The organism is Streptomyces sp. NPDC043867, assembly GCF_056435845.1.
Genome location: NZ_JBWKDS010000012.1, coordinates 65,460 through 122,688, shown reverse-complemented (window position 1 = coordinate 122,688; position 57,229 = coordinate 65,460). Strand labels below are relative to the sequence as shown.

Below are 57,229 nucleotides of genomic sequence, written 5' to 3'. Positions count from 1 at the left end.
CGGCGGTCCCGGTAGAACGCCCACTGCTGCCGCACGTCCTCGATCAGGTCGAAGTCGAGGTCGCGGACGAGGAGTTCCTCGGTCCTGTCGCTCGCCGCGTCCCCCACGAACTGGCCGCGCGGGTCGACGAAGTACGACGTTCCGTAGAAGTCGTTGTCGCCGTACTCCTCGATGCCGACCCGGTTGATCGCCGCGATGAAGTACTCGTTGGCGACGGCGGCGGCGGGCTGTTCGAGCTGCCACAGGTGCGAGGACAGACCGCGGTGGGTGGCGGACGGGTTGTACACGAGCTGGGCGCCGTTGAGGCCGAGTTGACGCCAGCCCTCCGGGAAGTGGCGGTCGTAGCAGATGTAGACGCCGACCCTGCCGACCGCGGTGTCGAAGACCGGCCAGCCGAGGTTGCCCGGTTTGAAGTAGTACTTCTCCCAGAAGCCCTTGACCTGCGGGATGTGGTGCTTGCGGTACTTGCCGAGGTAGCTGCCGTCGGCGTCGATCACGGCCGCGGTGTTGTAGTAGAAACCGGACTGCTCGACCTCGAAGACGGGCACGACGATCACCATGCCGGTCTCCCGGGCGAGGTCCTGCATCCGGCGGACGGTCGGGCCGTCCGGTACCGGTTCCGCCCAGCGGTAGTGCTCCGGCTCCTGGACCTGGCAGAAGTAGGGCGCGTTGAAGACTTCCTGGAATCCGATGACCTTCGCGCCCTGGCGGGCCGCCTCGCGCGCGTGTTCCTCGTGCTTGGCGATCATGGATGCGGTGTCGCCGGTCCAGGTGGCCTGGACCAGGGCGGCGCGTACGACGTTGGCCATGGTGTGCTCCTTCGACGGGACGTCAGAGAGCTTCTACGCCCGTAGACAAAGGCTGTAGAGGCTCGAAAGTAAGCCTCCGCGGCGGCCTTGCCAAGACCATCGTCGTGAACCCGCTGAGTCGATCATGTTTCACACTCCTGTGGGTGAGCGCGGGCCACCGGGACGCCGGTTCAGGCGGCGAACCCGGCGACCCGGAGCGCGTGCACGAGGTCCCAGTAGCACTCCTCGGAGGCGCCGCGGGCGGACTCCAGCAGCAGGGGGACCAGGTGGAGCGGGTCCGCGGCCACGCTGCGGGCGGCCTCCTCGGGCGGGCGGACCCGTACGTAGGCGTCGAGCAGCGCGCGGACGTCCCGGTCCCGGCCCGCCGCCGCCAGTTCCAGTACGGCGGCCCCCATCTCAGGGGCGGGCCGGGCGACGCCCTGGCGCAGCATCTGCCGGCCGTCCGCGACGCGGCCCGCCGCGACGAGGGCGTCCGCCGCGGCGACCAGCCGGCCGGCGGGCAGCGAGGCCGCCTCCCACAGCAGTGTGGCCCAGTCGGCGTCCAGGCCCGCCCGGTGCAGTTCGGCGGCGAGCAGCGGGAAGCGGGCGGCGGGCCAGTACGCCGCCTCGACGAGCAGGGCGTGCGCCTCGCCGCTGCGGCCCTCGGCACGCAGGCGCACCAGGGCCGCGACGGTGTCCACGGTGTCCCGCCTTCCCTCGTCGTCCAGCGGCTGTCTGCGGGGTTGCGGGCGCGCGGCCTCCTCGGCGGCTCCCGCGAAGCGGGCGCCCCGGGGCGTACGGCGGCCGGGACCCGGACCCGGCTCCGCGGGGACGGCGACACGGGCGTCGTCCGCCTCCACCATCCCGGCGAACCGGGCCCCGCCGCGGGCGCGGCGCTTGGAGCGCGGCTTGGCCACGGAGACCGCGGGCGCGGCGGGCGTGGCGCCGGGGTCGACGACGGGGGTCGGGTGAGCGGCGTACACCTCAGGGCCGGGGTCGGCCGGGTCCGGGTGAGCGGCGTACGCGCCCTCGTCGGCCGCGACCGGGTGAGCGGCGTACGTGTCAGGGCGCGGGTCGGCCACGAACGGGTGAGCGCCGGAGGTGGAAAGGTCGGCCGCGACCGGGTGAGCGGCGTACGCGTCCGCCCGGGCCTCCGCGAGGTGAGCGGCGTCGACGTACCCGGCGGGGTGCGGGGTGTTCGGGGTCCCGGGCCCGTCCCCGCGGTCCGGCGTCTGCTGCACCCCGAACGCCGACCAGGAAGCGGGCGCCCCGCCCCTCGGGTCCCCCGTTGGGGAAGGCCCGGCCCCGCCCCCGTCGGCCGGGAGGTCCACCCCTCGCCGCTCGCGGGCGCGCCCGGCCCGGCGGTCCAGTTCCCGCATCCGCCGGCGCAGCTCCGCGCAGCGCGCCGTGGCACGGTCGTGGTCGTCGCGGGCCCAGTCCAGGTCGAGGCGGATCGAGGCGGCCTCCTCCCGGGAGGCGGCGGTACCCAGCAGGCGCCCGAGTTCGGCTTGGCGTTCGACGGCGTAGCGCTGCTCGCGGAGCATCACGTCGAGGCGGTCCCCGAGGGCGTCACGGCCGCCGGGCCGGGCATCGAACGCGGCGAGCGAGGCCCCGTGCAGCGCGCGGGCCCGCTCCGCCTCCCCGGCGGCGACTCCGGAGCCGTACTCCGCCGCGAGGTCCTGGAGGAGCGCCTCCACGACGTCCCAGGGCGGCACCTCCCAGCCGTCCAGGCAGGCACGCATGCCGTCGGGGTCACGCTGCCAGAAGACCCCGCACCAGCCGCCGCTCTGGTCGAGGCGTGTCACAAGACCGTTCAGATAGGCAGCGAACTCCCGTACTTCGAACGTGAGTTGTTCCACAGCCATCGCCCAACTCCCCGCCCCGACTGGAGTGCTCCGACCCGGTAGCGAACACCAGTCGTGTTACGGGACGGCTACGGGGAGTTTTCAGGCGGGAGCGGTCGCTCCCGCGGCTCGCGCTTCCTCGGCCGCGACGTCCGGCCCGGGCGCCCCCTGGCGCCCGGGCCGGAACTGAAATGCGTTACCGGCCGGGCCGCACCACCATCGCCGAGCCGCCTCCCCGGCGCACCCGCTCCGCCGCCGCGAGCCACTTCCCGTCCGGCAGTCGCTGCACGCCCGTGGCGGCGCCGATCTCCGGGTTCTGCCGGAAGCCGTGCCCGAGGGACTCCAGCCGGGCCCGCAACGGGCTGTTCCACAGGGCCGGTTCGAGCTCGGTCGTCGTCTGGTTGCGCTGGCTGGCCCGCGGCGCTGCGATGGCGTCGACCAGCGGCAGTCCCCGGTCGACGAAGCCGGTGAGGGTCTGCAGCACCGTGGTGATGATGGTCGCACCGCCCGGGGAACCGAGGGCCACGACCGGCCGGTCGTGCCGGTCGAGGACGATCGTCGGGGCGATCGAGGAACGGGGACGCTTGCCCGGGCCCGGCAGGTTCGGGTCGTGGACGCCGGGGCTCGCCGGGGTGAAGGAGAAGTCGGTGAGCTCGTTGTTGAGCAGGAAGCCGCGTCCGGGGACCGTGATGCCGCTGCCGCCGGTCTGCTCGATGGTCAGCGTGTAGGCGACGACGTTGCCCCACTTGTCGGCGGCCGTCAGATGCGTCGTGTTCTCGCCCTCGTACGTCGTGGGAGCCGCCGTTCCCGCGGTGTTGCAGGCGGCCGGGTGCCTCGGGTCACCGGGCGCCAGCGGGCTGGTGAGCACCGCGTCGTCCTTGATCAGGCACGCGCGCGAGTCCGCGTACCGCTGCGACAGCAGTTCCTTGGCCGGTACGTCCTCGAAGGCGGGGTCGCCCACCCAGCGCCCGCGGTCCGCGAACGCGATCCGGCTCGCCTCGATGAAGCGGTGCAGGTACCGGACCTCGCTCGCCCTGGAGAGGTCGGTCCGCTCCAGGATGTTGAGCGCCTCCCCGACCGTGGTGCCGCCCGAGGAGGAGGGGGCGATCGAGTAGACCTTCAGACCTCGGTACGACGTCTTCGTCGGCGCCTGCCGCTTCGCCTCGTAGGCGGCCAGGTCCTTCAGCGTGAGTTCCCCGGGGCGGGCCACGCGTCCCGACGCGGGGTCCACCGGCGGATCGTTCACCGTGTCGACGATGTCCCGGCCCAGCTCGCCGTGGTAGATCGCGTCCACCCCACGGCGGCCCAACTCCCGGTAGGTGCGCGCCAGATCGGGGTTCTTGAAGGTCGACCCGGCCACCGGCAGCGCGCCGCCGGGCAGGAACAGGTCGGCCGTGTCCGGGAAGTCCGCGAAGCGGGCCTGGTTGGACTCGGTCTGGGAGCGGAAGGTCGCGTCGACCGTGAAGCCGTTGCGGGCCAGCCGCTCGGCGGGCTTCAGGAGGGAGCCGAGCGGCTTGCTGCCCCAGCCGTCCAGGGCTTCCTGCCAGGTGGCCGGCGTCCCCGGCGTGCCCACGCCCAGCCCGCTGGTGACGGCGTCCGCGAACGGGACCGGCTTCCCGTCCTCCACGAACAGGTTCTCGTCGGCGGTGAGCGGGGCGGTCTCCCGGCCGTCGATCGTGTGCACCTTACGGGACTTGGCGTCGTAGTAGACGAAGTAGCCGCCCCCTCCCACGCCCGCCGAGTACGGCTCGGTGACGCCGAGCGCCGCCGCCGTGGCGACCGCCGCGTCGACCGCGTTGCCGCCGTTCTTCAGGACCTCGATCCCGGCGGCGGAGGCGTCCGCGTCGACGCTCGCCACGGCGCCGCCGTAGCCGACGGCGACCGGCACCTTCTCCGCGGCACCGGCCGAGGGCGGCGCCGCCGCGCCCACCGACACCATCGCGGCCGAAGCCGCCAGAACCGCCAGACTCCGTGCCACAGGGCGACGCATCCGTACCTCCAGTCAACAGCCGTCCGCGCAGCGTAACTCCCCTCCACGCCGCCCGTCAGGACCGCCTCGACCACGGTCCGGCGCGCGTGCCGGAGGTCGTCGACTCGCGGTTACGGGCCCGATGCCGTCGGACTCGTCGCGGTCGCGCACGAAATGAACACTTCAACAATCGTTACTCGCACGTAACTTACCGACGGGTTACCCGGAGTAAGTCTCCGCGGCTACCTTCGGGTCACTTTGCACTGACACGAGTGAGGAGTGATCCCGTGGGACACCCGCGCAAGGCCCTGCGAACCACCGCCGCAGGAGCCGTCTCGGCGACCCTGATCGCCGGCACCGCCCTCGGCCTCGCCCCCACCGCGCAGGCGGCGCCTGCCACGAGCAGCACGGCGGACGTCCGCTTCGTCGACATCGCCGGGGACGGCGGCACGGTCCTCAGGGCCAACGTGATCACGCCCGCGGGCTCCGACGGCACCCGGCGCTACCCGCTGCTCGTGCTGCCCACGAGCTGGTCCGTGCCGCAGATCGAGTACCTCGCCCAGGCGCAGAAGCTGGCCGACTCCGGCTATGTGGTGGTCAGTTACAACTCCCGGGGATTCTGGCAGTCCGGCGGGGAGATAGAAGTGGCCGGGCCGCCGGACACCGCCGACGCGTCCAAGGTGATCGACTGGGCGCTGGCGCACACTCCGGCCGACGCCGCGAAGGTCGGCATGGCGGGCGTCTCGTACGGGGCCGGCATCAGTCTGCTCGCCGCCGCACAGGACGAGCGCGTCAAGGCCGTGGCAGCCCTCAGCGGCTGGGCCGACCTCATCGACTCGATCTACTCCGGCCGCACCCAGCACGTCCAGGCCGCCGCGCTCCTGGGCGGCACGGGCTACCTCACCGGCCGCCCCAGCGCCGAACTCCAGGAGACCCTGAAGAACTTCCTCGGCTCGAACCTGTCGAAGGAGCAGGAGATGATCGACTGGGGGAAGAAACGTTCCGCTGCTTATGCCGTCGACCGGATCAACGCCAACGGTACGGCGGTCATGCTCGCCAACGCCTGGGGCGACTCGATCTTCCCGCCCAACCAGTACGCCGACTTCTACGAGCGGCTGACCGGCCCCAAACGTCTGCAGTTCCGCCCCGGTGACCACGCCACCGCCGAGGCGACCGGCCTGCTCGGGCTCCCCAACGACGTGTGGACGGACACGGGCAGGTGGTTCGACCACTACCTCAAGGGCGAGGACAACGGCGTCGACCGCGAGCAGCCGGTCCGGCTCAAGCCGCGCTCGACGGGCGGCTACGAGGGCTACCCGGACTGGAAGTCCGTGGGCGCCGCCGGCCGGAAGCTCTCCCTCGCGGGCGAGAGGACCATCCACACGAACGTCGACTCGGGCGCGAACGGCGGGGTCGTCGTCCTCTCCAGCCTCCTGGACCAGCTCGCCCAGCTGCCGCCGACGGCCTCGGTCCCGCTGCTGCCGCGCCGCTGGGCCGCCGTGTGGCAGTCGTCTGCGTACCCGACCGCCCAGCAGGTGCGCGGCACGCCCCGGTTGCACACCACGGTCACCGGCACCAAGGAGAGCGGCACCCTCGTCGCGTACCTCTACGACGTGGGCCCGCTCGGCCTCGGCAAGCTGGTCGGCCACGCGCCGTACACCTTCCACGGGCAGACGCCCGGCAAGCCGTTCGGCGTCGACCTGGAGCTGTTCTCCACGGCCTACGACGTCCCGGCAGGGCATCGGCTCGCGCTGGTGGTCGACACGGTCGACCCGCTCTACATCGAGCACAACCCGACCGGCGCGCAGCTGACCTTCTCCTCGCCGGAACACGACCCGTCGTATGTGACGGTGCCCCTGCGCGAGCAGTGATCTCCGGCTGCTGCCGGGCGGGCCTGGCCCTCTCAGCTACTGCACACCCGGCAGCAGCGTCCCTGGTTCGGCCGGTGCCGCGGCCTCGGTCTCGGGACTGCGCCGTTCGCACCGGAACACCCGAGGGTGTACCGGACGAGCGGCCCGCACATCCCGGTGCGGATCGGCGAGGTCACCGTCACCGCGGGGATGAACAGCAAATCGTAGTCGAGGTTCGGCGCGACCCGTTGCCCGGAGGTGCGGAACCCTCCGCGGGCGACCGGCGGCGAGGGGGACACGCCCCTCGACATCACGGCCAACCGGCTTTGCACAGGAAGCAGTTCGGCCCGTGCGGACCTCGGAGCGGGCGCGTACGGCGTGACCTGGATCCGGCGGAGGCGGGGCGCGCGGAGCGCACCTGTCGTGCGGATCATGCGATGCGCCCCCGCTCAGTGCTTGAGGATCTTGGAGAGGAAGTCCTTGGCGCGGTCACTGTGCGGGTCGGTGAAGAACTCCTCGGGGGTGCGGTCCTCGACGATGCGGCCGTCGGACATGAAGACGACGCGGTTGGCGGCCGACCTCGCGAAGCCCATCTCGTGGGTGACGACGACCATCGTCATGCCGTCGCGGGCGAGTTGCTGCATGACCTCGAGGACTTCGTTGATCATCTCCGGGTCGAGGGCCGAGGTCGGCTCGTCGAACAGGAGTGCCTTGGGGTCCATGGCGAGGGCGCGGGCGATGGCCACGCGCTGCTGCTGGCCTCCCGAGAGCTGCGCCGGGTACTTGTCGGCCTGCTCGGCGACACCCACCCGGTCGAGGAGTTCGTGCGAGCGCTTGTCGGCCTCGGCCTTCTTGCGGCCGCGGACCTTGATCTGACCCAGTGAGAGGTTCTGCAGAACCGTCTTGTGGGCGAAGAGATTGAAGGACTGGAAGACCATGCCGACCTCGGCGCGGAGCCTGGCGAGGGCTTTGCCCTCGTCGGGCAGCGGCTGCCCGTCGAGCTTGATCGACCCGGAGTGGATCGTCTCCAGCCGGTTGATCGCCCTGCACAGTGTGGACTTGCCCGACCCCGAGGGGCCGATGACCACGACCACCTCCCCCTTGCCGACGGTGAGATCGATGTCCTGCAGGACATGCAGCTCGCCGTAGTACTTGTTCACGCCATGCAGTTCGATCAGCGGATCGACGGCCATCCCGGACCTGCCCACTCTCAGCCGTGTCGGTCAGCGCAAACTATCCACGCGCAACGGGACGCACCGAGCGACACGCCCTGCCCGCGATTAACCGTATTTGAGGGGACCGCGACGACGGCGAGGCGGTGCCGCCCCGCGGACCCCACGCCCTGCCGGCCACCGGACACCGCGGGGCCGGGGTGATCCGGACGGCGGCTGTCACGCCTCCGCGGCCTCCGCGTAGACCTGCGAGAGCTGCGGGGCGCCGTGCACCGCCCAGTCCAGGCCGGCCTCGACGACCGGGATCTCACGGCCCGACGCGAGGCGCACCGCGGGGGCGCCGCCGGGCCACACGTGCCAGGAGGCGCCGGGGACCGTCCGCACGACGACCGAGCCGAGATAGAGGCCCGCGTCGTTCGCCAGCCAGGGCAGCGCCTCCGGGTCGTCCCGCCAGCGGGGCAGGAGCTGGTCCAGAGCGGTCAACGAGGCCGGGGAGTCGTCCAGTTCGAGTCCGGCCATGGCGGCTTGGGAGCGGAGCAGCTCGCACTCCGAGAGCAGCTCGGCCACGCCCTCGGGGTCGTCCTCGAAGGCCGCGGCGAGCACCTGACTGCGCCCCGTGAGGTGCCGCCTGCGCCACCTGTCCAGGAAGGGGATGTCCATCACCGGCCTCTCCATCGGGGAACGTTCGCCGACGGGCCCGCGTTCCCGGCATGTCCACGAATGTATCGTGCGGCAGTTGATCACGGAATCATCCACCTTGACCGCGCCCGTCGAGGGGCCGGGGAGCAGCTCGGCGCAGGACGGCGAGGTGGCGGGGGATCTCGGGGGGTGAGACCTCCCAGGCGTGGGCCGGTTCGCCGGTGGTGTGCGGGCCGCGGGCCAGGGTGCGCGGCAGCCGCAGGCGTACCGGATGCGCGAGTGCCTCCAGCCTCAGGGTGACCGTCTCCAGCGGCACCGGCCCGGACGGACCCGGCTCGGCCACGGGGTACTGCACCACGGAGTGCCATCCGGGCGTGTGGACCGCCACCAGAGGCGGGCGGCACCCGGCCGCCCTGCGGGGCCCCCTCGCCGCCGCGACGCTCCTCTCCGCCGGCGACGGCGCCGACGCCGTCGCCGTCGCCGCCCAGGCCGACCGGACAACTCCGGTGTGTGCCGGGCCCCCTGGCGCCCGGGGCGACCTGACACCGGGTGAGTTCACCGCTCGTTCGGACGCGGCTCATTGACGCGTACCCGTCGCCTCCCTAGCTTCATGGTGCACCTGTCACCCCGTCGGTCACCGCTCTGGGAGGAACCGGGATGCGCCGATGTCTCTGGGGAGCGGCCGTGATCCTCGGCCTGTCGCTCGCCGGCCCGCCCGTCGCGTACGCCGAGTCCGCGGCCCCTGCCCGGGCCCCGCAAGCCGGTCCGCTTCCCCTGGAGCGGTTCTTCGACAACACTGCGGTCAGCGACGACGCACGGCCGGGCGAAGCCGACTTCGACGGTTCTGGACGCTCCCTGTCGGCACGGGACCTGACGGCCGCGGGCTGGACGCCCGGTCGCACGCTGACGGTCCAGGGCGCCCGGCTGACCTGGCCGCGCCGCGGGGCGGGCGAGCCCGACAACGTGCGCGCCGACGGACAGGCGGTGCGGCTGCGGGGCCGCGGGGACGCGCTCGCGTTCCTCGTCGCCGGCACCGGCGGCGGTGACGTGAGCGGCACGGGCGCGGTCCGGTACGCGAACGGCTCCGTCTCCTCGTACCGGCTGACCGCCCCCGACTGGCGCGTCGGTCCGCTCGCCACCAAGGCCGTGGCGCTGCCGCACCTCAACACGCCGGACGGCCGGCTCGCCGAGAAGACGCGACTGTACGTCGTCACGGTGCCGCTCGCGCGGGGCCGCGAGGTCGCCTCCGTGCGGCTCCCCCGGAACCGGGGACTGCACGTGTTCGCGCTCGCGGTGCGTCCCTCGACGCGCGCCTGGACGGGCAGTTGGGCCGCGGCGACCTCCGGCTACCAGGCCGTCGGTCCCTGGACGGACCGGACGCTGCGCCTGGTGGTGCACACCTCGGTGGGCGGGTCGCGCCTGCGCGTCCGGCTCGACAACACCTTCGCGTCCGCACCGGTGGACATCGGTGGCGCGACGGTTGCGGTCCAGGCGACGGGTGCGCGTCCGGCCGCCGCGCCCGTCCCGCTGTCCTTCCGGGGGGCGGCCGGGACCACCGTCCCCGCGGGCGCCCAGGCGTTCAGCGATCCCGTGGGCTTCGACGTGCCCGCGGACGCCGGTCTGCTCGTCAGCTTCCATCTGCCGGGGACGGTGACCGCGGCGCCCGTGCACCGGCTCGCGGTGCAGCGCTCGTACGTCAGCGAGCCCGGCGACCACGCCGGCGACTCGGCGCCCGACGCGTACACCTCCACGATCACCAGCTGGCCGCTGCTGACCGGAGTGGACGTGGGCGGCGGCCCCGGTTCCGTGGTGGTGCTCGGCGACTCCGTCACCGACGGGGAGAAGTCGGCGCCGGACACCGACCGGCGCTGGCCCGACCTGCTCGCCGACCGCATCCGCGCCTCCTCCGGCATCCCCCGCTACGGCGTCCTCAACCAGGGCGTCTCGGCGAACCGCGTGGTCACCGACCGCTATCCCGGCGACGGGGTCTCCACCGACAGCGGCGGGGTGAGCGCCCTGCACCGCCTCGACCGTGATGTCCTCGCGCAGACCTCGGCCCGTACGGCGGTCGTCTTCCAGGGCGTCAACGACGTGCGCTGGGGCGCGTCCGCGGACCAGGTGACGGCGGGGCTGAGCGAGATCGCGGACCGGGCCCACGCCCGCGGGATCCGGGTCCTCGCCGCGACGATCGCGCCCTGCGAGGGCGAGACCCTGTGCACCGCGGCGGCGGACGCGCAGCGGGTCGCGGTGAACGCGTGGATCCGGGACAACGACGAGTTCGACGGGGTCCTCGACTTCGACGCGGTGCTGCGGGATCCGCACCGCCCGGCGCGGCTGCGTCCCGCCTACGACAGCGGGGATCATCTGCATCCGGGGGACGCGGGGCTGGCGGCGCTGGCGGATTCCGTGGATCTGCGGCTGCTGGCGCCCTGGGAGTTGTCTTCGCGGGTCGGTAGGGCTTCGCCGCGCGTCCCCGGCGGCTACACGTCCAGGTCCACCACGACCGGCGCGTGGTCCGAGGCGCCCTTGCCCTTGCGCTCCTCGCGGTCCACGTAGGCGTCGGTGACGGCCTTGGCGAAGGTCTCGTTGCCGTAGACGAGGTCGATGCGCATGCCGCGGTTCTTGGGGAAGGCGAGCTGGCGGTAGTCCCAGTAGGTGAACGGCTGCTCGTACTTGAGGGGGCGCGGGACCACGTCCGAGAGGCCGGTCTCGCGCAGGGAGGCGAGGGCGGCGCGCTCGGCCGGGGTGACATGGGTGACGCCCTCGAAGGCGGCGACGTCGAAGACGTCCTCGTCCGTCGGCGCGACGTTGTAGTCCCCGAGGACCGCGAACGGGCGGCTGCCCGCCGCGTCACCCGCGACGGCCGCCCTCAGCGCCTCGAACCACTGGAGCTTGTACGCGTAGTGCGGGTGGCCGACCTCGCGTCCGTTCGGCACGTACACCGACCAGACGCGGGCCGGGCCGCAGGTCGCGGAGAGGGCGCGGGGCTCCTGCACGCCCTCGTAGCCAGGGTCGCCGGGCAGGCCCGTGACCACGTCCTCCAGGCCCACGCGGGAGAGCACCGCCACTCCGTTCCACCGGCCCGTGGCGTGCACCGCCGACTCGTAGCCCAGCTCGCGCAGCTGGTCGGCCGGGAAGGCCTCGAGGGTGGTCTTGGTCTCCTGGATGCACAGCACGTCGGTGCCGCTGCTCTCCAGCCAGGCCAGCAGCCTCGGGAGTCGGGCGGTGATCGAATTCACGTTCCAGGTGGCGATGCGCATGCCGTCCAACCTACCGGGCGGGTACGACAACGCGGTCGCTCAGACCTCCGCGGACGCTCCCGGCGCCAGCCGCAGGTGTTCCGAGCCGCCCAGGCTGCCGATCTGGTTGTCGTAGATCGGCCGGGCGAGGTCGGTGAGCAGGGCGTCGTGGATGTCGTACGCGCGCTGCGGCTTCACCTCGCGGACGTAGTCGATGACCTCGGAGATCTTGCTCCAGGGGGCCATGACCGGCAGCATCAGCGTCTCGACGCTCCGGTCGGGCACGGTGAGGGCGTCGCCGGGATGGAAGACGCGGCCGCCGTCGATCAGGTAGCCCACGTTGGTGACGCGCGGGATGTCCGGGTGGATCACCGCGTGCAGTTCGCCGTGCACCTGCACGTCGAAACCCGCGGCGGTGAAGGTGTCCCCGTGCCCGACGGTGTGCACCCGGCCCGGGAAGGCGGCGGAGATCTTCTCCGCGACGGACTTCAGGGTCCAGATCGCGGCGGCCGGGTTGGCCTCCATGGCGGCCCGCAGCCGCTCCTCGCTGAAGTGGTCCGGGTGCTCGTGGGTCACGAGGATCGCGTCCGCGCCGGCCGTGGCGTCCTCCTCGCTGAACCCACCCGGATCGAGGACGAGCGTCCGCCCGTCCTTCTCCAGACGGATGCAGGCGTGCGACTTCTTCGTGAGCTTCATGCGTCCATCCTGCCTCCGCCGACGCGCCGAGGGGCCGCGCAGGGTGGTGCTCCCGGCACCCGGCTCCGTCCTGCCGCACCGGGGAGAGTGCGGCGGCGCACCGGGCGCGCGGCGGCCCTCGGGGCCCGGGCGCTCACTCCTGGGGGGTGGTCTCCTCCCGGATGACCTGCTGCGCCACCTTGAAGGCGCTGTTCGCGGCCGGGACACCGCAGTACACGGCGGCCTGGAGCAGCACTTCCTTGATCTCGTCCGGGGTGAGGCCGTTGCGGAGGGCGGCGCGGGTGTGGAAGACGAGCTCGTCGAGGTGACCGCCCGCGACCAGCGCGGTGAGCGTGACACAGCTGCGGGTGCGCCGGTCCAGGCCGGGACGGTCCCAGATCTCGCCCCACGCGTACCGGGTGACGAACTCCTGGAAGTCCCCGGAGAACGCGTCCGCGGAGGCCAGCGCCCGGTCGACGTGCGCGTCGCCGAGCACCTCCCGGCGGACCTTGATCCCGGCGTCGTAGGGATCGGGCCGGCCCAGCGCCTCGGGCTGCGCGACGGCGGGCGCGATCTCGGCGACGGGCGCCACCGGTGCGGGCGGGGCCGGAACCGGCTGTGCCGGGGCCGCCGGGACCGCCGTCTGGCCGGTCGCCGAGTCGAAGGCGTTCTGCCAGGCGGTGGAGAAGTGCCGTACGAGCAGGTCCGTGACGGCGGCGGGCTGTTCCACCGGCACCAGGTGCGAGGCGCCGGGTACGACGGCCAGCCGGGCGTCCGGGATGCCGGCGACCAGGGTGCGCGCCTCGGCGGGCCCGGTGACCCGGTCCTCGGAGCCGACCAGGACGAGCGTCGGCACCCCGATGCGGCCGAGCTCGGCACGGACGTCGAACGCGGCGAGGGCCTCGCAGGCCGCGATGTAGCAGCCCGGGTCGGTGGTCCGCACCATCTGCACGGCCCATTCGGTGATCGCGGGCTGGGCCGCGGCGAACCCGCCCGTGAACCACCGCTCCGGGGCCGAGCGCGCGATCGGCTCGAGCCCGTTCGTCCGTACGATCACGCCGCGCCGGCGGAACTCGTCGGCCGTACCGAAGCGAGGCGAGGCCGCGATCACGGCGAGGGAGGCGAGCCGCTGCGGGTGGCGCAGCGCCAGCTCGAGCCCGACCGCGCCGCCGAACGCGCAGCCCGCGTACCCGAACCGCTGGACGCCGAGCGCGTCGAGGGTGGCGAGCAGCCGCCCGGCCACCTCGGTGACGGAACCGGTCGGATACGCCGGCGCGCCGCCGTGCCCGGGGAGGTCGTACCGGAAGACCCGCCAGTGCTTCACGAGCTCCGGGACCTGCCGGTCCCACATGTGCCAGGTGGTACCCAGGGAGGGACCCAGGATCAGGACGGGGGCGTCTTCCGGCCCGTCAAAGCGGTATTGCAGGGTGTTCGGTGGTGTCTCGCTCACCCGTCAGACCCTCTCATCTCTCCCTGGATCTCACACGGCCGGTCCCAACCTAAGGGCTGATGCCTCTCTCACTACGACGGGCCCGGCACTGCCGGAAGCCTCGGGGTCCACGCCCTGGCTGCACCGGACGACCCCGTCGCGTCCCTGCGCGTCCGCCTTGCCTTCGCCGCGCTGCACATGGCGGGTGACAATGCCGCGCGTGCGGAAGGCGGAGGTCCCGAGCTGATCGATGCGGCGCTCGGCATCGTCTGCGACCTCATCGTTCCGCCGGCTCCGAGGCCGCCGGCAGCCAACAGCGCAACCTCTGTAGGTGAAGGGCCCGGAGTCCGCTCCGCCTGTGGAGCCTTCGAATCCTCCTCCTGAGCCTGGGAGTCCAACCCCGATCCGTTCGGCCTGGCCCGCCTGGCCCACCTCGACCGGGCCACCGGCCGGGTCATACGCCGCTACGAACGCGACCGGCCCGGCGAGCCGGTGCAGTCCACATCAAGAAGCCCGGTGCGCGGGTCTCGGCGCAGACGGGTCTGCACGCTGTCGTGCGGGGCCGCGGTGACGGCCGTCAGGCCGCCTGCCGCGTCGCGCGCCCGGGGTCCGCGACGTCCTTGCGGGTCCCCATCAGGTACACCACCAGGCCGAGGATGACCGCCAGGAAGAGCCCGCTCGTGACGACGGTGCCGAAGCCGAGGCCGCCGTCGCCGGCCGGCTGGGACAGGTAGTCGCCGATCGAGGCTCCGAGCGGGCGGGTGAGGATGTAGGCGATCCAGAAGCTCCACACCGCGTCCAGGCCCAGCGCGAAGTGCGCGACCGCCACGGCGGCGATGGCCAGCGCGAACAGGACCGCCGCGAGCCAGTAGCCCAGGTCCATGCGCTCGGAGACCAGGTCGCCGGCGGCCGTGCCGAGGGCGAAGGTGAACAGGACCGCCAGCCAGTAGAACGACTCACGGCTCGTGGTGTCGATGCTGTGGATCGACAGGGTCCGCTCACGCCGGTACCAGACGACGAAGACGACCGCGAGGACGAGCGCGAACACCGCCGTGCTCGTCTCCAGCGGTACGCCCATGTTGTCGGTGAGGTTGTCGCTGATCAGCGTGCCGACGACGCTGATCAGGGCGACGGCGAGCCAGTACACGCCCGCACGGTAGGCGGTCGTGCGGAACTGGACGACCAGGACCACCGCGAGCAGCGCGCTCATGAGCAAGGACACGCCGGTCAGGCCCAGGCCGGCCTTCTCGTTGAGCAGGTCGGCCGCGGTCTCGCCGACCGTCGTGCACAGCACCTTGATGATCCAGAAGTAGGCGGTGACCTCGGGGACCTTGTTCCAGCGCAGTCGGTGGGAGGGGGGAGCGGAGGTACTCGCGCCCGGTTCGGCCTCAGGAGTCTCGGAAAGTTCGTAGGTCATGGGGCAGGACGTTGCCAGCGGTTGCCTGAACGCATCCTGACTGCCGCGCGGCTTTCCCGGCCTCTCCGGGCCGGGCCTGATCACGATGGGGCCATGCACACCCGCGCCGCGTCCTGGCTGCGGCACCGGCACCGGCACCGGTCATGGACCCTCCTCGCCCTGGGCGACCTCGACCTCGTGGTGGAAGTCGACGACGCCTGCTGTTCCGGCGGCGACGGACAGGACCGTGCAGGCCACGAGGAGGAACGCGGTACGGCGGGTGGTGCGCGCGCGCTTCCCGGAGGGTGCGAGGAGGGCGGCGACACGCTGCGGCACCGGGCCGGTCGTCGCCGCGGGTGCGAAGTCGGGACGCGTGGACGGGGAGGCGTGGCCGGCCAGGGCGGCGCGGGCTATGGCCGTGGCGATCAGGCGCCGGTCTCCGGTGACCTCGGCGGCGGCCTCGTCGGCGGCCCGCTCGGCGGCGAGCCGGATGGTGGCGCGGGTGGTGCGCAGGGCGGGGTGGCAGTGGGCGGCGAGTTCGGCGGCGGCCAGGAAGTAGTGGTGGCCGGCGCGGTTGTGGGCGCGTTCATGGGCGAACAGGGCCTCACGCTCGGCGGGGCCGAGGCTGCGCAGCATGGCGGTGGTGACGACGATGCGGTGGGGCCGTCCGGGCAGAGCGTACGCGTCCGGATCGGGCGAGTCGATCACGCACAGGTCACCTGCGGCGGGGCGGCGGCCGGCCTGCGTGCGGGCGGTACGGAAGGCGCGGGCCTGCCGGAAGGCCGAGCGTACGAGGGTCCAGGCGCTGAGGGTGAGCGCTCCGGTGGCCGCCATGGCGGCGGGGAGGACGAGGTGGTCCGAGGGGGTTCGCAGCGGGTGGATGAGTTCGCCGAGGGCGGCGAGGGCGGGGAGTTTGAGCAGTCCGGTCAGGACCAGGGCGCCGAGGGCGGCGACGCAGGCTCCCGCCAGTGCCAGGGCCGATGCCGTGAGGACCCACAGTGCGGTGGCGGGGGTCAGGCGGTCGAGGGTTCGGCGGGCCAGCGTCGGCGCGAGGAAGGGCAGGAGCAGCGGTACGAACAGCAGAACGGTCATCGCTCGTCACCTTCCAGAAGCCGGCGCAGGTGCTCCTCGTCGCCGGGGCTGAGCTGAGCGACGAAGCGAGCGAGGACCGTCTCCCGGTCGGTGTCCCGGTCGAGTTCGGTGTGCATGCGCCGGGCGGTCAGTCCGGCGGCGTCCTGCACGGGGAAGTAGGCGTAGCCACGGCCCTGCCGCTCACGGCTGACGACGCCCTTCTCATGCAGACGGGCCAGTATCGTCGCGACCGTCGTCCGCGCCAGGCCGAAGTCGAGTTCGGTCTGCACCCGCCCTGGCGTGAGCGGGGCACCGGCGGCCCACAGAGCGGCCATGACGGCGGCTTCGAGCTCGCCGGCCGGCCGCCTCTCGTCCCTCGCGTCTGTCATGGGAACGTTCCTCATTCCGCCATCGTCTACAGTTCAGTAGACCGTCTACAGGATTGTAGTCAGTCGTCGGATGCCGCCGTGCCACCGTTCTGCCGCGTCCGACGGTCCGGAAGAAGGATGAAGGGGCCCCCGACGATGACCACAGCGATGCACCTATCGTCGCAGCTCGCCGTCAATGTGCTGGATGCCCGGTCGCTGCTGTCCGCCTTCGGCGTGCTGGGCGTGGGCGTGGTGCTGTTCGCGGAGACCGGGCTGCTGGTCGGTTTCTTCCTGCCGGGCGACTCGCTGCTGTTCACGGCCGGTCTGCTGTGCACCGGGACCGCCGACCGGGGTCTGCAGCTGTCACTCGTCCCGCTCCTGGTCGCCGCGGCGGTGGGTGCGGTTGCGGGCGCGCAGTGCGGATACCTCCTGGGCCGCAGAGCGGGCGGCTCGCTGCTCGCCCGCAGCCGCTCGGCCCGCCTGCACGACGGGGCGGGACGCGCGGAGGAGCTGCTCGAGCGCTACGGATACGCGAAGGCGATCGTGCTGGCCCGCTTCGTTCCGGTGGTGCGCACGGTCCTGAACCCGATGGCCGGCGCCCTGGGGGTCCCTGTGCGCACGTTCACCGTGTGGCAGGTGACCGGCGGGCTGGTGTGGAGCCTGGGTCTCACTCTGGCGGGCTACGCGCTGGGCTCCTCGGTACCCGACGTGGACCGCTATCTGCTGCCGATCGTCGCGGTGATCGTGGCCCTGTCGCTGATTCCGGTCGCCTCCGAGGTGTACCGCTCGCGCCGGGACGCGAAGGCGAAGGAGGCACGCGGATGATTCTCGCGCTCAGCGGCTCGTCGGTCGACGGCCCGGCCTACACCGACGTGGTGAACCTCGCCCGGCACGCGCCCGCGTGGCTGGACGACACGGTGTCGGCCTGGTCGACGTACGGGCTCGCCCTGTTCGCGCTGCTCATGGCCGTCGGCTGGTGGCGTGCCCGGTGGGTGGGCGCCACCGCGTCGGTGACAGCACTCGCCGTACCGTTCGTGGTGGTCGTCTCCTACGGGGTGGACGCGGTGCTGAAGCTGCTGGTGCGGGAGGACCGCCCCTGCCGGAGCCTGCGGGTGGCCACGCTGGAGGCATGTCCCGCGCCCGGTGACTGGTCCTTCCCCAGCAATCACGCGGCCATCGCCGCCGCGGCGGCCGTCGCCCTGCTGTTCGTCTCCCGCCGGCTCGGCGCGGTCGCCGCGGTGGCCGCCTGCGCGATGGCGGCCTCGCGTGTCTGGGTCGGCGCACACTACCCCCACGACGTGCTGGCAGGGGTCGTGGTGGGTGCTCTGGCTGCTCTGCTCGTCATGTCGGCACTGCGCGGGCGTGCGGAGGCCGCAGCCTCTCGGCTCACGGCCACCCGCCTGCGTCCGCTGCTGGTGGTGTCATGAGGCGCGGCGAGGTCGCCGACCTGGCCGGCAGCTGCGGCCTCGGCGCGTGGACGGCGTTCGGCGTGCTGACCATGGTCGTGGTGGGCCACGCCGGCATACCGCTGTTCACGGACGCCGATTTGCTCGCGTGGTCCACCGGCCACCGGCCCGACGTGGCGGTGGCGTTCGCCCGCGGGCTGACCGGCACCGGGACCGGTGTGGTCCCGTTCGCGCTGGTGGTGCTGGCCGCGGTCGTCGCGGGGCGCACCCGCCGGCAGCGCGCGGTGGCCGTCGCGCTCTCTCTGGGCTGCCTCGGTGCGGGCCAGGCGCTGCGGTACGCGCTGATGGCGCTCGTCACCCGGCCGAGGCCACCCCTGGCGGACTGGGCGACACATGCCTCGGGATGGGCGTTCCCGTCCGGTCACACCACCACGGCGGCCCTCACCGCGGGACTTCTGATCATCGCCGTCCGCGTGCGCGGCCCGCGCGGCCGGACCCCGCTCACGCTGGTCATCGGCGGGTGGGGCGCGTCGGTCGGACTGACCCGCGTCTACCTCGGAGTGCACTGGTTCACCGACGTCGTCGGCGGCTGGCTGTTCGCCCTCGGCTGGCTGGGCGTGTGCCTGTGCGCTGTGGCCCGCTGGCTTCCCGAGCGATGGACCCCCGGCACGACGGACACGGAAACGGACTCGGCGCGAGGGACGGCAGAACCGATGGGCAGCACAGCGGCGGGCCGGACGGACACGGCAGCGGACCGGACCGACGCAGCGCCGGAACGGACGGACGCGGCACGAGAGCCGAAGGAGGACCATGCGCCCCACGATCCTGGTCGTCGAGGACGATCACGCCCTGCGTGACGTGCTGATGCGCGGGTTGCGCGACGAGGACTTCGATGCCGTGCCCGCGCCGGACGGCGCCACCGCGCTGCGGCTGGCCACCACCGGCATCTCCGCCGCCGTGCTCGACATCGGGCTGCCCGACGCCGACGGACGCGACGTGTGCCAGGCGATGCGCGCGAACGGCTTCCTCTCCCCCGTCATCTTCCTGACCGCCCATCACCGCCTGCCCGACCGGCTGTCCGGGTTCTCGGCCGGAGGCGACGACTACCTGCCCAAGCCGTTCCACCTCGCAGAACTCGCGGCCCGCCTGCGGGCAGCCCTCAAACGGTCCGCGCCGCCGCCTTCCGCCACAGCGGGCGACCTGACCCTGGACGCCGTCCGGCACGTGGTCGGTGTCCGAGGCACCCGAGTCGATCTGACACCCACCGAGTTCCGCCTCCTGGCCGCTCTCATGGCGGCTTCCGGCGACATCGTGCGCCGCCGCGAGCTGGTCCGGGCCGGCTGGCCCGAGGGCGCCCAGGTCCACGACAACACCCTCGACCAGTACCTGACCCGACTACGCCGCAAGCTGCGCGAGGCAGGCAGCGACCGGACCATCGGCACGGCCCGGGGGATCGGCCACCGGCTGTCATGAGCGGTGCCCGCCACCGGCCACGGTCCACCGTGACCGCCGTCCTCCACCGTCTGGCACCCCGCACGCTGCGCGGCCGGCTCTCACTCGTGGCCCTCAGCACGGCCGCGCTGCTGATGCTGGTCCTCACCGTCGCCTTCGACGTCATCGCCCAGCGCCACCTCCAGCACCAGGCGGACGACGAACTGCGCACCCGCGCCACCGCCGTCGCGACGACCGTCGACACCGGCGGCACGACCGTACGCATCCTGGAGACCTCCCACGACGAACTCCTCGACGCCAACGTGTGGATCTACGCCGGCCGGCGCCTGCTGGAAAAGCCGCCGAACGCCGGCCGCCTGACCCGCATCGCCGACGCACTCGCCGTGCGCGGCGGGCGGCGCTGCGTCACCGCCGACGTCCATGGCCCCCTCCGGCTGTGCTCCCAGCCGGTGTCCGGAGAGAAGAGCGAGGCTCTGGTGGTCGCCGCTCTGGACCTCTCCCCCTACCGGAGTTCGGCCGACACCCTGCTCCTCGGATCGCTCGCCCTGGACGCCGTGATGCTCGCCTCCACCTACGCCCTGACCCGGCTGGCGGTAGGCCGCGCGCTGCGCCCGGTCCGCACGATGACGGACCAGGCCACCCAGTGGAGCGCCGTCGCCTCCGAAGAACGCTTCGCCGGCATGCGGCACCCGGTCGAACTCGCCCGCCTGGGTGCGTCGCTGGACGCGATACTGGACCGCATCCGCACCCTTCTGCGGCACGAGCGGCAGCTCACCGGGGAACTCTCGCACGAGCTGCGTACGCCGCTGAGCCGGATCATCGCCGAACTCGACTGGTGGCGGACCCGCCCCCGAAGCGCCGACCAGACCCACGCCACCCACAAGGTCATCGCGGAAGCCGCCCAGTCCATGCGCACCATCTGCGACACCCTCCTGGACGACGCCCGCGGCGGGGCACTCACCGCGCCCGGCATCGCCGAGGTGGTGCCCGCGCTACGACGGCTCACCGCACTGCCCGACGTGCCCGGCCACGTGACGGTCACCGTGGACGGCCCACGTCTGCTGGCCGGAGTCCCGGCCGCCCTCCTCGAACGCATCGTCAGCCCGCTCCTCACCAACGCCTGCCGCTACGCCCGCTCCGAGGTCGCCCTCCGCGCCCATCGCGCACCCGACGGCGTACACGTCGAGGTCATCGACGACGGACCCGGCGTACCGCACCGGTTCGCCGGACAGCTCTTCGAGCCCGGTCGGCGCGCGGATCCCGGCGACGGACACAGCGGGGCGGGCCTGGGACTGCCGCTGGCGCGACGCCTGGCCCGCTCGGCCGGCGGCGAGGTGACGTACGACCCCGGACACACCCCCGGGGCACGGTTCGTGGTCAGCCTGCCCGCCGGGTAACGGCGGCGCCCCTCGGCGCATCGACGGAGTGCCGTCGTGCCGAACGTCCTGGGCGCGTGATGACGTACGCGGACCGGAACGGGGTCACCGCGTGCGGACCGCCCCACCCGGTGAGCGCCGCGGCCGTGCCGGGTCCGACCGGCTGGTCGGGCGGCCAGTGGATCACCTCGGCGGACTCTCCGGTAACGTCGGAATATGAGTCATCCGCATCCCGAACTGAAAGCCGCCCCTCCCCTGCCTGAAGGAGGGCTGAGGGTCGTCGCCCTGGGCGGCCTGGGGGAGATCGGCCGCAACATGACCGTCTTCGAGCACGCCGGCAAGCTGCTCATCGTCGACTGCGGCGTGCTGTTCCCCGAAGAGACCCAGCCCGGCGTGGACGTGATCCTGCCGGACTTCACCTCGATCCGCGACCGTCTGGACGACATCGTGGCCGTGGTGCTCACCCACGGCCACGAGGACCACATCGGTGGCGTGCCGTACCTGCTGCGAGAGCGCCGTGACATCCCCGTCGTGGGCTCGAAGCTGACCCTGGCGTTCCTGGAGGCCAAGCTCAAAGAACACGGAATCCGGCCGCGCGCGGTCCGGGTCAGCGAGGGCGACCGGCGCACCTTCGGACCCTTCGACTGCGAGTTCGTGGCGGTCAACCACTCGATCCCGGACAGTCTCGCCGTCGCTATCCGCACCCGGGCCGGAATGGTGCTGCACACGGGTGACTTCAAGATGGACCAGTTCCCGCTGGACGACCGCATCACCGACCTGCGTGCCTTCGCCCGCCTCGGCGAGGAAGGCGTCGACCTCTTCCTCACCGACTCCACCAACGCCGAGGTCCCCGGCTTCACCACCTCCGAACGCGAACTGAACCCGGCGATCGAGCAGGTGATGCGCACCGCCCCGCGCCGGGTGATCGTCTCCAGTTTCGCCAGCCATGTGCACCGCATCCAGCAGGTGCTGGACGCCGCGCACCAGCACGGCCGCAAGGTCGCCTTCGTGGGCCGCTCCATGGTCCGCAACATGGGCATCGCCCGCGACCTCGGTTACCTGAAGGTTCCCAGCGGCCTGGTCGTGAGCACCAAGGAGCTGGAGAAGCTCCCCGATCACAAGATCACCCTGGTGTGCACCGGATCCCAGGGCGAGCCGATGGCGGCGCTGTCCCGGATGGCCAACCGCGACCACGTGATCCGCATCGGCAAGGGCGACACCGTCCTGCTCGCCAGTTCGCTGATCCCCGGCAACGAGAACGCCATCTACCGGGTGATCAACGGGCTGACCCGGTGGGGCGCCCACGTCGTCCACAAGGGCAACGCCAAGGTGCACGTCTCCGGGCACGCCAGCGCCGGTGAACTCGTGTACTGCTACAACATCGTCAAGCCCCGCAATGTCATGCCCGTGCACGGCGAATGGCGCCACCTGCGGGCCAACGCCGACCTGGCCATCCGTACGGGGGTCGATCCCGAGCGAGTGGTCATCGCCGAGGACGGCGTCGTCGTCGACCTCGTGGACGGGCGCGCGACGATCACCGGCAAGGTGCCGGCCGGCAACGTCTACGTGGACGGCATGGAGGTCGGCGGCGCCACCGAGGCGTCCCTGAAGGACCGCGTCACCCTCGCCGAGGAAGGCGTCGTCACCGTGGTGGCGATCGTCGACGCCGACACGGGTGCCCTGGCCGAGGCTCCCGACTTCCTGGCCCGCGGGTTCGTCCACGACGACACCACCTTCGAGCCGGTCGTCCCCGTCATCGAGAAGACCCTGGCGACGGCAGCGCAGGAAGGCGTCGGCGACGCACACCAGCTGGAACAGCTGATCGCCCGTGCCGTGGCGAACTGGGCCTTCCGTACCCACCGCCGCAGGCCCCTCATCATCCCGGTCATCATCGACGCCTGACCGGCGGCCGCCCTGCCCTGCGGCGTGACCGGAGGGCAGGGGGCTTCGCATCACCGGGGGGGGCGCTCACACCGCCCGCACCGGGTGCCGGACCACCGCGTCGAACAGGTAGCCCTGGGTGTTGGGCGCGGTCCTGTCCGACTGGGTGCGGCCCGTCGTGTCGGTGGCCCGGGCCAGGAGTGTGTACGGGCCGGGCGCCGACGGCCGCCAGTCGGTGGACCAGCGGACCCACGAGGCGCGGCGCGGGGCGTCGTGCAGCCGGGCCCGGTGCCAGTGGGCGCCACCGTCCGTGCTGACGTCCACGCGGGCGACGGCGCCCGCACCCGACCAGGAGCGGCCGGCCAGCCGGTGCTCGACCCCGGCCATGCCTTTCGGGGCGGTGGCGACTGGCCCGGGACGTGAGGGGAGCGCGCGCGACAGCCCGACGGCGTGACGGCGTCGGGCCGGGCGCGGTGCGCCTACGGGGGCGGCCGGGGCGCCCGCGGCTGACGGCTCCGCGAGCCCCGCCGCCCGCGGCGTAGGGCGGCGGGCAGCAGGGGAGGACGCGGCCGGGTGCGGGAGGCGAGCCGGGCGGGGCCCGGTGCCGGAACGCCGGGACTACAGAGCCGTTTCGGGGCTTCTCCCGCTCATCGCGCCGGGGGAAGGATCAACAACAGCCGCGCGACTGGAGCGCGCGGTTCCGCGGAGCGGGGCGGGGGCTGCTGAGAATCATGGGCGTCATCGTACGAGGCGGAGCGGCGACGCGTCGCGGAATCGGCGGAGTCGGGCCCCGGCATCCCGGCATCCCGGGAACGACGGACACGGGCGTTCGGCGGGCGGGGCGCTCAGAGGTCGCCGGACGTACCGAGGCCGGTGAGCGCGCCCACCGGGTCGAGGTCGGGGGTGCCGCGGGGCCACCAGTCGTCGTGGCCCGGTTCGGATTCGTAGGCGTACCAGAGGCCGTCCCGGCCGAGGCGGATCTGGACGTGACCGCGGGGGTGCGTGAGGTGGTTGCGCCAGGGGCGGAAGGCGGGGAGGTCGGCCGCGAGGAGCAGCGGGCGGGCCCGGTCGAAGCGGCCGGCCGGCGGGTCCCAGGTCTCTTCGAGGACCGCGAGCCCCTCGATCCCGCCCTGGCGCCAGGCGGCCACCGCGCGCGCCAGGTCGGCAGGGGTGCGCCGGGTGGCGGTGGCGAGCGAGGAGTACAGGGCGCGGGTGCCCGCGGTGAGGCCGGACCCGGGGCGGGCGGCGGCGAGCCGTACCGCGTCCTGCCACAGCGTCAGGTCCCCCACCGGATCCCGTCCGGCGGTCAGCAGCGCGTGTGCGCGAGCGGCCGCGTCGGTGGCCAGCTGGTCGAGCGCGAACGGGTCGGGGCCGCCCGGTGCGCCCGGGTACGTCGGCGGCTGCTCGGGGTGCGAGGGCGCGGGCAGCGGCGCCGGCAGGGGAGGCAGCGAGCGCGGGGCGAGAGCGTCCCGGGCCCGTACGCCGGGCAGCGGGGCGGGTTCCCGATCCTGGGCCGCGCGGGCCGCACGCGCGGCGTTGCGGCGGGAGAGGGCGTCGAGCAGTTCCCGTTCGCCGCGGCCGCGCAGCAGAAGCAGGACGAAGGGGTCCTCGTCGAGCAGGCGCGCGGTCTGGTAGCAGAGGGCAGCCGCGTGCTTGCACGGGTGGCCGGAGTCGGGGCAGCTGCACTGCGGCTGGAGGTCTCCGGGGCCGGGGAGCAGGTCCACCCCGCAGTCGGCGAGGGAGTGCGGCAGCTGCTTGTCGAGCAGCGCGGCGATGTGCCCGGGACGCTCGGCGGCGACGTCCAGGAACCGGTCCCAGTCGGCGTCGTCGAGCGTCCGCAGCCGCACCTGCACGCGGTACGGCCGTGGCCGGGTGCCGTGCACGTACGCGAGGACGAGTCCCGGGGTGACCGTGATGGCGTCCACGTGTCCGCGCCCTGCGTACCCGCGCCCCCGGGACAGCCGCGCCCGGTCCAGCGCGCCCTCCTCCAGCGCCTTCACCCACGCGTTTCCCCACCATGTCCCGGCGAACACGGCGGCCGGGTCGGCCGTCCGGGCCGGGAACGCGGGAAACGTCCGTCGCAGCTCCCCGTCCCGTCCCGGGGAGGCCATGGAACGCTGCCCCGGCCCACCGGTGGGCGCGCCCGACCCGCCGCTCCCCTGCCGGGCCGGGCGGGGGGCGTCCACGTCAGCAGGGGGAACCACGGCGTGCTCCGTCCCCAAGGGCCCGCCGCGTGTCCCGTCGCCGGGGGTCCCTCCGGTGGCGTCCGTTCCGGCGTACGGCGGGGTCGCGGCCCGCGTCTCGTCACCCCGGACCGGCGCGTCCTCTGCGAGCCCTTGGGTCGCCTCCGCCGTGGCCTTCGGCGATGTCACGGCCCGCGTGTCATCAGGGGTGCTCGCCGCAGTCCCCGCGAGCGTTACGGTCGGGTCCGTCGGGGCCCGCGGCGGTGTCGCGGCCCGCGTCCCGTCGCCGGGGACGGGCGGTGGGTCCGTCGGGGCGGCACCGGGGTGGGGCCGTCCGGAGGCGGGCGCGGCCTCGGCGGCTTCCGAGGACCGGTGGTCCGGGTCGTCGTCCGTGGGGAGCGCGAACGCTCCGGCGAGGAGGTCCCGTACGTCCTGGGCGCGGTTTCCCGGCGCGGGGGGGCGCGTCTCACGAGGGTCACCGGAGCCGGCCGGTGATTCCTGCGGGGCTCGCCTTCCTCGCTCGGCTGCCCTGCGCGGGGCGGCCTTCCGCTCCCGGGGCCGGGCTCCACGCGCGGCACGCAACGCCTCCCGGGCGACGTCACCGGGACGCGCGCCCCCGACGGTCTCCGCGGACTGCGCGGACTGCGCGGTCTCGACAGTCCCCGCGGTCTCGACGGTCCCCGCAGTGCCTTCCGGCACCTCCGTCGCCGCGTACTCGGCGGCCCGAGGGCCCTCTCCCGCAGCCTCTTCGGGACTGTCGGGCCCGCTCGCCCGGGCGGCACCGGGGCCCGCCGCGCTCCCCGTCGCCGCGGCCCGCCGCAGCGCCTCGCGCGCCACGTCGCCGGGGCGGGCACCGGCCGCGGACGTCGTCGCGGGCGCGGCGTCCCGGGCACCGCGCCCGGAAGGAGCACCTGGCTGGTCGCCGGCCGCATCGGCCCCGCGTGCCTCACGCCCCCGAGCGGCCCACAGCGCCCGCCGCGCCACATCGGCGGGCCGCTCGCCCCCGGAACGCTCCTCGGCGGCACGCTCGTCCCCGGCCGCCTCCGCCATCCCGCTCTCCGCAGGGCCGTCCGCGTCCTTCGGCTCCCGCGCCGGCCGGGGACCGTCCGCCGTCGCGTTCACGTGGTCCTCCGGAGGGAGACCAGGTCCGACAGCTCACGGTCGGTCAGTTCGGTCAGGGATGCCTCTCCGGAGCCGAGAATGGCGTCGGCCAGGGCGCGCTTCGCCTCCAGCATCTCCGCGATGCGGTCCTCGACCGTGCCCTCGGTGATCAGACGGTGGACCTGGACGGGCTGGGTCTGGCCGATGCGGTAGGCGCGGTCGGTGGCCTGCTCCTCGACGGCCGGGTTCCACCAGCGGTCGAAGTGGACGACATGGCCGGCCCGGGTCAGGTTCAGGCCCGTGCCCGCCGCCTTCAGGGAGAGCACGAGGACCGGCGTGGCGCCGCTCTGGAAGCGGTCCACCATGCGCTCGCGCTCCATGACCGGGGTGCCGCCGTGGAGCAGCTCGGCCGGGACCGCGCGGGCGGCCAGGTGGGAGGAGATGAGCCGGGCCATCCCCACGTACTGCGTGAAGACCAGCGCGGAGCCGTCCTCGGCGAGGAGGGTGTCCAGCAGCTCGTCGAGCAGGGCCAGCTTGCCGGACCGGGCCGCAAGGCCGTGGACGGCCGCTGCCGCGCCCTCTTTCAGGTACAGCGCGGGGTGGTCGCAGATCTGCTTGAGGGAGGTGAGGAGCTTGAGGACGAGACCTCGCCGGGCGATGCCCTGGGCGGTCTCGATCGCGAGCAGCGACTCCCGCACCACCGCTTCGTAGAGCGAGGCCTGTTCCCGGGTGAGCGGGACGGGGTGGTCCGTCTCCGTCTTCGGCGGCAGCTCGGGGACGATGCCGGGGTCGGACTTCTTGCGGCGCAGCAGGAAGGGGCGGACCAGTCGGGCGAGGCGGGCCACGGCCTCCTCGTCCTCGCCGTTCTCCACGGCGCGCGCGTGCCGGGCGCGGAAGGACTTGAGCGGGCCGAGGAGTCCGGGGGTGGTCCAGTCGAGGAGCGCCCACAGCTCCGAGAGGTTGTTCTCCACGGGGGTGCCGGTCAGGGCGACGCGTGCGGGGGACGGGATCGTGCGCAGCGCCTTGGCGGTCGCCGAGTACGGGTTCTTGACGTGCTGCGCCTCGTCCGCGACGACCATGCCCCACGGCTGCCGGGCGAGCCGGGTCGCCGCCGACCGCATCGTCCCGTAGGTCGTCAGGACGAAGCCCGTGCCGAGGTCTTCAAGGGTGCGGTCGGGGCCGTGGTAGCGGCGGACGGGCACGCCGGGGGCGAAGCGGGTGATCTCCCGCTGCCAGTTGCCCAGCAGTGAGGCGGGGCAGACGACGAGCGTCGGCTCGCTGCGGGCCCGCCGCAGGTGCAGGGCGATCACGGTGATCGTCTTGCCGAGGCCCATGTCGTCGGCGAGGCAGCCGCCGAGTCCGAGGGACGTCATCGTGTCCAGCCAGGCCAGGCCCCGGAGCTGGTAGTCGCGGAGGGTGGCCGCGAGGCCGGGCGGCGGCGGCACCGGGGAGATCCCGGCCGTGAGGCGGTCGCGCAGCGCGGCGAGCGCTCCGACGGGCACCGCTTCCACGGTCTCGCCGTCGATCTCGGCGGTGCCGCTGAGGGCGACGGAGAGGGCGTCGACCGGGTCGAGCAGGCCCAGTTCCCGCTTGCGCGCCTTGCGGACCAGAGCCGGATCGACGAGGACCCACTGGTCCCGCAGCCGGACGACCGGACGGTGGGCCTCGGCCAGGACGTCCATCTCGGCGTCGCTGAGCGGATCTCCGCCGAGCGCCAGCTGCCAGCGGAACTGGAGCAGGTCCTCGCTCTCGAAGAATCCCGTGCCGTCGGTCGCCGAGCCGGGCGCCGGACGCACCACGGCCGCCGCGGTCAGGTCCTGGGCCAGGTCCCGCGGCCAGTGCACGGCGACACCGGCCGCGCCGAGCCGGGTCGCGGCGACCCCGAGCAGGTCGGACAGCTCCTCCTCGGAGAGGGCGAGGACGTGGGGCACGTCCTGCTCCGAGAGCCGGTCCAGGGGCGGCCAGACGCGGGCCGCGCGGCGGACGGCGAGGGCGGCGTCCACCCGCGCGCGGGGCCCGAACGTCGTGTCGGCCGCGCCCGCCCACAGCTCCGCCGCGTCCACCACGAGGGTGGGGTCGGCGAGGCTGTGCACCTGGACGACGGCGGCACCCGCGCGGTGTGCGCCCTCGTCGGCGTCGAAGAGCTGGGAGGCGGACAGGTCGAGGCGCAGGGAGATGCGGACGCCGGCGTCCATGCCGGCGGCGACCTCGGCCGCCCAGTCGTGGGCGCCCGGCAGGTGCTGCGGGCCGCGCGCCGCGAAGGGCCTGCCGCAGGCGTACGGCGCGGCGGGGGTGCGCGGCAGGGTGTCGGCGACCGCGTCCAGGAAGGAACGCATCAGCGCTTCCGGTTCGGGCAGCCGGAGCGGGCCCTTGCCCGGCAGCGGCACCGCGTGTCCCTCGGGGGGCAGGGCCGCGGCGACCGCCCTCAGGTGGCCGATGCCGTCCGGGTCGAGGGGTCCCGCGCGCCAGGCGTCGTGGCCGTCGGGCGTCAGGCCGGGCAGCAGCCGTCCGCGCGCGGCGAGCCGCAGCGCGTGCAGTGCGGCCGCGCCCCAGCAGGCGGTGGCGGGGTGTGCCCCCGGGTGGCGGCGGGCGTCGGTGAGCAGGGGCAGGGCGTCGGCGATCTCCAGCGTCCGCGCGGGCACGGTCACCCGTCGCACTCCGGTCCCGTGGCGCCGTACGACCGTGAGCTCGATCCGCTTCCCGGGCTCGGCCCCGGTCTCGTCGGCGCTCTCCCCGCCCGGTCCGGGCGGCCCGCTCCCCCGGCCGGCGGGCGACGCCCCGGCACCCTCGGGCGGGCGCCCGGTGGACGACCGGTCCGCGTCCTCCGGGTCCGGGTCCCAGAAGGCGATCCGCCCCTCGCGCGGCAGCGGCGCGGGCAGGAAGACGGCGGCGAGCCGCACGGAGACGGCGGGGCCGCCGCCCGTCGCGGAGCGCGCGGAGACGTCGCCGGAGGCGCCCCTGCCGGCTTCGGGGGTCGCGGACAGCACCGCACCGCTCATACGCCCGGTCACCTCCCGCCCCGCAGTCGAATCGGATGTCTTCGACTGTACGGGCGAGGTCTGACAGTCGATCGCGCCACCGGCCCCGACGAGCACCGCCGGGGCCCGCCCGCGGGGCCGGGGGCCGGTCCCGTCAGGGAGTCGTGCGCGAGACGACGTACACCATGGGGTGCTCCGGGTCCGCCAGGTTCACGACGACGTCGTGGGTGGGCGCCGGGTCCTTCTGCTCGTGGACGAGGCCCGACCACGGGCCGGGGTCCGTGAACTCCCAGCCGACGACCCGGCGGTCGCGGGCACCGATGGTGATGTGGTCCTGTTCCAGGGCGGCGCGGCTGGTCCCGATGTTCTGGAAGAACTCGGTCAGCTCCGCGTCGCTGGTGCGGAACTGGACGTACAGGCGGCTGGTCTTCCAGTTGTTCGTCTCGTAGTAGGCGACGTCGGTGGAGTCGCCAGGGACGGGGACCTTGTAGAGACGTCGCTGGACCCGGGAGGGCCAGGCCTCGGTGAGGCCGGTCGCCGAGTACTTCGCCTCCTTGTCCTTGCCGCTGTTGCGGCTCTGGTCGGCGGAGATCATCAGATAGCCGGCCGGGACCCCGATCAGGAGCACGATGATCAGCAGGGTCAGCGCGCGGCGGCGGATCACGTGACGCCGGTCCTCGGGCGGCCGCCGGGGCTCGTCCGGCGGTGTCGCCTGGCGCGGCAGCGAGGCCGTCACAGCGAGTCCGTCGTCGTGCGGCGGGACTCGGTGAACCGTTCGTAGCGCTCGTAACGCTCCACGCGGCGGCGCTTGGCGCGGCGGAAGCGGCGGGCGACCAGGCGGGCGAGGTCGGCGGCGCCGACCATGCCGGCCTCCGGGCCGAGCTGGGCGCGGGCGATCCGGGCCTCGGGGCGGTAGCCGCGGCCCGTGAGGTGCCTGCGGAACGCGTCGCGCGCGGGGCCGATCAGCAGGTCGTCGGCGGCCGAGACGCCGCCGCCGATGACGAAGCAGGACGGGTCCAGGGCGGCGGCCAGGTTGGCGATGCCGACGCCGAGCCACTGGCCGATGTCCTGGAGGAGTTCGATGCACATGGCGTCGCCCTCGCGGGCGAGTTCCGTGATGAGCGGGCCGGTGATGTCGGGGATGTTGCCCTTGACGCGCTCGACGATCCCGTACGCCACCGGGGAGTCCGCGGCGGCGAGTTCGCGGGCCTCGCGGACCAGTGCGTTGCCGGAGCTGTACTGCTCCCAGCAGCCGCGGTTTCCGCACGGGCAGCGGTGTCCGCCGGGCACGACCTGCATGTGGCCGAACTCGCCCGCGACGCCGAACTTGCCGCGTTTGACCTGGCCGTCCTCCAGGATCGCGCCGCCGATGCCGGTGCCCAGCGTGATCATGACGAGGTGGTCCTCGCCGCGGCCCGCGCCGAAGCGCCATTCCGCCCAGGCGGCCGTGTTGGCGTCGTTGTCGACCAGGACGGGGACGGCGAGGCGCCCGGCGATCCGGTCCCTCAGAGGCTCGTTGCGCCACGAGAGGTGGGGCGCGAACAGGATGCGGTTGCGGTCCGCGTCGACCCAGCCCGCCGCGCCGATGCCGACGGCGTGCACGTCGTGCCGGTCGGAGAGGTCCAGGACCAGCTCGACGATGGTGTCCTCGACGACCCTGGGGCTCTTGGACTTGTCCGGGGTCTCGGCGCGGACCTTCTCCAGGATGTTGCCGTCCGCGTCGACGACGCCCGCCATCACCTTCGTGCCGCCGATGTCGATGCCCACGGTGGGGACGCGCGGCGCCGTCAGGTGGGATCGGCGCTCACGCGTGCCCACGGTCAGGACGGTGGCCCGGCGGGAGCCGATGGGGGCGCCCCCTGCACGAGCCGAGCCGAGAGCTCGGGGCAGGGCGAGGTCGCGGTAGGTGCTCATCGCGCCGATTCTGCCTCACACCGCCGCGGCCCCGCATGGCGGCGCCCTGTCAAGCGCCCGTCACCCCTCGGGGACGTCGTCCCGGGAGTGTCCGCCGAGGTGGGTCGGGACGGGCGCGCGCTCCAGTTCGTGCCGGAGATCGTCCAGCTCGCTGCCGCCCGCCATCTGCCGGGTGAGCTCGTCGAGGGTGATCTCGTCCCTGGTGTGGCTGCCGAACATGGCGCCGCGCTTGAGGAGCACGAAGCGGTCGCCCACGAGGTAGGCGTGGTGCGGATTGTGGGTGATCAACACAACACCCAGTCCGGCGTCCCGTGCCGCGGCCACATATTTGAGGACCACACCGGACTGCTTGACGCCGAGGGCGGCGGTGGGCTCGTCCAGGACGAGGACCTTGGCGCCGAAGTAGACGGCGCGGGCGATCGCCACGCACTGGCGCTCGCCGCCCGACAGGGTGCCGATGGGCTGGTCGACGTCGCGCAGGTCGATGCCCATGCGCAGGAGTTCCGTGCGGGTGGTCCTGCGCATGAACTCGACGTCCAGGCGCTTGAAGGGGCCGGCGCCCTTCGTCGGCTCGGAGCCGAGGAAGAAGTTCCGCCACACCGGCATCAGCGGGACGACGGCGAGGTCCTGGTAGACCGTGGCGATGCCGAGGTCCAGGGCTTCGCGCGGGGAGGACAGCCGGGTGTCGGCGCCCTCGATGCGGAAGGTCCCGGAGTCGTGCTGGTGCAGTCCCGCGATGATCTTGATGAGGGTCGACTTGCCCGCGCCGTTGTCGCCGAGCACGCAGGAGATCTCGCCCGCGTGGACCTCGAGGGACACCCCCTCGATGGCGCGGATGTTCCCGTAGTACTTGCTGACGTCGGTCAGCTCCACGAGCGCCGTACGTTCCTCGGCCGCCGTCTTGTCCGTCACTTCGTGGCCTCCGCGCGCTTGCGGACCCAGGCGTTGAGCAGGGTCGCGAGGAGCAGCATCGCTCCGAGGAAGAACTTGAACCAGTCGGGGTTCCACTCGGCGAAGACGATGCCCTTGTCGGTCATGCCGAAGATGAACGCGCCGACCGCCGAGCCCACCGCCGAGCCGTAGCCGCCGGTGATCAGACAGCCGCCGATGACGGCCGCGATGATGTAGATCAGTTCCTTGCCGACGCCCTCGCCGGACTGCACCACGTCGAAGGAGAAGAGCAGGTGCTGTCCGGAGATCCAGGCGGCGAAGGCGACGCCCATGTAGAGGCCGATCTTGGTCCGGTTGACCGGGACGCCGACCGCGCGGGCCGCGTCCTTGTTGCCGCCGACCGCGAAGATCCAGTTGCCGACGCGGGTGCGCAGCAGGATCCAGGAGGCGACGGCGACCAGGGCGAACCACCACAGGATGGTGATCTTGTAGTCGACGCCGCCGACGGTGATCACGGAGGCGAAGACGTCCTTGGCGGACGAGAACCCCTCCATGTCGGAGATCGACTTGGTGGAGACGGTGCCGCTGACGAACTTGGTGAGACCGAGGTTCATGCCGGTCAGCATCAGGAAGGTGCCGAGCGTGATGATGAAGCTCGGAAGTTTGGTGCGGGTCAGCATGAAGCCGTTGAACGCGCCGATCGCGAGGGTCACCACCAGGGAGACCAGCACGCCGACCCACACGTTCGTGGTCATCTGGTAGCTGAACATCGAGGAGATCAGCGCGGACGACGTCACCATGACGCCGGCCGACAGGTCGAACTCGCCGCCGATCATCAGCAGTGCGACGGGGACCGCCATGATGCCGATGGTCGAGGCCGCGTACAGGACCGTGCTGAGGCTGGAGGCCCGCAGGAAGCTGTCCGCGACGACGGAGAAGAAGACGAAGACGGCGACGGCGCCGACCACCGAGCCGAGCTCGGGCCGGCCGAGGAGCCTGCGCAGCGGCGAGGTCCTGACGAGCCGTTCGTCGGCGTCGGTCTCCGGCGCCGGTGCCGGTGCTGTCGCGGTCATCGCGTCCCCCGCTTCGTGAACTCCTCGAGCGCGCCGGCCTGGTCCCTGGTGATGATCTGCGGGCCGGTGAGGACCGGCTTGCCGCCACCGAGGACGTCGGCGTTGTACTTGTACAGCCACAGCAGGTCCACCGCCTGGTACCCCTGGAGGTAGGGCTGCTGGTCGACGGCGAAGCCGAGCGTGCCGTCCTTGAGTTCCGCGGCCACCTTGGCGTTCAGGTCGAAGGTGTCGACCTCGGCCTTGCTGCCCGCGTCCTTCTTCGCCTTCACGGCCGTGTCCGCGTAGGGGGCGCCGAGCGTGACGATGGTGTCGATGGACTTGTCGGCCTGGAGCTTCGCGCCGATGGAGGACTGCACGGCGGACATGTCGGTGCCCTGGACGTACAGGTTCTGCACGTCGCCGCCGAAGGTCTTCTTGACGCCGGCGCAACGCTGCTCGTGACCGACGTTGCCCTGTTCGTGCAGGATGCACAGGGCCTTCTTGCGGTCGCGCTTGTCGAGCTCGTCGCCGACGGCCTCGCCCGCGATGGTCTCGTCCTGGCCGACGTGGGTGAGCGCGCCGAACGCCTTGGACTGCTCGGAGCCGGAGTTCACGGTGATCACCGGGATGCCGGCCTTCTCGGCGCGGGCCAGAGCGGCCTTCATCGCGTCGGGCTTGGCGAGCGAGACGATGATGCCGTCGACCTTCTTGTCGACGGCCGCGTCCACCAGCTGCGCCTGCTGCTGGGCCTCGGCGTTGTGCGAGTACAGGAAGTTGATGTTGTCCTTGACGGCGGCCTGCTCCGCGCCGCTCTGGACGATGTCCCAGAACGTGTCGCCATCACCCGAGTGGGTGACCATGGCGAAGGTCCAGCGGGGCGTGTCCACCGCCGCCTTCCCCTGGGCGGAGGCGGCCTTGCGGGCGTCCTCGGCGCGCTTGCCGCCGGTGCTGCTGCAGCCCGCGAGGGACACGCCGAGCGCCCCTGCCAGCGCGATGGATACCCATGTCCGAGTCCGTGCCACGAGGCCGTGCCCTTCTTGCTCTGCTACTTGGTCCGCCCAAGTATCGAACACAGGGAGCGTGCACGTGTTCATCGGGTACCGCGCGCTGTGTACTTCTCGAGTGTGGGCACGTCCGTCTCGGTGATGATCTGCGGGCCGGTGAGGACGGGCTTGCCGCCGCCGAGGGCGTTGGCGTTGTACGCGTGGAGCCACAGCTCGTCGACGGCGAGGTAGCCCTGCAGGTAGGGCTGCTGGTCGACGGCGAAGCCGACCTCCTTGGCCTTGAGCCGCTTGACGACCTCGGCGTTCAGGTCGAAGGTGTCGATCTCCGCCTTGCTGCCCGCGCCCTCCTTGGCCTGGACGGCGACCGCGGCGATCGGGGCGCCGAGCGTGACGACGGCGTCGATGTCCTTGGACGCCTGGAGCTTCGCCTCGATCGCGGACTGGGCGGAGGGCGCGTCGGTGCCCTCGACGTTGAGGTTCTCCACCGGGCCGCCGAAGGTCTTCTTGACGCCGGCGCAGCGCTGCTCCAGGGAGACGTTGCCCTGTTCGTGGATGACGCACAGCGCCTTCTTGAGACCCCGTCCCCTCAGCTCGTCGCCGACCGCCTCGCCGGCCACGGACTCGTCCTGGCCGATGTGCGAGAGCGCCCCGAACTGCTTCGAGAACTCGGACCCGGAGTTGATCGTGACGACCGGGATGCCCGCCTTCGCCGCCTTGGCGAGGACGTCCTTCATGGCCTCGGGCTTGGCGAGCGAGACGACGACGCCGTCGACCTTCTTGTCGATCGCGGACTGGACGAGCTCGGCCTGTCCCTTGGCCTCCTTGTCGTTGGAGTACAGGAACTGCACGTTGTCCTTGGCCGCCGCCTGCTCGGCGCCGCTCTGCACGATGTCCCAGAAGGTGTCACCGGCGCCCGCGTGGGTCACCATGGCGATCTTCAGGCGGGGTGTGCTGACGGCCTTGCCGCCGCCCGCGCCGCCGTCACCGGAGTCCTCGGAGTCCTTGCCGCCGGAGCTGCTGCATCCTGCGGCGAGCGCGATCGCGGCTATCACCGCTGCGGCTGTGCGTGCTGTACGCATGGTGGGACCACCCTCTCTCGCGCCGCCCCGTTGCGGCTGAGGGGAGTTCTAGCTCCGGGTCCGCGCACCCGTCAATGGGTTTGTCTGAACATTCTTACGATTGAGATTCACCGGCACCCGGAGCGCGCCCCGCGACGCTCCCGAGGCACTTCACGGCCGCACGAGGAGCTGGAACTCGAAGGAGTAGCGCGAGGCGCGGTAGGTGTGCGACCCGAACTCGACCGCCCGGCCGGTGTCGTCGAAAGTGGTGCGCTGCATGGTGAGCAGGGGCGCACCGGCGGGCTCGCCGAGCCGCTCGCCCTCCTCGGCGGTGGCGGCGCGGGCGCCGACGGTCTGGCGGGCGCTGTGCAGGGTGATGCCCGCGGCGCGCATCAGCCGGTACAGGCCGGTGGCCTCGAGCCGATCACTGTCCAGCGGGAGCAGCCCCGGGGGCAGGTGGTTGCACAGGTACGCCATCGGCTCGCCGTGCGCGAGCCGGAGCCGTTCCACGCGGTGCACGTCGCTGCCCTCGGCGACACCGAGCGCGGCGGCGACCTCGGCGGACGCCGGCTCGACGACGTTGTGCAGGACCCGGGTGGCCGGCCGCTGTCCCGCCGCCTCCAGGTCGTCATACAGACTGCTGAGCTCCAGGGGGCGCTTGACCTGGCTGTGCACGACCTGGGTGCCGACGCCGCGGCGGCGCACCAGCAGGCCCTTGTCGACGAGGGACTGGATGGCCTGCCGGACCGTGGGCCGGGACAGGCCGAGCCGTCCGGCGAGTTCGATCTCGTTGCCGAGGAGGCTGCCCGGGGTCAGGGTTCCGTGCTCGATCGCGGCCTCCAGCTGCTGGGACAGCTGGAAGTACAGCGGGACCGGACTGCTGCGGTCGACGCTGAGCTGGAGCGACACGGTCGGATCCACATCTGGTTTCGGCACGGGCCGAGCGTAGCTCCGGGAGAAGATGACGGGAAGTTGTGAAGTTCGATTGTCAGGACAAACCATTGACAGGGCGCCGGGTGCGCCTTCAGTTTGTTCCCATGCGCATCGGACTTATCGGAACGGGTCGTATCGGCACATTCCACGCGACCGCTCTCACCCGCCATCGCGAGGTCGGCTCCCTCATCGTCACGGACGCGGATCCCGCGCGGGCGCACGCACTCGCCGACCGGCTCGGTGCGACGGCGGCTCCCAGCACGGACGAGATCTTCACCTGGGGCGTGGACGCCGTGGTGATCACTGCGGCGACCTCGGCCCACGCCGAACTGATCGGGCGGGCGGCACGCTCCGGACTGCCGGTGTTCTGCGAGAAGCCCATCGCCCTCGATCTGCCGGGCACGCTGGCCGCGCTCGCCGAGGTCGACGCGGCCGGAACGGTCCTCCAGCTGGGTTTCCAGCGGCGCTTCGACGCGGGCTATGCGGCCGCACGCGAGGCGGTGCGCGCCGGCCGGCTCGGGCGGCTGCACACGATCCGGGCGATGACGTCGGACCAGTCGCCGCCCCCGGCCGCGTACCTCCCGCTCTCCGGCGGGCTCTACCGGGACTGCCTGGTCCACGACTTCGACATCGTGCGGTGGGTGACCGGCCGCGAGGTGAGCGAGGTGTACGCGACCGGGTCCGACGCGGGGCCCGCGATGTTCCGCGAGGCGCACGACATCGACACGGCGGCGGCCGTCCTCACCCTGGACGACGGCACGCTGGCCACCGCGACGGCGACCCGGCTGAACGGCGCCGGCTACGACGTCCGCATGGAGCTGGCAGGCGAGCTGGACCAGATCGGCGTCGGCCTCGACGACCGTACGCCGATCGCCTCCACCGAGCCGGCCGGGCCGCCGGCCGCGGACAAGCCGTGGACCGGCTTCCTGGAGCGCTTCGGGCCCGCGTACGAGGCCGAACTCACCGCCTTCGTCGAGGTGGTGCGCGGTGAGCGCGCCAACCCGTGCGACGGCCGCGAGGCCCTGCACGCCCTGCGCATCGCGGAGGCCTGCGAACTGTCCCGCCTCGAACACCGCCCGGTACGCCTGGCGGAGATCCCGGGCGGGCGGGACGGCAACTAGGGCCTGTCGTTTGGATCAGGCTGGCTGTGACCGACGGTTCGTCCTGACCGGCCCGAGCGGGGTCTGGCGCGTGCAGCTGCAAGGCGGAGGAGGGAGTCGACGCGGAGCGTCGGCGACCGACGACAACGCCGCAGATGTGCGTGCCAGACCCCGCGACGCCGGCATGATCCAAACGACAGGCCCTAGGGGGTGTCCCTTTCGAGGAGGCCGGCGTCGTACGTCAACAGGGCTATCTGGACACGGTTGTTGAGACCGAGCTTGGCGAGGATGCGGGAGACGTGCGTCTTGACCGTCGCGACGCTCATGAACAGCTCCGCGGCGATATCGGCGTTCGAGCCGCCCCTGCCGACCGCGACGGCCACCTCGCGCTCGCGGTCGTTGAGGGCGCCGATCCGGGGGCGGGCGGCCAGCCTGCGGGTGTCGGCGGGCGCTCCGGCCGCGTGTTCCATCAACTGGCGGGTGACGGCGGGCGAGAGCACCGGGTCGCCCGCCGCGACCCGTCGTACCGCCTGGAGGATCTCGGCGGGCGGGGTGTCCTTGAGGACGAACCCGGCCGCGCCCGCGCGAAGCGCCCGCAGCACCTGGTCGTCGGCGTGGAAGGTGGTCAGGACGATCACCTGGGGTGCGTCCTTGCGGCCGCGGAGCTGCTCGGTGGCGGCGAGCCCGTCCACCGTCGGCATCCGGATGTCCATCAGGACGACGTCGGGCCGGGTGCGGTCGACGAGCGCGGCGACCTCGCCGCCGTCGGCGGCCTCACCGACGATCTCGATGTCGTCGGCGCCGCCCATCATGAAGGACAGGCCGGCCCGTACCAGGGGATCGTCGTCGACGAGGAGCAGTCGGATGGCAGTCATGGCCCTACCGTAGTGAGGCCGCCGCGCCGGACCGCACCGGTTCGGCCCGATGCCTGGTGGGGTCCCTTCCCGGGCAGGGACCCCGATGCCTCATGGGTCCCTGCCCGGGAAGGAACCCACGAAGCCGGGAGCCGGCCGCCGCGTCGCCTACCGGCCGCCTCGTCGCCTCAGCCGCGCAGGGCGACACCGTAGCGGGTGCGCAGCCGGCCGATCTCCCACCAGACCACGGCCGTCACGGACGCCGGTCCGCCGAGGAGGGAGCAGACCTTGATCAGGGGCGGGCCGGACGGCAGTCCTCCCATGATCAGCCCGATGACCGCGAACTCCCACACCAGGACGCCGGTCAGCAGGGCGGGCAGCGCGGCGTGCACGGCCGCCGTGTTGAAGGCGCTCCGCACGGCGGGGCCGGTGGCGAAGACGACGAAGAGCAGCACCCAGAGCATCGGCACCATCAGCACGATCATGGTCCAGCCGGCCACGTCGGGTCCGGCGACCTGCTCGACGCCGTACGCCACCACGCTGACCATCGGCACCGCGGTGAAGGCCGCGATGTACCAGGCCGCCGACTCTCCCGCCGCCCGCAGCCGCACCCGCATGCTCCGCTTCGCGGCCGGTGAGGCCCAGCGGAAGAGCACCGCCACGACGACGGGCGTACTCAGCAGCAGCAGCCAGGGAGTGACGAGCAGCCGGAGCATGAACTGCTGCTGCACCTTGGCCATGTCCTCCGGCTTGCCGTACGCGACGAGGATCACCACGGACATGAGGGTGGCGAGCCAGGCACGGGTCTTCTGCACCCGCATGATGTCGGCGTCCTCGATACGGCGGTGACCGCGCGAGGGGAAGATCCGCCGGGCGCTGCGACGGGCCGAACGGGCCACCGGGTAGCCCAGCACCACGGGCAGGAACACGGCCCAGGTGCACGGGATCAGCAGCAGCGACCAGGCGCAGCCGCTGATCCTGCCGGCGACCAGTTCCCGCAGCGGGGGCCACTCGTCCTCACGCAGCCGCTGCCATGCGGTCAGGGGCGGCCGCGGCGGGAGGTACGGCGGGTACGGTCCGGGAGGGGGCGGCCACCCGGTCTGCTGCGGGACGTACGGCCCCGGGTGCGGGGGCCACCCTCCCTGCGGCGGCGAGTACGGTCCCGGCCCCGGTGGCGGCTGGTACGGCCCCGATGGTGGCTGGTACGGCCCCGGTGGCGGCTGGTACGGATTGTTTCCCCCGAACGTCACGCTGTGGTCCCTCCCGCTGCGCATGTGCCTGCTGCTGGGGACCCAGTCAACTGCCTCACGGGCGCCACGACATGAGGTTGCGTACCTTGGTCCGGCACGCGCCCCGGAAACACTCCGCGCGCCCCCGCAGGACCGCCGGGCCGGGCGTGGTCAGCTCCAGGGCAGCCAGGCGCGGATCTCGAAGGCCCCGCCCTCCGCGGCGCCGTGTTCGAGGCGGCCGCCCGCCAGCGTCGCCCGCTCGGTCAGGCCGATGAGCCCCTGTCCGGAACCCGGGACGGGCGGGACGGCCCCCGGCGGCGCGGGGTTGCGTACGCAGACGGTGAGCCCGTCGCCCGGAGCGCCGGCGACGGACACCGTGACCTCCGCGCCGGGGGCGTGCTTGCGGGCGTTCGTCAGCCCCTCCTGGGCGATGCGGTAGGCGGTGCGCCCGATGGAGGCGGGGACGCCCGCCGGGTCGGTGACCCGGTGGTCGAGGACGACCTTCATACCGGCGTCGCGCGACTCGGCGACCAGGGCGACCAGCGCGGCCAGCGTCGGCTGCGGACGCCCCGAGGCGTCACCGCCCTCGCTCGCCCGCAGGACGCCGATGATCTCCCGCAGGTCCTGCAGCGCCTCGTGCGCGCTCTCCCGGATCACCCCGGCGGCCCGCGCGACCTCCTCCCGCGGGGCGTCCGGCCGGAACTCCAGGGCTCCCGCGTGCACGCTGAGCAGCGTGAGCCGGTGGGCGAGCACGTCGTGCATCTCGCGCGCGATGGACTCCCGGGCGAGCCGCTGCGCCTGCTCGGCCCGCAGCTCCGCCTCGGTCTCCGCCCGCCGTGCCCGGTCCCGCAGACTGAGCAGGAGCTGCCGCTTGGACCGTACGAACATGCCCCAGCCGACCACCGAGACGGTCACGAGCACGGCGAGGGCGACCGCGGCGGCGTAGGGCAGGTCGGGATCGGGGCGCAGCCAGAAGAAGAACGGGATGAGGGCCAGTGACGCCCCGCCGACCCAGCCGACGTACGTGAACGGGCGGTGCACGGCGAGGGTGAAGAGGGCGATCATGCCCGCGCCGCCCGCGGTGTTGGAGAACAGCCCCACAGGGATCATCGCCACGGCGAGCCCGAGGGGCCACCGGCGGCGCAGCCAGACCGCCGCGCAGGCCAGCGCCCCGAGCCACTGGTCGGCGACGGCGACGCCGTGCGGGGTGTTGGGGTCGCCGGTCACCGTGTCCGCGGCCAGCAGGCCGATGCCCACGGCCAGCAGGAAGCATCCGAAGTCGACGAGCCAGTCGCGCACGGTACGGCGCGGACGTCCGGACCGTCCGGTGCGGCCGGCTTCCAGTTCGGCGGTCAGGGCGGACGGCAGCAGCCACCGCGGGCCCGGCAGGGGGCGTGGGGCCGGCACCATCCGCTCCGGTGTCCCCTGCGACGCGGACGCCGGATTTCTCTCACTCACGGTCGACAAATCTACGCAGGTGCGGGTGCCCGCACCCGGTCGCGGGCGTGATCGTCCACCAAAGTCGCAGGGGCTGCGACTTTCGGCGGGTTTCCGCCGGGCGCGGCCATGCTTCGGTCGCGCATGTCCGGCGCGGGTCCCGCCTTCCGTCGCCCGCACCCCGCCCCACGGCCGATGAAGGCGAGGGGTCCGCGGGGCGAGGATTTGGGGGTGAAACAGATACTGGAGGTTCTCGGCTTCGTCGCCCTGGTGCAGGGCTCCATGGGCCTGGTGCAGGAGGTCACCGGCTTCCTGCACGGCTGGGGCCTCGTGCAGCGGTTCGGTCTCCTCGACGGGTACGAGATCTGTGCGAGCGTCGCGCTGCTCGTCCTCTCGTTCGCCCTGTTCGCGGCCGCCGAGAGTCAGTAGCTGCCGTACTCCGGACGGCCCGCCGCCTCGTACGTGTGCAGCGTGACTCCCGTGCCGGTGGTGCTGCCGCCCGTGTGGCGGAACGCGGTGGGGACTGCGCCGTCGGTGAAGAGGCGGCGGCCAGCGCCGAGGACGACCGGGAAGGTCAGCAGGTGCACCGTGTCGACCAGGCCGAGCGCGAGCAGGGACCTGGCGAGCGCGCCGCTTCCGTGGACCTGGAGTTCGCGCGCTGTGCTCTCCTTGAGGGCGGTCACCTCCTCGGCGAGGTCTCCGCCGAGCACGGTCGTACCGGACCACTCGGGATCGGTGAGGGTCGACGAGGGGACGTATTTCGGCAGCGAGTTCAGCCGGGAGGCGATCGGGTCGGCGGGGTCGGTCACCTTCGGCCAGTAGCTCGCGAAGATGTCGTACGTCCGCCTGCCCAGCAGGAAGGCGTCGGCGCGGTCGAAGACCCCGGTGACGAACCGGGCGAAGTCCTCGTCCCCGAACGGCACGCTCCAGCCGCCCTGCTCGAAGCCGTCGCTGCGGTCCTCATCGGGGCCGCCCGGGGCCTGGTGGACGCCGTCGAGGGTGACGAAGGAGGTGAGGGTGAGCTTGCCCATGACGGATGCCTTCTTCCACGTGCGGGGTCTGCTGTCATCAGGGCAGACCCCGCCGGGACCCGCAACTCATCGGTCGGCCGCGGCACGGCGGCCGGGCGGCCGCTCAGCCCGCGTTCGGCGAGAACACCCCTGCCGTCGGGCCCTGCTTGTCGCCGCCCTGCGCCTTCTTCAGCGCGTTGGCGAGGCTCTCGATGGTGAGGGACTGGAGGATGACGCTGCCGTTGCCCTCCAGGGTGGCGAGCGAGAGTCCCTCACCGCCGAAGACGGCGTTCATCAGCCCCTGCCGGTTGAGCCCGCCGATGCGCTGGACGCCGTACTGGATGCCCTCCTCGAAGGCGACGACGCAGCCGGTGTCGACCTCGATGCGGCCGCCGAAGTCGGCGGGGTTCAGGTCGATGAAGTTGCCCGCGCCGGCGATGATCACCGTGCCCCGGCCGGTGAACTTCTCCAGGACGAAGCCCTCGCCGCCGCTGCGCCCGGTCCGGCCGCCCTGGAAGGCGATCCCGAAGTCCACGGTCGACTCGGCGGCCACGAAGGCGTCCTTCTCGGCGAACCACGCGCGCGTGCCGTCCAGCTCCAGGGCGCGCATCTCGCCCGGCAGCACGCCCGCGAAGCCGACGGTGCCCTCGCCGCCGGTCGAGGTGAAGTACTGGAACGCCAGCGATTCGCCGGCCAGTGCGCGCTGGCCGGCCTGCATGGCGGTCCCCATGGCCTGGCGCAGCATGCCGCCCATGCCGCCGCCCGGGCCGGACTGCTGAGCGCCACCGCCGCCCGAGGGGCCGGAGAGACGGGTCTCCATGGTCACGTTCGTGGTCTTGAAGAGGAACTTCCCGGCCTCGCAGTACACGGTCTGGCCGGGGGTCAGGTTCACGACCGCCATCTGCATGGCGTTGCCGACGATCTCTAGCTGAAGGGTCACGAAGAGGGAACGCAGGAAACGGAGGTGAGAGTTCCGCACAGGTCGGTGTCCGTTCGCCGCCAGCACCGGGACCGCCCGCCCGCTGGGATGGACCCATGACGACAACGACTTCACAGACGACGACCGCGCGGGAGTCCCTGCGCGGCAAGGTGGCCCTGGTGACCGGCGCGAGCCGCGGTATCGGCGCGGCGACGGCGGTGCGGCTCGCCCGGGAGGGCGCGGACGTGGCGATCACCTATGTGCGGGGCAAGGAGGCGGCGGAGGCCGTCGTACGGGAGGTGGAGGCACTCGGGCGCCGCGGGCTCGCCCTGCGGGCGGACTCCGGGGACGCGGCGGAGGCCGCAGGAGCGGTGGACCGGATCGCGGAGGCGTTCGGACGGATCGACGTGCTCGTCAACAACGCGGGAATCGGGGTGCTCGGCCCGCTCGACTCGCTGTCCCTCGCGGACGTCGACCGGGTGCTCGCCGTGAACGTGCGCGCGGCCTTCCTGGCGTCCCGGGCCGCGGCCGCGCGCATGGAGCGCGGCGGGCGGATCATCACCGTCGGCACGTGCATGACGCAGCGGGTGCCCGGCCCGGGCGGCACGCTCTACGCGATGAGCAAGTCGGCGCTGGTCGGGCTGACGAAGGCGCTCGCCCGGGAGCTGGGCGAGCGGGGTGTCACCGCGAACATCGTCCATCCGGGGCCGGTCGACACCGACATGAACCCGGCGGACGGACCGTTCGCGGCGGGACAGGTGGCGATGACCGCGGTGGGACGGTTCGGCTCCGCCGGTGAGGTGGCGGCGATGGTGACGTTCCTCGCCGGAGCCGAGGCCGCCTACGTCACCGGCGCCGAGTTCTCCGTGGACGGGGGACACGCCGCGTAGGCCGACCCCCGGGGGTCGCTCGATCCGGCCGGGCGTGCCGCTCGGACCGGCTTCGGGCGTGCCGCCCGGTCGGCCAACCCCCGGGGGGCGGCGCCGGGTGCGGCCGAGGGTGTGCCGCTCGGCCCCCTCCGGGCGTGCGCTCAGCCCCGCTCCGGGCGTGCCACTCGGCCCGACCGACCCCCGGGGGCCGCGCCGGTTCCGGCGCGGGGTGCGCCGCTCTCCCCCTCCGGGCGTGCGCTCAGCCCCGCTCCGGGCGTGCCGCTCGGCTCGACCGACCCCCGGAGAGCCGCGCCGGGGTCCGGCCGGGGCATGCCGCTCGGCCCCGCTCCGGTCATGCCGCTCGGCCCGGGCGACCCCTGGGGGCCGCGCCGGTTCCGGCTCGGGGTGTGCCGCTCTCCCCCTCCGGGCTTGCGCTCAGCCCCGCTCCGGGCGTGCCACTCGGCCCGACCGACCCCCGGAGAGCCGCGCCGGGGTCCGGCCGGGAGCGTGCCGCTCGGTCGGCCAACCCCCGGGAGGCCGCGCCGGGTCCGGCCGGGGCATGCCGCTCGGCCCCGCTCCGGGCATGCCGCTCGGCTCGGCCGACCCCTGGGGGCCGCGCCGGTTCCGGCGCGGGGTGCGCCGCTCTGCCCCTCCGGGCGTGCGCTCAGTCCCGCTCCGGGCGCGCCGCTCGGCTCGACCGACCCCCGGAGAGCCGCGCCGGGGTCCGGCCGAGACGTGCCCCTCGGCCCCGCTTCGGGCGTGCCGCTCGGCGCCGCTCCGGGCGGTGTCCAGCCCCGGCTCAAGCAGGGATTCTTCGCCCCGCGCCCATGCCCCTCTCCGGGCCGGGGGCTCCGCCACGGACCCCGCTCCTCGAACGCCGGAGTGGCCGGAATGCTGCGGTCAGCCGCCCAGTTCCTGGTGGCGGGTCGTGAGGCGGGTGGTGCCCTTCTCCGTGAGGGAGCCGAAGAGCCGCAGCCGGGAGATGCCGCCGTCGGGGAAGATGTCCACGCGCGCGTGGGTGGCGACGGCCGGCCCGTCGAGGACGAAGCGGTGGTTCGTGTCGGGCTGGAGGCGGGTGCGCGGGAGGATCTCCGTCCACCCGCCCTTGCCGTCCGCGTCGCCGGGGCCGTCGGGGTCGTTCCTGACGGAGACCGAGGCCCAGCCCGCGGAGTTGCCCTTCAGGTACGCCGTGTCGATCTCGATGGCGCGGATCTCCGCCTGCGCGGCCAGCCGGTAGCGGATCCAGTCGTTGCCGTCGTCGCGGCGTCGGCGGGTCTCCCAGCCGTCGTCCATCTTGCGGGAGCGGCCCGGCTGGATGGTGTTGGTGGCGGGCGAGTAGAAGCGGTCGGACGCGTCCTCGACCTGGCCGCCGTTCTCCAGGGCGACGACGTCGAACGCGCCCAGTACGGACAGCCACGCGGGGTCCGGCACGACCTCGCCGTACACCCGCAGGCGGGCGATGCCGCCGTCCGGGTGCTGGTTGACCCGCAGGTGGGTGAAGCGCTGTTCCACGGAGACCGCGAAGCCGTTGGCCGCGTGGCCGCCGACCGGCGTGCGGGGGACGAGCGTCGTCCACTTCACGTCGTCGCCCAGGAGTTCCGCGGGGGACGGGGAGCCGGGGACCGAGGTGCCCTCCACCGAGACCGCCTGGGGGTAGTTGCCGCGGAAGTGGGCGGTGTCGACGACGACGCCGCGTACGACACCGGGGGCGCCGAGGCGGACGAGGGCCCAGTCGTGGTCCTCGGCGGTCGGCCACGGGTGCCCGGCCGAGGCGCCGCGCCTGCGGCGGGTCTCCCAGCCGTCCATGATCTTGCCCTTGTGCCCGAAGCGCTCGGGGTCGAACTCCGCGGGTCCGGGCACCAGCAGGTTCTCGCGCTCGGCGAAGAACTCGTCGTTGGCGGCGATGACACCGGCGCCCAGCCGGCGGTCGGCGAGGTCGGCGTACTGGGTGAAGGGGAGGTCGGCGCTGCGGTAGTCCGCGTACGGGTCGCCGCCCCCGTAGGGGTTCGCGTCGCCGGTGAAGCCGGTAATCGCCGTCACGATGATCAGGTCTGCCTTTCGGTCGGGAGTCGGCCGCTGCGGGTGCGGGCGCGCGGAGTCGGTCAGGGGTGCCGGGCGAGAAGCTGCCCGGCCGGCTCGGTGAAGCGGCCGTCGGCCACGATGCGTTCGCCGCGCAGCCAGGTGGACTTGACGACGCCGCTGAGGGTCCTGCCCGCGTACGCGGTGACCCGGTTGCGGTGCTGGAGCCGGGCGGGGTCCACGGTGAACGTCTCGTCCGGGGCGAGGACGGCGAAGTCGGCGTCGCGGCCCGCCTCGATGGCGCCCTTCTGGCTCAGTCCGGCGAGCCGCGCCGTGCGGGCCGACATCCAGCGGACGACGTCCTCAAGGCCGTGGCCGCGGGTGCGGGCCGCCGTCCACACCGCGGGCAGGCTCAGCTGGAGGCCCGAGATGCCGCCCCACGCGGTGGCGAAGTCGTCGGTCTTGAGGTCGGCCGTGGAGGGCGAGTGGTCGGTGACCACGCAGTCGATGGTGCCGTCGGCGAGCGCCTGCCACAGCAGGTCCTGGTTGGCGGCCTCGCGGATCGGCGGGCAGCACTTGAACTCGCTGGCTCCGTCCGGGACTTCCTCGGCGGTGAGGGTGAGGTAGTGCGGGCAGGTCTCCACGGTGATCCGCACCCCCTCGGCCTTCGCCGCGGCGATCAGCGGCAGGGCGTCGCTGGACGAGAGGTGCAGCACGTGCACGCGCGCGTCGAGCCGCTTCGCCTGCGCGATGAGGTTCCCGATGGCGGTGTCCTCGGCGTCCCGGGGGCGCGAGGCGAGGAAGTCGGCGTACTTGCGGCCGCCCTTCTGCGGGGCCGCGGCGAGGTGGTGCGGATCCTCGGCGTGCACGATGAGGAGCCCGCCGAAGCCGGCGATCTCCGCGAGGGACTGGGCGAGCTGTTCCTGGTCGAGCTCCGGGAACTCGTCCACGCCGGAGGGCGAGAGGAACGCCTTGAAGCCGAAGACGCCCGCGTCGTGCAGGGGCCGCAGGTCCTTGACGTTGTCGGGCAGGGCACCGCCCCAGAACCCGACGTCGATGTGCGTCTTGGGGCGGGCGACGTCCTGCTTGGTGCGCAGGTTGCCGACCGTGGTGGTCGGCGGGAGGGAGTTGAGCGGCATGTCGACGAGGGTGGTGATGCCACCGGCGGCCGCGGCGCGCGTCGCCGTCCAGAAGCCCTCCCACTCCGTGCGGCCGGGGTCGTTGACGTGCACGTGGGTGTCGACGAGGCCGGGCAGCAGGACGTCGTCGCCGAAGTCCTCCAGCCGGGCGCCGGGCGGTACCTCGGCGTCGTGCGCGCGTACGGCCGTGATCTTCCCGGCGGCGACCGCGACCGAGGCGGCGCGCGTCCCCTCGGGCGTGATGACGCGTGTCGAGCGCAGCACCAGTTCGACGTCGGACACCCGGACCCCTCTCTCTGCCGCTGTTCACTTCCGCGGGACGGAATTCAACGTTCTGTTGAAGGAGTCTTCACTCCCGCTCCCGCGCCGTCAAGGGCCCCCTTCTCCACTCTGCGCCCGGCCCGCCCCACTCTGTACGTTTCCACAAGGCGGAATTACAATTTCAGGAAGCAGAACGTAGCTACGCACAACCGGGGGGTCGACCGACCGCCGGGTAGGCTGCGTCCCTGCCTGCCTGCCCTTGAAAGGACCGCGCCGTGCCGACGTCCAGCGCCAGCGACGCCCCCGCACAAGCCGCCGCCAAGTCTTCCGCCGCCAGCGGTGGCGTCCAGTCCCTCGAGCGCGCCTTCGACCTGCTCGAACGGATGGCGGACGCGGGGGGCGAGGTCGGTCTGAGCGAGCTCTCCGCGAGCAGCGGGCTGCCGCTGCCCACCATCCACCGCCTGATGCGCACACTGGTCGCCTGCGGCTATGTGCGCCAGCAGTCCAACCGGCGCTACGCGCTCGGCCCCCGGCTCATCCGCCTCGGCGAGTCCTCGGCGCGGCTCCTCGGCACCTGGGCCCGTCCCCACCTCGCCCGGCTGGTCGAGGAGACCGGGGAGACCGCGAACATGGCGCTGCTCGACGGGGACGAGATCGTCTACGTCGCCCAGGTGCCGTCCAAGCACTCGATGCGGATGTTCACCGAGGTCGGCCGCCGGGTGCTGCCGCACTCCACGGGGGTGGGCAAGGCCCTGCTGGCGCACACGCCCGACGACGAGGTGCGTTCACTGCTGGCCCGCACCGGCATGCCCGCCGCCACGGAGAAGACGATCACCACGCCGGACGGTTTCCTCGCCGCACTGGAGGAGGTCCGCCGGATCGGCTACGCGGTCGACGACAACGAGCAGGAGATAGGAGTCCGCTGCCTCGCGGTCTCCGTACCGAACTCCCCCACCGCCGCCGCGATCTCGATCTCGGGCCCGGCGGGCCGCGTCACCGAGGCCGCCACGGAGAAGATCGTCCCCGTGCTCCAGCAGGTGGCGACGGAGCTGTCGGAGGTCCTGACGAGCGCGGGCCCGCCCGCCTGACCGGATCCCGCCCCCGTCTCCCCCACCGCGCCCGCCTCACCGAGCCGGGCGCGGTGGCGCGTCCCGGGGTGTGGCGCAGCCCGGGGATTGCGCAACCCGGGGGCGCATTCCGGGGGTTGCGCGCCCCTACCGCCCCGGCGGCGCCCCGAAGAGTTCCACCGCTCTGCGCACGTCGGCGAGGCCGGCCGCCAGGGCGCTGACCGAGCCGATGGCGCCGGCGATCAGGAGCAGGGCGCGCCGCAGTCGCACGACCTCGGGAGCGCCGCCGACGGCCATGGCGGCCAGCGCCGCGAGCTCGTCCTCGGCTGTGCAGCGGTCGGGGAACTCGGCGGGAAGCGCGGCCAGTTCACGACGCAGCCGCGAGACGGCGCAGTGCAGTTCCGCCACCCTCGGATCCTCGTCGCTGCCGGCCACCGGTTTCTGCCCCAGGCTCCGCAACACAGCTCTCCCCCCTCGCACGCCCTTGTGCGACGTCCCGCGTCCCCTCGGCTCCAACTCCCCCCGCGGCACGGGCCGGACGCCGGGGGCGCGGGCCAGTAAACGCCACCCGGTACGGCGGGCGCCACTCCACGGACGGAAATTCGCCGCGCGGACATCCCGCGCCCCGCACGGTTGCGGGGCGGGCCCGCGTGGCGTCGGGTATGCAGGGGGGATGACGGAGAAGAAGGAACGGGTCGCGGGCCTGCTGCTGGCGGCCGGGGGCGGACGCCGGCTCGGGGGCCGGCCCAAGGCGCTGCTGTCGCACCGCGGACGCCCGCTCGTCGAACACGCGGTCGATGTCCTGTGGGCGGGCGGGTGCAGCCGCGTCCACGTGGTGCTGGGGGCGCGGGCGGCCGACGTCCGGGAGCGGGCCGCGCTGGACGGGTGCGTGCTTGTGGACAACCCCGAGTGGGAGGCCGGGATGGGCACGTCGCTGCGCGCCGGCCTCGGGTCGCTGGCGGACAGCGGAGCCGGGGCGGCCCTGGTCTCACTCGTCGACCAGCCGGGGATCGGACCCCGGGCGGTGGCCCGGGTCCTCGCCGCGTACGCGTCGCCGGCAACGCTCGCCGCGGCCTCGTACGGCGGAGAGCGCGGCCATCCGGTGCTGTTCGGCGCCGGGCACTGGGCGGGCGTCGTCGCGTCCGCCACCGGGGACCGCGGGGCGCGCGCCTACCTCGCGGCCCACCGGGACGAGATCACGCTCGTCGAGTGCGGTGACGTGGCGCAGGCGTACGACATCGACACCGAGGCGGACCTCGTCCACCTGGAGTGAACGGGGTGGCACCGAGCGCCACCTTCTGTCGACCCGGAGAATCTCGACATCAACAAACCATTGAACTTCCGCCATGAGGAAACTAGTATCCACTGCTCAGAAGCGCCTGGTTGTTCCGAGGGCGCCGTCCGCCGCACCCTGGGCCCCTGGCACCCAGTGCCGCGGCGTAGGCGCTCCGCACGTGGTTCGCTCGGGTGGTTCGTGAGAAGCCGTACCGCGTGAGAAGCCGTAACCCCCTCGTACGTAGCTCGCTGAAGGAAGTGACAGCTCATGTCCGCACCAGCGCCGTCCCCGCTGGCCATCGTCGACGCCGAGCCCCTGCCCCGGCAGGAGGAGGTCCTCACCGACGCGGCCCTCGCCTTCGTGGCCGAGCTGCACCGGCTGTTCACGCCCCGGCGCGCGGAGCTCCTGGCCCGCCGTGCGGAGCGCCGCGCCGAGATCGCCCGCACCTCCACGCTCGACTTCCTCCCGGAGACCGCCGCGATCCGCGCGGACGACTCCTGGAAGGTGGCCCCCGCTCCGGCCGCGCTGAACGACCGCCGGGTCGAGATCACCGGCCCCACCGACCGCAAGATGACGATCAACGCCCTCAACTCGGGCGCCCGGATCTGGCTAGCGGACTTCGAGGACGCCTCCGCTCCCACCTGGGAGAACGTGATCCTCGGCCAGCTCAACCTGACCGACGCCTACGAGCGCCGCATCGACTTCACGGACGAGCGCACCGGCAAGTCGTACGCGCTGAAGGACAACGCCGAACTGGCGACCGTCGTGATGCGTCCGCGCGGCTGGCACCTGAACGAGCGCCATCTCGTGGACGGCGACGGCACGCCCGTCCCCGGCGCGCTCGTCGACTTCGGCCTGTACTTCTTCCACAACGCGCGGCGGCTCCTCGGCCTCGGCAAGGGCCCGTACTTCTACCTGCCGAAGACGGAGTCCCACCTGGAGGCGCGCCTGTGGAACGACGTCTTCGTCTTCGCGCAGGACCACCTCGGCATCCCGCGGGGCACCGTCCGCGCGACCGTCCTGATCGAGACGATCACGGCGGCGTACGAGATGGAGGAGATCCTCTACGAACTCCGCGAACACGCCTCCGGACTGAACGCGGGCCGCTGGGACTACCTCTTCTCGATCGTCAAGAACTTCCGTGACGGCGGTGCCAAGTTCGTCCTGCCGGACCGCAACGCGGTCACGATGACCGCTCCGTTCATGCGGGCGTACACCGAACTCCTCGTGCGTACCTGCCACAAGCGCGGCGCGCACGCGATCGGCGGCATGGCCGCCTTCATCCCCTCGCGCCGCGACGAGGAGGTCAACAAGGTCGCCTTCGAGAAGGTCAAGGCGGACAAGGACCGTGAGGCGGGCGACGGTTTCGACGGCTCCTGGGTCGCGCACCCCGACCTGGTCCCGATCGCCATGGAGTCCTTCGACAAGGTCCTCGGCGACCGGCCGAACCAGAAGGACCGGCTGCGCGAGGACGTGTCCGTGGCCGCAGGCGACCTGATCGCGATCGACTCGCTCGACGCCCGGCCCACGTACGAAGGTCTGGTCAACGCCGTCCAGGTCGGCATCCGTTACATCGAGGCCTGGCTGCGCGGTCTCGGCGCGGTCGCGATCTTCAACCTGATGGAGGACGCGGCGACCGCGGAGATCTCCCGCTCGCAGATCTGGCAGTGGATCAACGCGGGCGTCGAGTTCGAGAACGGCGAGAAGGCCACACCCGAGCTGGCCCGCAGGATCGCCGCCGAGGAACTGGCCGCCGTCCGGGCCGAGATCGGTGACGAGGCCTTCGCCGCCGGCAACTGGCAGCAGGCCCACGACCTGCTGCTCCAGGTGTCCCTGGACGAGGACTACGCGGACTTCCTGACCCTGCCGGCGTACGAGCGGCTCGTCGGCTGACTCCCCCGCACGGCACTGCGCCCCCGGTACCGCACAGCACCGGGGGCACGGTCGGGTCCGCGGGTCACCTCTCCGGTGGGGTCACGGGGTCAGGGCTTCCTTTCGAGGTGCACGGACCAGTCCTGCTCGGCGGCCGGTCTGCCGTGCAGGTCCGGGACCCGCTTCAGCCAGTCCGGACGGCCCCGCCGCGTCCTGGCGGCGCGGCGGGCGTCCTCGGCGGCCAGCTGTTCCCGGGTCGGGAAGCCGGTGGGCAGCCAGGCGGCGGAGGCCCGCACGCGGGCGGCGAGATAGCGGACGTAGGCCTCGCGGACCTCCTGAGGGCCGGTGAAACCGGGCTCGTCGGCGAGCCAGACGTCCGGCACCTCGGCCGTGACGGTGCGCAGCAGCTCCTCGGTCACCCGGGGGGCGAGCTCGGCGTCGGCCGCCCGCAGGTCCGGCGCGAAGGCGCCGAGCGCGTGGTGGCGGAAGTCGTAGGCCTTCTCCGGCGCCGACGCGTCCCAGCGGTGGTGGAAGACGAGGGCCGCGCCGTGGTCGATCAGCCACAGACGGGGCGGTGCGACGCCGAGCGTGGGCCAGACCATCAGGTTCGAGCTGTGCACCGTCCGGTCGACGTTGGCCGTGAGGGCGTCCAGCCAGATCACCCGGCCCGCCTCCAGCGGGTCGACGGGGAACTCCGCGGCGATCTCCGCAGTGAAGTCCCGGCCGCCCGACAGGTAGTCCATGCCGAGGTTGAGTCCGGCGCTGGCACGCAGCAGGTCCTGGACCTCCTGGTGCGGTTCGTGCGCGGCGACCGCGGGGTCGAAGTGCGCGAGGACCAGCTCGGGGATCCTGAGGCCGAGGGCACGGCCCAGCTCCCCGACGATCACCTCGGCGACCAGCGCCTTGCGGCCCTGCGCGGAGCCGGTGAACTTCACGACGTACGTCCCGAGGTCGTCGGCCTCGACGACTCCGGGCACGGAGCCGCCCGCCCGCAGCGGGGTCACGTATCGGACGGCGGTCACTTCGCGCAGCACACGGCAACTGTAGATCAGCCGGTCGCGGGGGCCGTGGGCATTATCCGGGGCCCGGACCGGAGGCGTTCTCCGGCGGGCCGCCGGACGTGTCCCGGGCCAGCGGGTTCGGGAGCGGCAGATAGCGGGCGTCGGCGCCGTCGGCGCCCGTCCAGCGCAGCAGCAGGTTCGTCTTGCCGGGGAGGGCGGGGGCGGCGAGGAGTTCGCGGATCTCGGGGAGGCCGTGCTCCGTGTCGTAGCGGGTCAGCTCGCTCCGTACGGCGGGCCACGGGTCGGTGCCCGGGTGCCGTTCCGCGAGCAGGGCCGCGAGTTCGGTGAGGTGGTTGACCAGCAGGCAGTACACGAGCCGCTCCCATCCCGCGGCGCGGGACACCTCGCCCAGCAGCTTGACGCCCTCCGCGTCCCGGAACAGCGCCTGCACGGGCATGCCGTCCGCGTCCACGGCGACGAGCGTGTTCTGCAGATGCGCTTCGAGGACGACACCGTGGCGTGCGAACGCGTCGAGGACCGGCGGCACGACCTGGCGCAGGTATGCCGCCCACCAGGCGCGGGGGTCCTCGGTCCGGTCGAGGGGGCTGCCGTCGAACCCCTCCACCAGGGCGGCCGCGAGGAGCGGTGTCGCGCCGGGCAGGACGTGCTCGCGCAGCCCGTCGCGGACGAGGACGGCGAGTTCCTCGAAGGCGAAGTCCGCGGTGCGGTAGCCCCGGTCGGACAGCCAGGCGGCGGGCCCGTCCAGGGCGGCGAACGCGGAGGTGACCACCGCGTCCGTGCGGCGCAGTCTCAGCAGGTCGTGGCGCCACAGGCGGCGGATGTCGTTGGTGATGCGCACGTCGAGGCTGAACTTGAGGAAGAGGTCGTCCCCGGGGGCGTACAGCGTGCGCACGGCGGCCGTGGGCCACAGCGGGCGGGCGGTGCGGCCGAGGCGCAGGAGCCGGCCGTCCGCGAGGGCGTCCCGGATCTCGGGGCGGGCGGCGACCAGGTCGAGCTGCCAGGGGTGCGCGGGCAGCAGCCGGTAGCCGGCCGGGGCGGTGCCGAGGGCGTCGAGTGCCGCCGGGTCGCCGTCCTCGGCCACCGCGTCCTCACGCACGGCGAGCAGCTCCAGCGGGAACCGGGCGTACGCCTCGGGCGCGTACGGCAGCCAGGCGGCGACCGGACCGCCGCCGCGCGCCTTCGGGGCGGGGTGGTGCGGATGCCCGGTGACCAGGGACTGCTCGGAGCGCCGGTACAGGTCCTCGGGCGGCTGCGTGCCCGCGCGTGCGGCGAGCAGCGCGGCGACCGCGTCGTGGCTGTCGGTCATCTCGGCGGGCAGTTCGGAGTTGGACAGGCCGGTGAGGCGGCGCAGCTCCTCGGCCGTGAGTTTCACCAGTTCGGCGTGGGTCAGCCGGTGCCAGGCGCCGTTCGCGCGGACCTCGGGGCACGCGGGCCGGCGGGTGCCGCGGACCCGCAGCAGCCGGCCGCAGCCGCGGAGCCGGTACACGCCGGAAGCTCCGGCGGGCTCCGCGGCCTCGCGCAGCAGACAATTGAGCAGCGGCGCGGCGGCATACGCGTCGGCCGCCTCCGCCATGTCGTCCGGGGAGGGCCGGGGGTGCAGGGGATCCACGCCGTCCATTCGTTCCCCACGTTCCGTACGGTGCACTGTTCTCCGGTGATCAGTATGACCGTGTGTGATCAGCGCGCGTGCGCACGGGCGGTCCGTCCGTCGTCCGTCGCCGGTGGTCGCGACGCCGTCCCCGTACCCAAGGAGCCCGACCGTGCACCGTCCCTCCCGGCCCGAGGCCGAGTTCGCCGCCGACCTGGACGCCGTACGCCCCGATCTGTCGGCGCCGTACGCGGCGGGGCTGCCGGGTGCGCGGGCGGCCGTCCTGTCGCGGCTGTGGCGCGCGCTGGTCCATGAGCCGCTGCCGTGGGTCGACGGCCGGGAGCAGGGCCGCGACGACGTCACGGTCCGGCTCGCCGACGGGCGCCGGCTGTGCGGGCCGCTCGCCGACCCGTACGCGACCACCGCGTACGCGCCCGAAGTCCGGCTCGACGGGCGGCCGTACGACCGTCCGGACGAGCTGATGACCGCCCTGGGGGTGGCTCACGGGCAAGACTTCGCCGCCGAACTCGCGCACAGCGTGGTCTCGTTGGCGCTGTCGCGGGCGGGCCGGCCGGCCGCGGACCGGCCCGCGGAGACCGGCTGGGAGTGGGAGCAGCGGGTGGTGGACGGCCACCCGTACCACCCCAACTGCCGTTCCCGGCCCGGATTCTCGGTGGCCGAGCAGCTCGCGTACGGGCCCGAGCACGGGCCGCTGGTGGAGCTGCGGTCGGCGGCCGTGGACGACTGTCTCGTCACCGGCGAGTGGCCGGACTGGCTGCGGGACGGCGGGCGCGTCCTGATCCCGGTCCACCCCTGGCAGGCGGATCACGTGCTCGACACCCCGAGCCACAAGGGGCCCGTCGCCCATCCGCTGATGTCGCTGCGCACGCTCGCCCTCCCGGACGGGCCGCACGTCAAGACCGCCCTGAGCGCGCGGCTGACCTCCTCCGTGCGGGACATCTCGGTCTATTCGATCACGACGTCCGAGACCGTCTCGGCGTTCATGGAGAGCGTCGCGGCGCGCACGGACGGCCTGCTGGACGTCACCCGCACGCTCGGCGCGGCCACCTCCGGGTTCCCGGACCTGGCCGCCGTGGTGCGCGAGTCCCCCGAGACGTACGCGCGCGAGGGCGAGCGGGTCGTCCCGGTGGCCGCACTCGCGACCACCGGGCTGCCCCGGTCGGCGGCCTGGCTCGCCGATCTCACCCGGCTCGCGCTGACCGCCTGTCTGCGCCTGCTCGACCTGGGCGTCGCCCTGGAGGCGCACGGCCAGAACCTCCTCGTCGTCCTCTCCCCCGCGGGCGCCCCGCTGCGGCTCGTCTACCGGGATCTCGCCGACATCCGGGTCAGTCCGGCCCGCCTCGCCCGCCACGGCATCCCGGCGCCGGAGCTGTCCGGACGGATCGTCACGGACGACGAGACCGCCCTGCGCCGCAAGCTGTTCGGCTCGCTCGTCGGCGGCGCGCTCGGCGCGACGGCGGGCTCCTCCGCCGTGCTGCGCGAGGCCCTGTCCACCGCCGTACGGGACCTGCCGCGCACCCCGGATCTCGTCGCACTGCTCGAAGAGCCGCTGCCCACAAAGGCGTTGACCCTGATGCGGCTGTCCCCTGACACCTCCGGCGATCTGTGGGCGCTGCTGCCCAACCCGGTCTCCGGCGCGGGCGCCGCCACCCGCTCGTTTTGAAGCGCGGCACCTTTGCTCAATAGGATCCGCCGATGATCACAAGACAACGGCTGGCGGCGGGAATCTGCGCCCTGCTCGCCGCCCTGACGGCCGGGGCCGCCTTCCCGGCCACAGCGGCCGCCGGTGAACCGGCGGAGCAGGCCGCTCCCAAGGTCGAACTCGTGCTGGACGTCAGCGGTTCGATGCGGGCCCGGGACATCGACGGCGGGTCGCGGATGGCCGCGGCCAAGCAGGCCTTCAACGAGGTGCTCGACGCGACACCCGAGGAGGTCCGGCTCGGCATACGCACGCTCGGTGCCAACTACCGCGGTGACGACCGGAAGACGGGCTGCAAGGACACCGAACAGCTCTACCCGGTCGGACCGCTGGACCGGACGGAGGCCAAGACCGCCGTCGCGACGCTCGCGCCGACCGGCTGGACGCCGATCGGGCCCGCGCTGCGCAAGGCGGCCACCGACCTGGACGGCGGTGACGGCACCCGGCGCATCGTCCTCATCAGCGACGGCGAGGACACCTGCCAGCCGCTGGACCCCTGCGAAGTGGCCCGCGAGATCGCCGCCAAGGGCATCGGTCTCACCATCGACACGCTCGGGCTCGTGCCCGACGCCAAGACCCGCGACCAGCTCAGCTGCATCGCGGACGCCACCGGAGGCACGTACACCTCCGTCCGGCACAAGGAGGAACTGTCCGACCGTGTCGGCCAGTTGGTGGAGCGGGCCGCCGACCCGGTGGTGACGCCGGTCGCCGTGGACGGCGCCGACGCCTGCGCGAAGGCGCCGACGCTGAAGTCCGGCCTCTACACCGACCGCGAGGAGTTCGGGCAGCACCGCTGGTACCGCGTGGACGTCGAGCCCGGCAAGGAGCTGCGCGCCTCCGTGAGCGTGGCCGCCGACCGACAGGTCAACCCGGACCACGGGGTGCTGCTGCGCGCCGTGACCGTGCACGGGCGGGAGATCGTCCGCGGCGAGGCGGCGGGCAACGGCCGCACCGACGTCGTGTCGACCGGTCTGCGCTACCCGAAGGCCGAGAGCGACGACGAGGACGCGCCCGCCGAGGCCGTGTGCCTCCAGGTGTCCCACTCCTTCTCGGCCGCCGGTGGCGTGAAGACCTCGCCCGGCCTGCCCCTCGAGCTGACGGTCGACGTCGTCGACGGGCCCGACGGAGCGGACGACGTGGCCGCCTTCGGGCTCGGGCGCGGCTGGTGGCTGCTCGGCGCCCTGGTGCTCACCGGCTTCCTCGCGGGTGTGCTGTGGGGCTGGATCTCCCGCTGGCGGGTCGCGGTCTGGAGGACCAACTGATGCGTATCGCACGTGTATTGACCGCGGCACTGTTCATGCTCGGCGTCGCCGTGTCCCCGGCGCTCGCCGATTCCACGCCCTCGGCGAGCCCGTCGGCCGACGGTGACGCGCCCACGGAGGCCGGTACGTCGTTCCGTACGGCGACCGAGGTCGACCAGGGTCAGGACGCCACGGCCGGCGGGTCCACCGGCGACTACCTGTACTGGTCGTACCCGGCGGACGCCGGCCAGCGGCCCACCGTGAAGGCGACGGTGAAGCTGCCCGAGGCGTCCACCCGGCACGCCGCCCAGACCTGGCAGATCGACGTGTACGACGGGCTGCGGCGCCGGCAGGCGTGCCAGTACGGGGCGCAGACGCGCACGGCCGCGCAGGACGCGGCGACGGTGGAACTGTCGTGCACCCTGCGCACGGTCCGTGCCTGGTCCGAGACGTGGGCCAACGACCCGCTGCCCGGCACGTACTACGTCCGGCTGACCGTCCTGGACCTCCAGGTGTCCGACCTGGGGCTCCCGGTCGACGCGGAGGTCCGGGTCGACGCCAAGGACATCGGCGGCTCCGCCGCGGTGGACGGGTCGCTGGGCCGGCCGCTCGTCCCGGGGATCGCGACGGCCTCCGAGCGGTCCGGCGAGGACTCCGATTCGCCGACGGCCGTGCTGTCGTCGATCGAGCCCGACGACGGGTGGGCCTCCGGCTGGTGGACCGACCGGTGGGCGTGGACCGCGGCCGGGGGCGTCCTGGCGGCGCTCGCCGGGGTCGGGGGGTACACGCTGACGCGCGGCTCGGGCCGGCCGTCCCGGGTACCGCCGGGCGCCTGACCCGCCGGAGCCTCCCCGCAGGAGACGCCGGGCCCGGGGGGGGGGGGGGGGGGGGGGGGGGGGGGGGGGGGGGGGGGGGGGGGGGGGGCGTCCGGGCTCCT

General features: G+C 73.3%; 48 protein-coding genes and 2 pseudogenes (1 of these 50 running past the window's edge). 18 read left to right on the top strand and 32 right to left on the bottom strand.

Features of this window, described 5'->3' with window-relative positions:
• From AC069T_RS14675 to ggt, 3 genes are all read right to left on the bottom strand, one after another.
• Positions 1 to 809, bottom strand: partial view of a nitrilase-related carbon-nitrogen hydrolase gene (locus tag AC069T_RS14675; protein WP_478783084.1) — the 5' portion only. It extends 34 nt beyond the left edge of the window; only the first 809 of its 843 coding nucleotides appear in the window; it begins with the start codon at positions 807 to 809; its stop codon lies off the left edge, out of view.
• A gap of 170 nt (positions 810 to 979) precedes the next feature.
• Entirely contained in the window at positions 980 to 2,653 is a 1,674-nt protein-coding gene (locus tag AC069T_RS14670) for a hypothetical protein (protein ID WP_478783083.1), read from the bottom strand.
• A gap of 175 nt (positions 2,654 to 2,828) precedes the next feature.
• Positions 2,829 to 4,622 (bottom strand): gamma-glutamyltransferase, encoded by a 1,794-nt coding sequence (gene ggt / locus AC069T_RS14665; RefSeq protein WP_478783082.1) that lies wholly within the window; start codon positions 4,620 to 4,622, stop codon positions 2,829 to 2,831.
• Between the two features lie 266 nt (positions 4,623 to 4,888).
• Here ggt and AC069T_RS14660 point away from each other — a divergent pair, with 266 nt between their 5' ends.
• Positions 4,889 to 6,472 carry an alpha/beta fold hydrolase gene (locus tag AC069T_RS14660; RefSeq protein ID WP_478783081.1) on the top strand — a complete coding sequence of 528 codons (1,584 nt, stop codon included), beginning with the start codon at positions 4,889 to 4,891 and terminating at the stop codon, positions 6,470 to 6,472.
• Between the two features lie 428 nt (positions 6,473 to 6,900).
• Here the strand turns inward: AC069T_RS14660 and AC069T_RS14655 are convergent, their stop codons facing one another.
• The 3 genes and pseudogenes from AC069T_RS14655 to AC069T_RS14645 all read right to left on the bottom strand — a co-directional run.
• A complete protein-coding gene (locus tag AC069T_RS14655) occupies positions 6,901 to 7,644 on the bottom strand; it encodes an amino acid ABC transporter ATP-binding protein (protein ID WP_478783080.1) in 744 nt (247 codons plus the stop codon).
• A gap of 198 nt (positions 7,645 to 7,842) precedes the next feature.
• Positions 7,843 to 8,283: a DUF6278 family protein gene (locus AC069T_RS14650; RefSeq protein ID WP_478783153.1), complete on the bottom strand. Its 441-nt coding sequence runs from the start codon at positions 8,281 to 8,283 to the stop codon at positions 7,843 to 7,845.
• Between the two features lie 127 nt (positions 8,284 to 8,410).
• Positions 8,411 to 8,662: pseudogene (locus tag AC069T_RS14645) on the bottom strand (ArsR/SmtB family transcription factor); the annotation flags it as partial.
• Between AC069T_RS14645 and AC069T_RS14640 the strand changes: the two are divergent.
• On the top strand, positions 8,637 to 8,846 hold the full coding sequence (locus tag AC069T_RS14640; protein WP_478783157.1) for a hypothetical protein: 210 nt from the start codon (positions 8,637 to 8,639) through the stop codon (positions 8,844 to 8,846). The pseudogene AC069T_RS14645 and the gene AC069T_RS14640 sit on opposite strands and share 26 nt — an antisense overlap.
• 73 nt (positions 8,847 to 8,919) lie before the next feature.
• The gene (locus tag AC069T_RS14635; protein ID WP_478783079.1) at positions 8,920 to 10,818 is read left to right on the top strand and encodes an SGNH/GDSL hydrolase family protein; all 1,899 of its coding nucleotides are present in this window, start codon (positions 8,920 to 8,922) and stop codon (positions 10,816 to 10,818) included.
• Here AC069T_RS14635 and AC069T_RS14630 read toward each other — a convergent pair.
• The 6 genes from AC069T_RS14630 to AC069T_RS14605 form a co-directional block, all read right to left on the bottom strand.
• Positions 10,743 to 11,522 carry an exodeoxyribonuclease III gene (locus tag AC069T_RS14630; protein ID WP_478783078.1) on the bottom strand — a complete coding sequence of 260 codons (780 nt, stop codon included), beginning with the start codon at positions 11,520 to 11,522 and terminating at the stop codon, positions 10,743 to 10,745. The genes AC069T_RS14635 and AC069T_RS14630 overlap by 76 nt on opposite strands.
• A gap of 39 nt (positions 11,523 to 11,561) precedes the next feature.
• Positions 11,562 to 12,197 carry an MBL fold metallo-hydrolase gene (locus AC069T_RS14625; protein ID WP_478783077.1) on the bottom strand — a complete coding sequence of 212 codons (636 nt, stop codon included), beginning with the start codon at positions 12,195 to 12,197 and terminating at the stop codon, positions 11,562 to 11,564.
• A gap of 133 nt (positions 12,198 to 12,330) precedes the next feature.
• Positions 12,331 to 13,626: a bifunctional 3-oxoadipate enol-lactonase/4-carboxymuconolactone decarboxylase PcaDC gene (gene pcaDC / locus AC069T_RS14620; protein WP_478783076.1), complete on the bottom strand. Its 1,296-nt coding sequence runs from the start codon at positions 13,624 to 13,626 to the stop codon at positions 12,331 to 12,333.
• 556 nt (positions 13,627 to 14,182) lie between these two features.
• Positions 14,183 to 15,022 (bottom strand): COG4705 family protein, encoded by an 840-nt coding sequence (locus AC069T_RS14615; RefSeq protein WP_478783075.1) that lies wholly within the window; start codon positions 15,020 to 15,022, stop codon positions 14,183 to 14,185.
• Between the two features lie 141 nt (positions 15,023 to 15,163).
• A complete protein-coding gene (locus tag AC069T_RS14610; RefSeq protein ID WP_478783074.1) occupies positions 15,164 to 16,093 on the bottom strand; it encodes a M48 family metalloprotease in 930 nt (309 codons plus the stop codon).
• The gene (locus tag AC069T_RS14605) at positions 16,090 to 16,461 is read right to left on the bottom strand and encodes a BlaI/MecI/CopY family transcriptional regulator (protein WP_478783073.1); all 372 of its coding nucleotides are present in this window, start codon (positions 16,459 to 16,461) and stop codon (positions 16,090 to 16,092) included. The genes AC069T_RS14610 and AC069T_RS14605 overlap by 4 nt, the downstream gene beginning before the upstream one ends.
• Positions 16,462 to 16,596: 135 nt before the next feature.
• Between AC069T_RS14605 and AC069T_RS14600 the strand changes: the two genes are divergently transcribed.
• The 6 genes from AC069T_RS14600 (at position 16,597) to AC069T_RS14575 (ending at position 22,576) form a co-directional block, all read left to right on the top strand.
• Positions 16,597 to 17,265, top strand: a complete 669-nt coding sequence (locus tag AC069T_RS14600) for a DedA family protein (protein WP_478783072.1) — start codon at positions 16,597 to 16,599, stop codon at positions 17,263 to 17,265.
• Positions 17,262 to 17,867, top strand: coding sequence for a phosphatase PAP2 family protein (locus tag AC069T_RS14595; protein WP_478783071.1), 606 nt, complete (start codon positions 17,262 to 17,264; stop codon positions 17,865 to 17,867). The genes AC069T_RS14600 and AC069T_RS14595 overlap by 4 nt, the downstream gene beginning before the upstream one ends.
• Positions 17,864 to 18,703 carry a phosphatase PAP2 family protein gene (locus tag AC069T_RS14590; RefSeq protein ID WP_478783070.1) on the top strand — a complete coding sequence of 280 codons (840 nt, stop codon included), beginning with the start codon at positions 17,864 to 17,866 and terminating at the stop codon, positions 18,701 to 18,703. Before AC069T_RS14595 ends, AC069T_RS14590 begins: the two co-directional genes overlap by 4 nt.
• A complete protein-coding gene (locus tag AC069T_RS14585; RefSeq protein ID WP_478783069.1) occupies positions 18,657 to 19,319 on the top strand; it encodes a response regulator transcription factor in 663 nt (220 codons plus the stop codon). The genes AC069T_RS14590 and AC069T_RS14585 overlap by 47 nt, the downstream gene beginning before the upstream one ends.
• Positions 19,316 to 20,695 (top strand): sensor histidine kinase, encoded by a 1,380-nt coding sequence (locus AC069T_RS14580; RefSeq protein ID WP_478783068.1) that lies wholly within the window; start codon positions 19,316 to 19,318, stop codon positions 20,693 to 20,695. Before AC069T_RS14585 ends, AC069T_RS14580 begins: the two co-directional genes overlap by 4 nt.
• A gap of 195 nt (positions 20,696 to 20,890) precedes the next feature.
• Complete coding sequence (locus tag AC069T_RS14575) at positions 20,891 to 22,576, top strand: ribonuclease J (RefSeq protein WP_358851534.1); 1,686 nt, start codon at positions 20,891 to 20,893, stop codon at positions 22,574 to 22,576.
• A 66-nt stretch (positions 22,577 to 22,642) separates the two neighbouring features.
• Here AC069T_RS14575 and AC069T_RS14570 read toward each other — a convergent pair.
• From AC069T_RS14570 to AC069T_RS14525, 10 genes and pseudogenes are all read right to left on the bottom strand, one after another.
• A pseudogene (locus tag AC069T_RS14570) lies at positions 22,643 to 22,939 on the bottom strand (sulfite oxidase); the annotation flags it as partial.
• Positions 22,940 to 23,400: 461 nt separating this feature from the next.
• A complete protein-coding gene (locus tag AC069T_RS14565; protein ID WP_478783067.1) occupies positions 23,401 to 25,860 on the bottom strand; it encodes an SWIM zinc finger family protein in 2,460 nt (819 codons plus the stop codon).
• Positions 25,857 to 28,838 (bottom strand): DEAD/DEAH box helicase, encoded by a 2,982-nt coding sequence (locus AC069T_RS14560; RefSeq protein WP_478783066.1) that lies wholly within the window; start codon positions 28,836 to 28,838, stop codon positions 25,857 to 25,859. The genes AC069T_RS14565 and AC069T_RS14560 overlap by 4 nt, the downstream gene beginning before the upstream one ends.
• A 133-nt stretch (positions 28,839 to 28,971) precedes the next feature.
• On the bottom strand, positions 28,972 to 29,553 hold the full coding sequence (locus AC069T_RS14555; protein WP_478783065.1) for a sugar kinase: 582 nt from the start codon (positions 29,551 to 29,553) through the stop codon (positions 28,972 to 28,974).
• On the bottom strand, positions 29,550 to 30,731 hold the full coding sequence (locus AC069T_RS14550; protein WP_358851539.1) for an ROK family glucokinase: 1,182 nt from the start codon (positions 30,729 to 30,731) through the stop codon (positions 29,550 to 29,552). Before AC069T_RS14550 ends, AC069T_RS14555 begins: the two co-directional genes overlap by 4 nt.
• 60 nt (positions 30,732 to 30,791) lie before the next feature.
• Complete coding sequence (locus AC069T_RS14545; protein ID WP_478783064.1) at positions 30,792 to 31,643, bottom strand: ATP-binding cassette domain-containing protein; 852 nt, start codon at positions 31,641 to 31,643, stop codon at positions 30,792 to 30,794.
• Positions 31,640 to 32,695, bottom strand: coding sequence for an ABC transporter permease (locus AC069T_RS14540; protein WP_478783063.1), 1,056 nt, complete (start codon positions 32,693 to 32,695; stop codon positions 31,640 to 31,642). The genes AC069T_RS14545 and AC069T_RS14540 overlap by 4 nt, the downstream gene beginning before the upstream one ends.
• Complete coding sequence (locus AC069T_RS14535) at positions 32,692 to 33,696, bottom strand: sugar ABC transporter substrate-binding protein (RefSeq protein ID WP_478783062.1); 1,005 nt, start codon at positions 33,694 to 33,696, stop codon at positions 32,692 to 32,694. The genes AC069T_RS14540 and AC069T_RS14535 overlap by 4 nt, the downstream gene beginning before the upstream one ends.
• 68 nt (positions 33,697 to 33,764) lie before the next feature.
• A complete protein-coding gene (locus tag AC069T_RS14530) occupies positions 33,765 to 34,757 on the bottom strand; it encodes a sugar ABC transporter substrate-binding protein (RefSeq protein WP_478783061.1) in 993 nt (330 codons plus the stop codon).
• A gap of 150 nt (positions 34,758 to 34,907) precedes the next feature.
• Positions 34,908 to 35,645 carry a GntR family transcriptional regulator gene (locus AC069T_RS14525; RefSeq protein ID WP_478783152.1) on the bottom strand — a complete coding sequence of 246 codons (738 nt, stop codon included), beginning with the start codon at positions 35,643 to 35,645 and terminating at the stop codon, positions 34,908 to 34,910.
• Between the two features lie 128 nt (positions 35,646 to 35,773).
• Between AC069T_RS14525 and AC069T_RS14520 the strand changes: the two genes are divergently transcribed.
• Complete coding sequence (locus tag AC069T_RS14520; protein WP_358851544.1) at positions 35,774 to 36,790, top strand: Gfo/Idh/MocA family protein; 1,017 nt, start codon at positions 35,774 to 35,776, stop codon at positions 36,788 to 36,790.
• Positions 36,791 to 36,972: 182 nt separating this feature from the next.
• On the opposite strand, the gene AC069T_RS14515 is transcribed toward AC069T_RS14520, so the two are convergent.
• The 3 genes from AC069T_RS14515 to AC069T_RS14505 form a co-directional block, all read right to left on the bottom strand.
• Positions 36,973 to 37,644, bottom strand: a complete 672-nt coding sequence (locus tag AC069T_RS14515) for a response regulator (protein WP_478783060.1) — start codon at positions 37,642 to 37,644, stop codon at positions 36,973 to 36,975.
• A gap of 167 nt (positions 37,645 to 37,811) precedes the next feature.
• Positions 37,812 to 38,873 (bottom strand): hypothetical protein, encoded by a 1,062-nt coding sequence (locus tag AC069T_RS14510; protein WP_478783059.1) that lies wholly within the window; start codon positions 38,871 to 38,873, stop codon positions 37,812 to 37,814.
• Positions 38,874 to 39,023: 150 nt separating this feature from the next.
• Complete coding sequence (locus AC069T_RS14505) at positions 39,024 to 40,262, bottom strand: sensor histidine kinase (protein WP_478783151.1); 1,239 nt, start codon at positions 40,260 to 40,262, stop codon at positions 39,024 to 39,026.
• Between the two features lie 258 nt (positions 40,263 to 40,520).
• On the opposite strand from AC069T_RS14505, the gene AC069T_RS14500 reads away from it, so the two are divergent.
• A complete protein-coding gene (locus AC069T_RS14500; RefSeq protein WP_478783058.1) occupies positions 40,521 to 40,718 on the top strand; it encodes a hypothetical protein in 198 nt (65 codons plus the stop codon).
• Here AC069T_RS14500 and AC069T_RS14495 read toward each other — a convergent pair.
• Together AC069T_RS14495 and AC069T_RS14490 are read right to left on the bottom strand one after the other, a co-directional pair.
• Positions 40,712 to 41,320 (bottom strand): dihydrofolate reductase family protein, encoded by a 609-nt coding sequence (locus tag AC069T_RS14495; protein ID WP_478783057.1) that lies wholly within the window; start codon positions 41,318 to 41,320, stop codon positions 40,712 to 40,714. The two genes, AC069T_RS14500 and AC069T_RS14495, sit on opposite strands and share 7 nt — an antisense overlap.
• Positions 41,321 to 41,423: 103 nt before the next feature.
• The gene (locus AC069T_RS14490; RefSeq protein ID WP_478783056.1) at positions 41,424 to 42,239 is read right to left on the bottom strand and encodes an AIM24 family protein; all 816 of its coding nucleotides are present in this window, start codon (positions 42,237 to 42,239) and stop codon (positions 41,424 to 41,426) included.
• A 95-nt stretch (positions 42,240 to 42,334) separates the two neighbouring features.
• Between AC069T_RS14490 and AC069T_RS14485 the strand changes: the two genes are divergently transcribed.
• A complete protein-coding gene (locus AC069T_RS14485; RefSeq protein WP_478783055.1) occupies positions 42,335 to 43,108 on the top strand; it encodes an SDR family oxidoreductase in 774 nt (257 codons plus the stop codon).
• Positions 43,109 to 43,987: 879 nt separating this feature from the next.
• Here the strand turns inward: AC069T_RS14485 and alc are convergent.
• Both alc and allB read right to left on the bottom strand, forming a co-directional pair.
• The gene (alc, locus tag AC069T_RS14480; RefSeq protein WP_478783054.1) at positions 43,988 to 45,127 is read right to left on the bottom strand and encodes an allantoicase; all 1,140 of its coding nucleotides are present in this window, start codon (positions 45,125 to 45,127) and stop codon (positions 43,988 to 43,990) included.
• Between the two features lie 62 nt (positions 45,128 to 45,189).
• Complete coding sequence (allB, locus tag AC069T_RS14475; RefSeq protein WP_478783053.1) at positions 45,190 to 46,527, bottom strand: allantoinase AllB; 1,338 nt, start codon at positions 46,525 to 46,527, stop codon at positions 45,190 to 45,192.
• A 254-nt stretch (positions 46,528 to 46,781) separates the two neighbouring features.
• On the opposite strand from allB, the gene AC069T_RS14470 reads away from it, so the two are divergent.
• A complete protein-coding gene (locus tag AC069T_RS14470; RefSeq protein WP_478783052.1) occupies positions 46,782 to 47,594 on the top strand; it encodes an IclR family transcriptional regulator in 813 nt (270 codons plus the stop codon).
• Between the two features lie 126 nt (positions 47,595 to 47,720).
• Here AC069T_RS14470 and AC069T_RS14465 read toward each other — a convergent pair whose 3' ends face one another.
• Complete coding sequence (locus tag AC069T_RS14465) at positions 47,721 to 48,035, bottom strand: DUF5955 family protein (RefSeq protein ID WP_478783051.1); 315 nt, start codon at positions 48,033 to 48,035, stop codon at positions 47,721 to 47,723.
• 211 nt (positions 48,036 to 48,246) lie between these two features.
• On the opposite strand from AC069T_RS14465, the gene AC069T_RS14460 reads away from it, so the two are divergent.
• Both AC069T_RS14460 and aceB read left to right on the top strand, forming a co-directional pair.
• Positions 48,247 to 48,846 carry a nucleotidyltransferase family protein gene (locus AC069T_RS14460; protein ID WP_478783050.1) on the top strand — a complete coding sequence of 200 codons (600 nt, stop codon included), beginning with the start codon at positions 48,247 to 48,249 and terminating at the stop codon, positions 48,844 to 48,846.
• Between the two features lie 270 nt (positions 48,847 to 49,116).
• Entirely contained in the window at positions 49,117 to 50,742 is a 1,626-nt protein-coding gene (aceB, locus tag AC069T_RS14455; protein ID WP_478783049.1) for a malate synthase A, read from the top strand.
• Positions 50,743 to 50,831: 89 nt separating this feature from the next.
• Here the strand turns inward: aceB and AC069T_RS14450 are convergent, their stop codons facing one another.
• Entirely contained in the window at positions 50,832 to 51,755 is a 924-nt protein-coding gene (locus AC069T_RS14450) for a HipA family kinase (protein ID WP_478783048.1), read from the bottom strand.
• Positions 51,756 to 51,795: 40 nt separating this feature from the next.
• Positions 51,796 to 53,361, bottom strand: coding sequence for an IucA/IucC family protein (locus tag AC069T_RS14445; RefSeq protein WP_478783047.1), 1,566 nt, complete (start codon positions 53,359 to 53,361; stop codon positions 51,796 to 51,798).
• A 142-nt stretch (positions 53,362 to 53,503) separates the two neighbouring features.
• Here AC069T_RS14445 and AC069T_RS14440 point away from each other — a divergent pair, with 142 nt between their 5' ends.
• Genes AC069T_RS14440 through AC069T_RS14430 form a run of 3 tightly spaced genes read left to right on the top strand, consistent with a single transcriptional unit; the run spans position 53,504 to position 57,128 of the window.
• Entirely contained in the window at positions 53,504 to 55,015 is a 1,512-nt protein-coding gene (locus AC069T_RS14440) for an IucA/IucC family protein (protein ID WP_478783046.1), read from the top strand.
• Between the two features lie 32 nt (positions 55,016 to 55,047).
• Complete coding sequence (locus AC069T_RS14435; protein WP_478783045.1) at positions 55,048 to 56,313, top strand: VWA domain-containing protein; 1,266 nt, start codon at positions 55,048 to 55,050, stop codon at positions 56,311 to 56,313.
• Entirely contained in the window at positions 56,313 to 57,128 is an 816-nt protein-coding gene (locus AC069T_RS14430; protein ID WP_478783044.1) for a hypothetical protein, read from the top strand. Before AC069T_RS14435 ends, AC069T_RS14430 begins: the two co-directional genes overlap by 1 nt.
• Positions 57,129 to 57,229 lie beyond the last annotated feature (101 nt).

Bases quoted from the DNA above. Each gene is read 5' to 3' on its own strand.
- AC069T_RS14670 (WP_478783083.1), bottom strand. From the start codon at position 2,653: ATGGCTGTGGAACAACTCACGTTCGAAGTACGGGAGTTCGCTGCCTAT.
- ggt (WP_478783082.1), bottom strand. From the start codon at position 4,622: ATGCGTCGCCCTGTGGCACGGAGTCTGGCGGTTCTGGCGGCTTCGGCC.
- AC069T_RS14655 (WP_478783080.1), bottom strand. From the start codon at position 7,644: ATGGCCGTCGATCCGCTGATCGAACTGCATGGCGTGAACAAGTACTAC.
- AC069T_RS14650 (WP_478783153.1), bottom strand. From the start codon at position 8,283: ATGGACATCCCCTTCCTGGACAGGTGGCGCAGGCGGCACCTCACGGGG.
- AC069T_RS14635 (WP_478783079.1), top strand. From the start codon at position 8,920: ATGCGCCGATGTCTCTGGGGAGCGGCCGTGATCCTCGGCCTGTCGCTC.
- AC069T_RS14630 (WP_478783078.1), bottom strand. From the start codon at position 11,522: ATGCGCATCGCCACCTGGAACGTGAATTCGATCACCGCCCGACTCCCG.
- AC069T_RS14625 (WP_478783077.1), bottom strand. From the start codon at position 12,197: ATGAAGCTCACGAAGAAGTCGCACGCCTGCATCCGTCTGGAGAAGGAC.
- AC069T_RS14615 (WP_478783075.1), bottom strand. From the start codon at position 15,022: ATGACCTACGAACTTTCCGAGACTCCTGAGGCCGAACCGGGCGCGAGT.
- AC069T_RS14610 (WP_478783074.1), bottom strand. From the start codon at position 16,093: ATGACCGTTCTGCTGTTCGTACCGCTGCTCCTGCCCTTCCTCGCGCCG.
- AC069T_RS14605 (WP_478783073.1), bottom strand. From the start codon at position 16,461: ATGACAGACGCGAGGGACGAGAGGCGGCCGGCCGGCGAGCTCGAAGCC.
- AC069T_RS14600 (WP_478783072.1), top strand. From the start codon at position 16,597: ATGACCACAGCGATGCACCTATCGTCGCAGCTCGCCGTCAATGTGCTG.
- AC069T_RS14595 (WP_478783071.1), top strand. From the start codon at position 17,262: ATGATTCTCGCGCTCAGCGGCTCGTCGGTCGACGGCCCGGCCTACACC.
- AC069T_RS14590 (WP_478783070.1), top strand. From the start codon at position 17,864: ATGAGGCGCGGCGAGGTCGCCGACCTGGCCGGCAGCTGCGGCCTCGGC.
- AC069T_RS14585 (WP_478783069.1), top strand. From the start codon at position 18,657: ATGCGCCCCACGATCCTGGTCGTCGAGGACGATCACGCCCTGCGTGAC.
- AC069T_RS14580 (WP_478783068.1), top strand. From the start codon at position 19,316: ATGAGCGGTGCCCGCCACCGGCCACGGTCCACCGTGACCGCCGTCCTC.
- AC069T_RS14575 (WP_358851534.1), top strand. From the start codon at position 20,891: ATGAGTCATCCGCATCCCGAACTGAAAGCCGCCCCTCCCCTGCCTGAA.
- AC069T_RS14560 (WP_478783066.1), bottom strand. From the start codon at position 28,838: ATGAGCGGTGCGGTGCTGTCCGCGACCCCCGAAGCCGGCAGGGGCGCC.
- AC069T_RS14550 (WP_358851539.1), bottom strand. From the start codon at position 30,731: ATGAGCACCTACCGCGACCTCGCCCTGCCCCGAGCTCTCGGCTCGGCT.
- AC069T_RS14540 (WP_478783063.1), bottom strand. From the start codon at position 32,695: ATGACCGCGACAGCACCGGCACCGGCGCCGGAGACCGACGCCGACGAA.
- AC069T_RS14530 (WP_478783061.1), bottom strand. From the start codon at position 34,757: ATGCGTACAGCACGCACAGCCGCAGCGGTGATAGCCGCGATCGCGCTC.
- AC069T_RS14520 (WP_358851544.1), top strand. From the start codon at position 35,774: ATGCGCATCGGACTTATCGGAACGGGTCGTATCGGCACATTCCACGCG.
- AC069T_RS14515 (WP_478783060.1), bottom strand. From the start codon at position 37,644: ATGACTGCCATCCGACTGCTCCTCGTCGACGACGATCCCCTGGTACGG.
- AC069T_RS14505 (WP_478783151.1), bottom strand. From the start codon at position 40,262: ATGGTGCCGGCCCCACGCCCCCTGCCGGGCCCGCGGTGGCTGCTGCCG.
- AC069T_RS14495 (WP_478783057.1), bottom strand. From the start codon at position 41,320: ATGGGCAAGCTCACCCTCACCTCCTTCGTCACCCTCGACGGCGTCCAC.
- AC069T_RS14485 (WP_478783055.1), top strand. From the start codon at position 42,335: ATGACGACAACGACTTCACAGACGACGACCGCGCGGGAGTCCCTGCGC.
- AC069T_RS14460 (WP_478783050.1), top strand. From the start codon at position 48,247: ATGACGGAGAAGAAGGAACGGGTCGCGGGCCTGCTGCTGGCGGCCGGG.
- aceB (WP_478783049.1), top strand. From the start codon at position 49,117: ATGTCCGCACCAGCGCCGTCCCCGCTGGCCATCGTCGACGCCGAGCCC.
- AC069T_RS14445 (WP_478783047.1), bottom strand. From the start codon at position 53,361: ATGGACGGCGTGGATCCCCTGCACCCCCGGCCCTCCCCGGACGACATG.
- AC069T_RS14435 (WP_478783045.1), top strand. From the start codon at position 55,048: ATGATCACAAGACAACGGCTGGCGGCGGGAATCTGCGCCCTGCTCGCC.
- AC069T_RS14430 (WP_478783044.1), top strand. From the start codon at position 56,313: ATGCGTATCGCACGTGTATTGACCGCGGCACTGTTCATGCTCGGCGTC.